This is a genomic window from Corynebacterium spheniscorum (assembly GCF_900113445.1).
Lineage (GTDB): Bacteria > Actinomycetota > Actinomycetes > Mycobacteriales > Mycobacteriaceae > Corynebacterium > Corynebacterium spheniscorum.
The window spans coordinates 57,672-114,326 of record NZ_FOPJ01000004.1; the positions used below are offsets into that span (position 1 = coordinate 57,672).

The 56,655-nt window shown below is 57.0% G+C and carries 56 protein-coding genes and 1 riboswitch (2 of these 57 running past the window's edge); of the genes, 20 read left to right on the top strand and 36 right to left on the bottom strand.

The window, feature by feature from the left end:
* Together BMZ01_RS04300 and sigE are read right to left on the bottom strand one after the other, a co-directional pair.
* Nucleotides 1-59 carry the 5' end (the start) of an anti-sigma factor family protein gene (locus BMZ01_RS04300; protein ID WP_092284817.1) on the bottom strand. 349 nt of this gene lie to the left of the window's left edge, so the window shows 59 of its 408 coding nt (coding positions 1-59); its start codon is at nt 57-59; the stop codon falls past the left edge of the window.
* Nucleotides 60-196: 137 nt separating this feature from the next.
* Nucleotides 197-892, bottom strand: a complete 696-nt coding sequence (gene sigE, locus BMZ01_RS04305; protein ID WP_092284819.1) for an RNA polymerase sigma factor SigE — start codon at nt 890-892, stop codon at nt 197-199.
* A 111-nt stretch (nt 893-1,003) separates the two neighbouring features.
* Here sigE and BMZ01_RS04310 point away from each other — a divergent pair, with 111 nt between their 5' ends.
* On the top strand, nt 1,004-1,642 hold the full coding sequence (locus tag BMZ01_RS04310; protein ID WP_092284821.1) for an O-methyltransferase: 639 nt from the start codon (nt 1,004-1,006) through the stop codon (nt 1,640-1,642).
* A 48-nt stretch (nt 1,643-1,690) separates the two neighbouring features.
* Here BMZ01_RS04310 and glgC read toward each other — a convergent pair whose 3' ends face one another.
* Nucleotides 1,691-2,908, bottom strand: a complete 1,218-nt coding sequence (glgC, locus tag BMZ01_RS04315) for a glucose-1-phosphate adenylyltransferase (RefSeq protein ID WP_177180060.1) — start codon at nt 2,906-2,908, stop codon at nt 1,691-1,693.
* Nucleotides 2,909-3,026: 118 nt separating this feature from the next.
* Between glgC and glgA the strand changes: the two genes are divergently transcribed.
* The 3 genes from glgA to BMZ01_RS04330 all read left to right on the top strand — a co-directional run bounded on the left by glgA (nt 3,027) and on the right by BMZ01_RS04330 (nt 6,768).
* Complete coding sequence (gene glgA / locus BMZ01_RS04320; RefSeq protein ID WP_092284825.1) at nt 3,027-4,199, top strand: glycogen synthase; 1,173 nt, start codon at nt 3,027-3,029, stop codon at nt 4,197-4,199.
* Nucleotides 4,200-4,314: 115 nt separating this feature from the next.
* Nucleotides 4,315-5,199 (top strand): hypothetical protein, encoded by an 885-nt coding sequence (locus tag BMZ01_RS04325; RefSeq protein ID WP_092284827.1) that lies wholly within the window; start codon nt 4,315-4,317, stop codon nt 5,197-5,199.
* 69 nt (nt 5,200-5,268) lie between these two features.
* On the top strand, nt 5,269-6,768 hold the full coding sequence (locus BMZ01_RS04330; RefSeq protein WP_092284829.1) for a GH32 C-terminal domain-containing protein: 1,500 nt from the start codon (nt 5,269-5,271) through the stop codon (nt 6,766-6,768).
* A gap of 9 nt (nt 6,769-6,777) precedes the next feature.
* Here the strand turns inward: BMZ01_RS04330 and BMZ01_RS04335 are convergent, their stop codons facing one another.
* The 7 genes from BMZ01_RS04335 to dapE form a co-directional block, all read right to left on the bottom strand.
* Entirely contained in the window at nt 6,778-7,641 is an 864-nt protein-coding gene (locus tag BMZ01_RS04335; RefSeq protein WP_092284831.1) for a methyltransferase domain-containing protein, read from the bottom strand.
* Between the two features lie 89 nt (nt 7,642-7,730).
* Nucleotides 7,731-7,898 carry a DUF3117 domain-containing protein gene (locus BMZ01_RS04340; RefSeq protein ID WP_092284833.1) on the bottom strand — a complete coding sequence of 56 codons (168 nt, stop codon included), beginning with the start codon at nt 7,896-7,898 and terminating at the stop codon, nt 7,731-7,733.
* The gene (locus tag BMZ01_RS04345) at nt 7,886-8,251 is read right to left on the bottom strand and encodes a DivIVA domain-containing protein (protein WP_092284835.1); all 366 of its coding nucleotides are present in this window, start codon (nt 8,249-8,251) and stop codon (nt 7,886-7,888) included. Before BMZ01_RS04345 ends, BMZ01_RS04340 begins: the two co-directional genes overlap by 13 nt.
* 27 nt (nt 8,252-8,278) lie before the next feature.
* A complete protein-coding gene (locus BMZ01_RS04350; RefSeq protein ID WP_092284837.1) occupies nt 8,279-9,040 on the bottom strand; it encodes a glucosyl-3-phosphoglycerate synthase in 762 nt (253 codons plus the stop codon).
* On the bottom strand, nt 9,037-9,852 hold the full coding sequence (folP, locus tag BMZ01_RS04355; RefSeq protein WP_092284839.1) for a dihydropteroate synthase: 816 nt from the start codon (nt 9,850-9,852) through the stop codon (nt 9,037-9,039). The genes BMZ01_RS04350 and folP overlap by 4 nt, the downstream gene beginning before the upstream one ends.
* A gap of 114 nt (nt 9,853-9,966) precedes the next feature.
* Nucleotides 9,967-10,797: an LOG family protein gene (locus BMZ01_RS04360; RefSeq protein WP_092284841.1), complete on the bottom strand. Its 831-nt coding sequence runs from the start codon at nt 10,795-10,797 to the stop codon at nt 9,967-9,969.
* 9 nt (nt 10,798-10,806) lie between these two features.
* Nucleotides 10,807-11,886: a succinyl-diaminopimelate desuccinylase gene (gene dapE / locus BMZ01_RS04365; RefSeq protein ID WP_092284843.1), complete on the bottom strand. Its 1,080-nt coding sequence runs from the start codon at nt 11,884-11,886 to the stop codon at nt 10,807-10,809.
* A gap of 167 nt (nt 11,887-12,053) precedes the next feature.
* On the opposite strand from dapE, the gene BMZ01_RS04370 reads away from it, so the two are divergent.
* The 3 genes from BMZ01_RS04370 to dapD are packed head-to-tail and all read left to right on the top strand — an operon-like array spanning nt 12,054 to nt 15,450.
* The gene (locus tag BMZ01_RS04370) at nt 12,054-13,040 is read left to right on the top strand and encodes a DapH/DapD/GlmU-related protein (RefSeq protein WP_092284845.1); all 987 of its coding nucleotides are present in this window, start codon (nt 12,054-12,056) and stop codon (nt 13,038-13,040) included.
* A gap of 41 nt (nt 13,041-13,081) precedes the next feature.
* Complete coding sequence (locus BMZ01_RS04375; protein ID WP_092285053.1) at nt 13,082-14,473, top strand: amino acid permease; 1,392 nt, start codon at nt 13,082-13,084, stop codon at nt 14,471-14,473.
* A 5-nt stretch (nt 14,474-14,478) separates the two neighbouring features.
* The gene (gene dapD, locus BMZ01_RS04380) at nt 14,479-15,450 is read left to right on the top strand and encodes a 2,3,4,5-tetrahydropyridine-2,6-dicarboxylate N-succinyltransferase (protein ID WP_092285055.1); all 972 of its coding nucleotides are present in this window, start codon (nt 14,479-14,481) and stop codon (nt 15,448-15,450) included.
* A 220-nt stretch (nt 15,451-15,670) separates the two neighbouring features.
* Here the strand turns inward: dapD and BMZ01_RS04385 are convergent, their stop codons facing one another.
* The 10 genes from BMZ01_RS04385 to typA form a co-directional block, all read right to left on the bottom strand.
* A complete protein-coding gene (locus BMZ01_RS04385; protein WP_092284847.1) occupies nt 15,671-16,024 on the bottom strand; it encodes a hypothetical protein in 354 nt (117 codons plus the stop codon).
* 103 nt (nt 16,025-16,127) lie between these two features.
* Complete coding sequence (locus BMZ01_RS04390; protein ID WP_223845915.1) at nt 16,128-16,697, bottom strand: GtrA family protein; 570 nt, start codon at nt 16,695-16,697, stop codon at nt 16,128-16,130.
* A gap of 28 nt (nt 16,698-16,725) precedes the next feature.
* Nucleotides 16,726-17,694 (bottom strand): pseudouridine synthase, encoded by a 969-nt coding sequence (locus tag BMZ01_RS04395; RefSeq protein WP_223845909.1) that lies wholly within the window; start codon nt 17,692-17,694, stop codon nt 16,726-16,728.
* Nucleotides 17,695-17,703: 9 nt separating this feature from the next.
* A complete protein-coding gene (locus tag BMZ01_RS04400; RefSeq protein ID WP_092284850.1) occupies nt 17,704-19,041 on the bottom strand; it encodes an MFS transporter in 1,338 nt (445 codons plus the stop codon).
* A 226-nt stretch (nt 19,042-19,267) separates the two neighbouring features.
* The gene (dapC, locus tag BMZ01_RS04405) at nt 19,268-20,374 is read right to left on the bottom strand and encodes a succinyldiaminopimelate transaminase (protein ID WP_092284852.1); all 1,107 of its coding nucleotides are present in this window, start codon (nt 20,372-20,374) and stop codon (nt 19,268-19,270) included.
* Between the two features lie 119 nt (nt 20,375-20,493).
* Nucleotides 20,494-20,817: a ferredoxin gene (gene fdxA / locus BMZ01_RS04410; RefSeq protein WP_092284854.1), complete on the bottom strand. Its 324-nt coding sequence runs from the start codon at nt 20,815-20,817 to the stop codon at nt 20,494-20,496.
* 55 nt (nt 20,818-20,872) lie between these two features.
* A complete protein-coding gene (locus tag BMZ01_RS04415; protein ID WP_223845910.1) occupies nt 20,873-21,352 on the bottom strand; it encodes a hypothetical protein in 480 nt (159 codons plus the stop codon).
* Nucleotides 21,349-22,215, bottom strand: a complete 867-nt coding sequence (mshB, locus tag BMZ01_RS04420; RefSeq protein ID WP_092284856.1) for an N-acetyl-1-D-myo-inositol-2-amino-2-deoxy-alpha-D-glucopyranoside deacetylase — start codon at nt 22,213-22,215, stop codon at nt 21,349-21,351. The genes BMZ01_RS04415 and mshB overlap by 4 nt, the downstream gene beginning before the upstream one ends.
* A gap of 8 nt (nt 22,216-22,223) precedes the next feature.
* Nucleotides 22,224-23,819, bottom strand: coding sequence for an ABC transporter family substrate-binding protein (locus BMZ01_RS04425; RefSeq protein WP_143067444.1), 1,596 nt, complete (start codon nt 23,817-23,819; stop codon nt 22,224-22,226).
* Between the two features lie 3 nt (nt 23,820-23,822).
* The gene (typA, locus tag BMZ01_RS04430; protein ID WP_092284860.1) at nt 23,823-25,742 is read right to left on the bottom strand and encodes a translational GTPase TypA; all 1,920 of its coding nucleotides are present in this window, start codon (nt 25,740-25,742) and stop codon (nt 23,823-23,825) included.
* Between the two features lie 342 nt (nt 25,743-26,084).
* Here typA and BMZ01_RS04435 point away from each other — a divergent pair, with 342 nt between their 5' ends.
* Both BMZ01_RS04435 and BMZ01_RS04440 read left to right on the top strand, forming a co-directional pair.
* Nucleotides 26,085-26,801 (top strand): Rv1157c family protein, encoded by a 717-nt coding sequence (locus tag BMZ01_RS04435; RefSeq protein ID WP_092284862.1) that lies wholly within the window; start codon nt 26,085-26,087, stop codon nt 26,799-26,801.
* Between the two features lie 13 nt (nt 26,802-26,814).
* A complete protein-coding gene (locus tag BMZ01_RS04440; protein WP_092284864.1) occupies nt 26,815-27,354 on the top strand; it encodes a ribonuclease FAU-1 family protein in 540 nt (179 codons plus the stop codon).
* 113 nt (nt 27,355-27,467) lie between these two features.
* Here the strand turns inward: BMZ01_RS04440 and BMZ01_RS04445 are convergent, their stop codons facing one another.
* The 10 genes from BMZ01_RS04445 to BMZ01_RS04490 all read right to left on the bottom strand — a co-directional run bounded on the left by BMZ01_RS04445 (nt 27,468) and on the right by BMZ01_RS04490 (nt 38,437).
* Nucleotides 27,468-29,162 carry an ABC transporter ATP-binding protein gene (locus BMZ01_RS04445; RefSeq protein WP_092284866.1) on the bottom strand — a complete coding sequence of 565 codons (1,695 nt, stop codon included), beginning with the start codon at nt 29,160-29,162 and terminating at the stop codon, nt 27,468-27,470.
* A complete protein-coding gene (locus BMZ01_RS04450; protein ID WP_177180067.1) occupies nt 29,159-30,106 on the bottom strand; it encodes an ABC transporter permease in 948 nt (315 codons plus the stop codon). Before BMZ01_RS04450 ends, BMZ01_RS04445 begins: the two co-directional genes overlap by 4 nt.
* A gap of 37 nt (nt 30,107-30,143) precedes the next feature.
* Nucleotides 30,144-31,070, bottom strand: a complete 927-nt coding sequence (locus tag BMZ01_RS04455; RefSeq protein ID WP_092284870.1) for an ABC transporter permease — start codon at nt 31,068-31,070, stop codon at nt 30,144-30,146.
* Nucleotides 31,071-31,312: 242 nt separating this feature from the next.
* A complete protein-coding gene (locus BMZ01_RS04460; RefSeq protein WP_092284872.1) occupies nt 31,313-32,911 on the bottom strand; it encodes a peptide ABC transporter substrate-binding protein in 1,599 nt (532 codons plus the stop codon).
* Between the two features lie 456 nt (nt 32,912-33,367).
* Entirely contained in the window at nt 33,368-33,820 is a 453-nt protein-coding gene (locus BMZ01_RS04465) for an NUDIX hydrolase (RefSeq protein ID WP_092284874.1), read from the bottom strand.
* A complete protein-coding gene (locus tag BMZ01_RS04470) occupies nt 33,820-34,437 on the bottom strand; it encodes a nucleoside/nucleotide kinase family protein (protein ID WP_092284876.1) in 618 nt (205 codons plus the stop codon). The genes BMZ01_RS04465 and BMZ01_RS04470 overlap by 1 nt, the downstream gene beginning before the upstream one ends.
* 11 nt (nt 34,438-34,448) lie before the next feature.
* Nucleotides 34,449-35,204: an energy-coupling factor transporter transmembrane component T family protein gene (locus tag BMZ01_RS04475; RefSeq protein WP_092285061.1), complete on the bottom strand. Its 756-nt coding sequence runs from the start codon at nt 35,202-35,204 to the stop codon at nt 34,449-34,451.
* Nucleotides 35,204-36,619: an ABC transporter ATP-binding protein gene (locus tag BMZ01_RS04480; protein WP_092285063.1), complete on the bottom strand. Its 1,416-nt coding sequence runs from the start codon at nt 36,617-36,619 to the stop codon at nt 35,204-35,206. Before BMZ01_RS04480 ends, BMZ01_RS04475 begins: the two co-directional genes overlap by 1 nt.
* 34 nt (nt 36,620-36,653) lie before the next feature.
* Nucleotides 36,654-37,253, bottom strand: coding sequence for an ECF transporter S component (locus BMZ01_RS04485; RefSeq protein ID WP_092284878.1), 600 nt, complete (start codon nt 37,251-37,253; stop codon nt 36,654-36,656).
* A riboswitch (TPP riboswitch) is annotated at nt 37,246-37,364 on the bottom strand. It overlaps the preceding gene by 8 nt.
* Nucleotides 37,365-37,474: 110 nt before the next feature.
* Nucleotides 37,475-38,437, bottom strand: coding sequence for a 2-dehydropantoate 2-reductase (locus tag BMZ01_RS04490; protein WP_092284880.1), 963 nt, complete (start codon nt 38,435-38,437; stop codon nt 37,475-37,477).
* A 118-nt stretch (nt 38,438-38,555) separates the two neighbouring features.
* Here BMZ01_RS04490 and BMZ01_RS04495 point away from each other — a divergent pair, with 118 nt between their 5' ends.
* From BMZ01_RS04495 to BMZ01_RS04505, 3 genes are all read left to right on the top strand, one after another.
* Nucleotides 38,556-39,509 (top strand): DUF808 domain-containing protein, encoded by a 954-nt coding sequence (locus BMZ01_RS04495; protein ID WP_092284882.1) that lies wholly within the window; start codon nt 38,556-38,558, stop codon nt 39,507-39,509.
* A gap of 78 nt (nt 39,510-39,587) precedes the next feature.
* On the top strand, nt 39,588-40,661 hold the full coding sequence (gene lplB / locus BMZ01_RS04500; RefSeq protein ID WP_092285065.1) for a lipoate-protein ligase small subunit: 1,074 nt from the start codon (nt 39,588-39,590) through the stop codon (nt 40,659-40,661).
* A gap of 21 nt (nt 40,662-40,682) precedes the next feature.
* On the top strand, nt 40,683-41,489 hold the full coding sequence (locus BMZ01_RS04505) for a hypothetical protein (RefSeq protein ID WP_092284884.1): 807 nt from the start codon (nt 40,683-40,685) through the stop codon (nt 41,487-41,489).
* Nucleotides 41,490-41,575: 86 nt separating this feature from the next.
* Here BMZ01_RS04505 and BMZ01_RS04510 read toward each other — a convergent pair whose 3' ends face one another.
* Together BMZ01_RS04510 and BMZ01_RS04515 are read right to left on the bottom strand one after the other, a co-directional pair.
* Nucleotides 41,576-43,015 (bottom strand): GuaB1 family IMP dehydrogenase-related protein, encoded by a 1,440-nt coding sequence (locus BMZ01_RS04510; protein ID WP_092284886.1) that lies wholly within the window; start codon nt 43,013-43,015, stop codon nt 41,576-41,578.
* A 94-nt stretch (nt 43,016-43,109) separates the two neighbouring features.
* Nucleotides 43,110-44,171 (bottom strand): NAD(P)H-dependent flavin oxidoreductase, encoded by a 1,062-nt coding sequence (locus BMZ01_RS04515; RefSeq protein ID WP_092284888.1) that lies wholly within the window; start codon nt 44,169-44,171, stop codon nt 43,110-43,112.
* A gap of 139 nt (nt 44,172-44,310) precedes the next feature.
* On the opposite strand from BMZ01_RS04515, the gene BMZ01_RS04520 reads away from it, so the two are divergent.
* Nucleotides 44,311-44,517, top strand: coding sequence for a hypothetical protein (locus BMZ01_RS04520; RefSeq protein ID WP_092284890.1), 207 nt, complete (start codon nt 44,311-44,313; stop codon nt 44,515-44,517).
* Here BMZ01_RS04520 and BMZ01_RS04525 read toward each other — a convergent pair.
* A complete protein-coding gene (locus tag BMZ01_RS04525) occupies nt 44,509-45,537 on the bottom strand; it encodes a S66 family peptidase (RefSeq protein ID WP_092284891.1) in 1,029 nt (342 codons plus the stop codon). The two genes, BMZ01_RS04520 and BMZ01_RS04525, sit on opposite strands and share 9 nt — an antisense overlap.
* Nucleotides 45,538-45,650: 113 nt before the next feature.
* Entirely contained in the window at nt 45,651-47,207 is a 1,557-nt protein-coding gene (locus BMZ01_RS04530) for a SulP family inorganic anion transporter (protein ID WP_092284893.1), read from the bottom strand.
* Nucleotides 47,208-47,378: 171 nt separating this feature from the next.
* Between BMZ01_RS04530 and BMZ01_RS04535 the strand changes: the two genes are divergently transcribed.
* From BMZ01_RS04535 to BMZ01_RS04560, 7 genes are all read left to right on the top strand, one after another.
* On the top strand, nt 47,379-47,969 hold the full coding sequence (locus tag BMZ01_RS04535) for a 1-acyl-sn-glycerol-3-phosphate acyltransferase (protein WP_092284895.1): 591 nt from the start codon (nt 47,379-47,381) through the stop codon (nt 47,967-47,969).
* A gap of 263 nt (nt 47,970-48,232) precedes the next feature.
* Nucleotides 48,233-50,134 (top strand): ABC transporter ATP-binding protein, encoded by a 1,902-nt coding sequence (locus BMZ01_RS04540; RefSeq protein WP_223845911.1) that lies wholly within the window; start codon nt 48,233-48,235, stop codon nt 50,132-50,134.
* Between the two features lie 5 nt (nt 50,135-50,139).
* The gene (locus tag BMZ01_RS04545; protein ID WP_092284899.1) at nt 50,140-51,882 is read left to right on the top strand and encodes an ABC transporter ATP-binding protein; all 1,743 of its coding nucleotides are present in this window, start codon (nt 50,140-50,142) and stop codon (nt 51,880-51,882) included.
* Nucleotides 51,883-52,125: 243 nt separating this feature from the next.
* Nucleotides 52,126-52,446, top strand: a complete 321-nt coding sequence (locus BMZ01_RS04550) for a hypothetical protein (RefSeq protein WP_177180061.1) — start codon at nt 52,126-52,128, stop codon at nt 52,444-52,446.
* Nucleotides 52,421-52,696, top strand: coding sequence for a hypothetical protein (locus BMZ01_RS11005; RefSeq protein ID WP_143067446.1), 276 nt, complete (start codon nt 52,421-52,423; stop codon nt 52,694-52,696). The genes BMZ01_RS04550 and BMZ01_RS11005 overlap by 26 nt, the downstream gene beginning before the upstream one ends.
* Nucleotides 52,697-52,857: 161 nt before the next feature.
* Nucleotides 52,858-53,301, top strand: coding sequence for an MFS transporter (locus BMZ01_RS04555; RefSeq protein WP_143067447.1), 444 nt, complete (start codon nt 52,858-52,860; stop codon nt 53,299-53,301).
* A gap of 551 nt (nt 53,302-53,852) precedes the next feature.
* On the top strand, nt 53,853-54,263 hold the full coding sequence (locus tag BMZ01_RS04560) for a hypothetical protein (protein ID WP_092284905.1): 411 nt from the start codon (nt 53,853-53,855) through the stop codon (nt 54,261-54,263).
* A gap of 504 nt (nt 54,264-54,767) precedes the next feature.
* Here BMZ01_RS04560 and BMZ01_RS04565 read toward each other — a convergent pair.
* Together BMZ01_RS04565 and BMZ01_RS04575 are read right to left on the bottom strand one after the other, a co-directional pair.
* The gene (locus BMZ01_RS04565; RefSeq protein WP_092284907.1) at nt 54,768-55,613 is read right to left on the bottom strand and encodes an ABC transporter permease; all 846 of its coding nucleotides are present in this window, start codon (nt 55,611-55,613) and stop codon (nt 54,768-54,770) included.
* Between the two features lie 935 nt (nt 55,614-56,548).
* Nucleotides 56,549-56,655: the 3' end of an ABC transporter ATP-binding protein gene (locus BMZ01_RS04575; protein ID WP_092284911.1), read on the bottom strand. Its footprint extends 685 nt past the window's final position; the window shows 107 of its 792 coding nt (coding positions 686-792); its start codon lies beyond the right edge, outside the window — the gene reads right to left on this strand; it ends in the stop codon at nt 56,549-56,551.

Genomic DNA, 56,655 nt, shown 5'->3' on the forward strand with positions numbered 1-56,655 from the left:
TCAGGGCTTAGGTGCTCGATGGAAGCGAATTCTTTGCGTCTTTTAGGTAGCTTCTGCATGGCGGAAACAAACCACCTCCTTCGTGTTCTTTCTTCCCCACTGTAGGCGGATACTAAAGAAAATGCTTGGATAAACCGCTGGAGATAATTCACAAAAGCGGTGCCCTTAACAAAGGACACCGCTTCAATGAATGTGTTTAGCGACTGGGGATCAACAGCTGTGCATCACTATCGTGGGCCGCGGCTTTCTCCAGGCTGGCGCGCAATTGGCTACGTCCGCGGTGGATACGGGAACGCACGGTACCCATCTTCACGCCGAGGGTATCGGCAATCTCGTCATAGCTCATGCCGACCACGTCGCAGAGCACCACGGCGACTCGGAAATCAGGTCCGAGTTCATCCAGGGCACGTTGGAGGACGGGGTCGAGGTGCGTGACGCTATAGGCCTGCTCTGGGGTGAGCTCATTGCCGGGGACGCGTTCATAGTCCTCGGGTAGGGCTTCCATGCGGATGCGGGCGCGGTGGCGCACCATATCGAGGAAGAGGTTAGTGGTGATGCGGTGCAGCCAGCCTTCGAAGGTACCCGGGCGGTAGTTCTTCAAGGAGCGGAATACTCGCATGAAGGTTTCCTGGGTGAGGTCTTCAGCATCATGGGGGTTACCGGAGAGGCGATAGGCCAGGCGGTAAACACTGTCGGCATGTTCGGCAACGAGTTCACCCCAGCTAGGCATGGTGCCGGTGCCGGCGTCGAAGGCGGCGGTTCCTTGCAGCTCTTGGTCCGGTTGAGTTTCGGGTGTTGTTTGGGAGGCTGCTTTTTGATCGATGATGTTCTCCGTAGTATCAACGTTCTGGGCACGCGAAGGGACCGAAGTGCGGGGCTTGCGTGCTGTCATGGTTGTTATTGTGCCGGATTATGCTTTGGAACTCCATATGGGAACCTGGACATTTCCTGGCAGTCACACCCATCTACCCCCGCGGCTGCTCATGCCTTTAGACTTAAAGCCGTGAATCCTGCCTTGAGTTCTTATATTGAGTCCACCGCCAACGAAGATGAAGCACTCCACAACGCACGGCAAGATGCTGAGGAGTTTGGCTTAACAGTGCCGGATATTATGACCGGCCAGCTCTTAACCGCGCTGACCGCGATGACCCGGAACTCGCGGAGCACCGGTGCGGTGGCGGTCACCCCAGCAGCTTCAGTGGTGGGCCTATATATATTGAAGGGCTTGGATTCCACCGGGATCTTGACCTGCATTGATCCGGAGGCTGAGCATCAACGTCAAGCTCGCCAAACCTTCCGCGATGCTGGTTATTCCCCCTCGCGTTATCGCTTCTTACCCTCCCGCCCACTTGAGGTGATGGGGCGCTTAGCGGAGGCCTCTTATCAACTGATTTATGTGGACGCTTCACCAATGGATATGTGCGCCATGGTTACTACCGCCTGGCCGCTGCTTACCGAAGGTGGCGTGCTGATTATGGCGGATGCCCTCTTAGATGGCACGTTGGCTGATGAAAGTCGGAAGGATCGTTTGACGGTCTCCGCTCGGGAAGCCGATGCGCTGATTAATTCCTTGGAAGGTGCGGTGGTGAGCCGTTTGCCTTTGGGGGCTGGGATGACCTTGGTTACCAAAACCACTCCCTAGTGGGCATAAAAGTAGCCCCCGCTTTTGCGGGGGCTACTTTTGTTTGGGCTAGACGGTTTCGTTCTTCCCGACGACGACAACGCCACCGGCAGATACGGTGAAGCGTTCAGCATCGCGGGCACGATCGACGCCAAGGATCTCGCCTTCGCGGACCTTGACGTTCTTATCGAGGATGGCGTGGCGAACCACGGCTCCCTTACCCACGCGAACACCTGGCATGAGCACGGAACCTTCAACCGTGGCGCCTTCTTCAACATGAACTCCGGTGGAGAGCACGGAATTGCGGACCGTACCGCCGGAGATGATGCAGCCCGGCGCGACCATGGAGGATTGCGCAATACCGCCTTGGACGAACTTTGCAGGAGGCAGGTTCTGGCGGTCCGTCGAGCGGATGGGCCACTTGTTGTTGTAGAGGTTGAAGATGGGGTGCACGGAGATCAGGTCCATGTGGGCCTCGTAGAAGGCGTCGATGGTACCGACGTCACGCCAGTAGCCGCGGTCGCGGTCGGTGGCGCCGGGGACCTCATTGGCGGAGAAGTCATAGACACCAGCCTCATTGCGGGAAACGAAATAAGGAATGATGTCGCCGCCCATGTCGTGGGTGGAGTCCGGGTTTTCTTCATCATCGTGAAGTGCCCGGATGAGTGCTTCGGTGGTGAAGACATAATTACCCATGGAGGCGTAGGTGACCTCGGGGTCATCCGGGACTGCCGGCGGGTTCTCGGGCTTTTCGAGGAACTCCGAGATGGTGCCGTCTTCTTCAGCTTGGATGCAGCCGAAGGCGGACGCTTCGCTGCGCGGGATGCGGATCCCGGCGACGGTGCAGGCCTTGCCGGAGGCGATATGCTGCTCCACCATTTGCTCGGGATCCATGCGGTAGACGTGGTCCGCGCCGAAGACGATGACGTATTCGGGGTTCTCGTCATAAATGAGGTTGAGAGATTGCAGCAAGGCATCGGCGGAGCCGGTGAACCAGCGCTTGCCGAGGCGTTGCTGTGCCGGAACCGAGGCGATGTATTGACTGGTGGGCCCCAATAGCTGCCACGCCTGGGAAATGTGGCGGTCCAGCGAGTGGGACTTGTATTGAGTCAACACCGCGATTTTGAGGTAACCGGCGTTGGCTAGGTTCGACAATACAAAGTCGATAAGACGATAGGTCCCGCCGAAAGGAACGGCTGGTTTGGCGCGGTCTTCGGTTAGGGGGAAGAGGCGTTTTCCTTCGCCGCCGGCGAGAACAATGGCTAGGACATTCGGTTGGCTTCTCACTCTTTCCAACTTATTAGTTTTTTGAGTTTCGCGCCGTATTAGTGGCGTGGTACATGACACAGATACCCCCATTCGGTGATTTCGGCACCTGGGGGTGTTTCAACCTAAGCTGGTGCTTATGAGAGTTGGAATGATGACTAAAGAGTATCCGCCGGAAGTTTATGGGGGCGCGGGTGTACATGTCACTGAATTAACTCGCTTCATGCGCGAGATTGTGCCAGTGGATGTGCATTGCATGGGGGCTCCGCGAGACGCTGAAGGCGTATATGTTCATGGTGTGGACCCGGCCTTAGAAGAGGCGAATCCGGCGATTAAGACGCTGTCGACAGGCCTGCGGATGGCGGAAGCAGCAAATAATGTGGATGTGGTGCATTCGCATACCTGGTATGCGGGGTTGGGCGGGCACCTAGCCGGCAAGCTGCATGGCATTCCGCATGTGGCGACCGCGCACTCTTTGGAGCCGCATCGCCCCTGGAAGCGGGAGCAATTAGGGGGCGGCTACGAGGTGAGTTCTTGGTCTGAGAAGAACACCATGGAGTATGCCGATGCGGTGATTGCGGTGTCGGCGAAGATGAAGGACGCCATTTTGGAGGCTTATCCGCGCATTGCGGAGGAGCGCATCCATGTGGTGCTCAATGGTATTGATACCCAGCTGTGGCAGCCGCGTCCGACCTTGGATGAGGCGGAGGATTCGGTGCTCAAGCAATTGGGTGTGGATCCGGATCGCCCGATTGTGGCCTTCGTTGGCCGCATCACCAGGCAAAAGGGTGTGGAGCACCTGGTGAAGGCCGCTGCGGACTTTGATGAGGGCGTGCAGTTGGTGTTGTGCGCTGGGGCCCCGGATACCCCGGAGATTGCGGCTCGTACTACTGCTTTGGTGGAGGAGTTGCAGGCTAAGCGCGAGGGGATCCACTGGGTGCAGGATATGCTGCCGCAACCGAAGATCCAGGAGATTTTAACTGCTGCGGATACCTTTGTGTGCCCCTCTATCTATGAGCCCTTGGGCATTGTGAACCTGGAGGCGATGGCCTGCGGTACTGCGGTGGTGGCCTCTGATGTGGGCGGTATCCCTGAGGTTGTGGTTGATGGTGATACCGGCACCTTGGTGCACTATGACGAAGCTGATGCGGCCAGCTTTGAGAAGGATTTGGCTGAGCAGGTGAATGCTATGGTGGCGGATCGTGCCAAGGCTAAGGAATTCGGAAAGAAGGGCCGCGAGCGGGCCGTGGAAGAATTCTCTTGGGCAACTATTGCGCAACAGACGGTAGATATTTATAAATCACTCATCTAGGCGAACAGGGATATATCGCGGTGGGGTACTGCGATATATCCCTTTAGCTACTTTAGGGGTGACTACACCCTGTGTTTCTATGCATGTGAATCGAAGAAGGGTAATACTTGGGTGTATGAAATCCGGTGTGCTCTTTTGCGCGGCACTGCTACTGGTGGGATGCTCTGACTCCCGTGAAACTCAACCACCGTCGTCTGCCGTCACTAGCTCCTCGCCGCAGAATGAGAACGCCCGCGGAAGGACGATCTCGGGGAGCGAAAATATTCATTGGGCGGTGGCTGTGGCTGGGCAGCCGGGTGTGTGTTGGAGCGATGGGGTGCTGCGGTGTGCGTGGGAGGGGCGTTTGCGGGGTGTGGAGCGGTGTGCGGATACGACCTTGTTGACGTGGGAGGAGGACAAGGTCGTGGATGTGGCGTGTGTGAAGGCGGCGGATGTGCGGGTGCGGCCGGAGGAGGCGCGGCAGCTGCGGGCTGGTGAGGTACTGAGTTTGGGGGGTTATGAGTTCGAAGGGTCGACGAATCCGGGGTTGATTGTGCGGCGCTCGCAGACAGAAGGGTTTGTGATGGCTCCGGAAGAAACCTGGGGGTTTAACCACACTTTCTTCCGGCCGCCATATCGAGCACTGCCGAAAGCAGAAGCGTTTAGGTACGTGCCGACCTGGCTGTTGGGACAGTGGACGGAGCATTCTCGAGGTATGCAGATCACCCCGGATGGGGCGGTGAGCGTGCGGGTGAATGCGGGGCCGGCGCGAACGATAATGGAGTTTGAGGGTGTGTTGACGCAGGTTGATGGTGGGCGGGACCACGGTGAGTTTGAGCTGAAGGTACGGGCTGTGAAGCTGCTGGATACTGAAGAGTTTCCGCAGGGCCTACAAGCTGGAGAAATGCTGAAATTTGGGGTTGTAGATGGGGTGGCGAAGATGGCGGGTTTTGAGTTGAGTTTTTGTGACGTGGAGGGCGCGCTCAGTGCGGGCAGGCGGGTAGCACCCTGCGGGGACTAGCGCATGTTTGGTGCAACATCACTATCCTCGGGCATGTATTGACACTTCGCCAGGAGGAACGCACCCAATATGACTACACCGCGTAGTATCCACCGCCCTGAACTCCATGTGACCCCTGAGGTAGGTGTACTTGACGCCCCCGCCGGGGCGCTACTGGATCGCGATACCTGGCATTTATTTGCGCAATTCCGCCCGCGGGTGGATAAGCCAGCCCGCTGGGGCCACATTATGGGTGCGGAGAACCCCTTTGAATGGGAGTTCTGTGATGATGTGCTGGCACCTGAAGGCGATGAAGTGATGGTGCGCGCCGGAAGCGTGGTGGCAGAAGGCCAGGCGCTGAATATTTATTACACCTCGGTGCGCAAGGCGGGCCCGAATCAGGATACTGCGATTGGGCTGGCGCGGATTGAGGATGTGAATAGCATTGGCCATGAGGTGGCTGATGATCCTAGTTTTGTGGATCCGAATGTGAAGCGCCTTGGCATCATCATTGATGATCTGGGGGAATTCGAGAATTTCCGTTCGCCTTGTGTGGTGCCGGATTGGATTAGCCAGGATGACCGCGATGAAGGCCACGAAGGCTGGTTGATGCTGGCGGTGACCGGGCCTAGTGATCATCCGGTGCCGGTGATGCTGCGCTCTGAGGATGGCCGTAGCTGGGAGTTTTTGGGTCCCTGGAAGATTGAGGGGGCTTCGGGGCTGGAAGATATTGAGCGGGTGGTCAGCCCCCGGATTGTGCGTTTGCGCGATGAGGTTGATGACCGCATTTATGATGTGGTGCTGGTGACCTGCGAGCAGGATGGGGTGGATATTTCTGGTTATTTGGTGGGCCGCTTTGAGGGCAATACCTTCCATGTGACCACGCCTTTTACCAGCATTGATCAAGGGCATGATTTTGTGCGCCCGCGTAATACCAATGTCACCCCGGGCACGATTCCGACTGGTCAGCGCTATGAACGCGCCATGATTTTTGGGCTATTAAATGGCATTGGGCGCTTTGATGACCCCACCTTGCATTTGAGCTTGCGGGCTGAAGGTTGGGCGAATTGCTTAAGCTTCCCGCGGCTGATTACTTTGCAGGGCGGCAAGATTTACCAGACCCCTCCCCCGGGGCTAACCGATGCGATTGCTGATACCAAGCACGCCGCAGCGTGGATTGGGTTATGTGATGTGCCGGAGGGCTCTGCGTTGAAGGTGGAGATCCTGGATGGGGCGGATCGCGTGTGTGCAACGGTCACGCACCGCGGGGATACCTTGACTTTGGATCGTTCGATGAATCCGCACCATCGGGATGAAGGCCCACTTGATGAGCCGGCGGTTGCCACCTTGGAGGAAGGCGACACGGATTCTTTGTCCATTTTTGTGGATGGTTCCACGGTGGAGGTTTTTGCTGATGGCGGGATGGTTGCCATGGCTAGCCGCGTGTACTTCGACGGCGGTACCCCACGCTTTGAGGTGGAAGAAAGCGGCGGGGCTAAGATCCTCCGGGCCTTCCAGCACTTCCCGGAGGATTTTAGTTCCGCTGGGTTGCCGGAAGACTTCGGTGAATACGAAGGCCCGGTGCGTTAGCTTAGTGCGTTAGCTTTTGCGGAAGCGCAGCAAGCTGGCCTTGGCGCTGACCGTCATGGCCGGTGGTAGCTGCGCGGCGCGTTCAGCAAGCTCATCTTCAGGGATATCGCGGGCCGAAGGGCTCATACCGATCTGAGCTTTAATGGATTCGCGATCCAAGCGCATGCTGAATTCAATGGTGCGGGGTTCCGCCGCGAAGACCAATCCCGCTTCGGCAGCCTGCTCACGGAACTCCGCTACTCCCCCGGGTTCCACATCGCGAATGCCCAGGGGTTGGCGTAGTTCTTTGAGATGCCCGGGTTCAGGCAGCAACACAATGAGCTGCCCGGTGGGGGCGAGTACGCGGGCGCATTCAGCGGCGTTATGTGGGGAGAAGATCACGGTAAGCGCATCGACGACGCCGTCGTGGAGTGGGAGGCGTTGGCGGGCATCCGCGACCACAGCGCCGACCCGGGGGTGGCAACTGGCTAGGTGTTCTGCCGCTGCGGATGAGATATCAATGCCGATGCCGATGGCGCCATAAACCTCGTCGAGGTTATGGGCTAGGTAGTAGCCGGTGCCGGCACCGATCTCGCAGATCACCGGGGTGTCTTCTTCCGGGATACCGGCTTCATCAATGGCGTCGTGCACAGCGGCGCTGACTTCTTCGACGAAGGGGGCGAAGTGTCCGCGGGAGAGGAAGGCTTCGCGGGCGTGCAGCATTGCTGGGTCATCGCCCTGGGAGGTTTCCTCGGAGGTGTCTTCGAGGAGGAAGATGGCGTAGCCGGCATCCGCTATGGGGTAGGTGCGGCCGTGGGCGTGGAGTCCTTTTTCGGAGAACTCCAGGGGCTCACCGTTGGGGTCGGCTAGGAGGTCGAGGATATCAGCAAGCATGGGGTTCTGTTCGTCGAAGGGGCGCAGAAAAACACAACGTCGATGCGGGTGATCGACGTTGTGCGTGAAAACAAGGGCACGCGGGGTAGTTACTCTGCTGCTTGGAGAAGCAAACCACCGAGCTCGGCAGCTTCCTCCTTAGTCAATTCGATGACCAAGCGGCCGCCGCCGTCAGAGGGGATGCGCATGACGATCTTGCGGCTTTCCTCTACTGCTTCCATGGGGCCGTTGCCGGTCCTGGGCTTCATCGCTGCCATGTGTGTTCAGGCTCCTTGTCCGAAGTTTCCGAGCTGGGGTGCATACCGTTCCCATAGTAGTCCTTTCTCGGCGCGCGTAGCCGAGAATTTTCTTCCCGCAGCTCACGAATTTCGGTGTTGAGCTGGGCAATGACCTCATCTACTTGGGTTGGGCGGTACCCGCGATAAACCACCTCAAAACGCACACCCTCGGCGTTTCCTTCCTGAATGAGAGCGGTATTCGCGGCACTGATTTTCTGCGAATCAACGGGTACTTGCTTAAGCGATCCGCCGTTGAGGACCCCACCGAAGACTGCGGTCGCTAAAGCGGTGCACAGGATCGCAGCAATAATAAAGATGATCCATGGGAGCATTGAGCTTCCTTCCATGTTTGGGGTTGCCTAACCGCGGGATGCGCTGCCGTCGATCTTATCAGCCAAAGGAGCACGCTCCGGGGGCGGATTCTGATTACTTAGCGTGCGCGAAAGGATTGTGCGGGCAACTATCTCAGCCATGGGCGCTAATTCCGCTAAGGTTTTATTGCGGTGGCTTCGTACCCCAAGATCAACTTCTACGATACTTTCTGGGCCAAAGCGCTGCGCGATATCTAATAAGAGCCCAACCTCTACCCCATAGCCCGCTACGAAGGGCACCAGTGTGGCGGTGGTGCGCCTAAGCGCATACTCCCCACCTAAAGGTTGGGTGATATGCGAAAGCTCCGGATAGAGAAGCTTCAATAAGGGGCGCGCCGTTAACTCGGTGACCCGCCCACCACCGGTGGGTTGGCCGCGGAAGGTGCGACGGTAGGTGGCGCGCACCATGTGCAGCGAGCTGTCTTCTAGCAGTGGCTGCGCGAGTGCTTTCACCATCCCCGGTTGGGGGTTTTTCAGGTCAGCGTCGATGAAAACAATGATCTCGCCGTTCGCGGCTGCTACCCCACGCCATAGGGATTCGCCCTTACCGGGCCAGGGTTCTTCTGCGAGGATCTCCCGCCAATTAAGGACGGTGGCACCATGTTGGGCAGCGATTAGCGCTGTCCTATCCACCGAGTCAGCATCGATGACCAGGATTTCCCCGGGATTATCGTTGGCGATGGCGTCAATGACCGCAGCAATGGTGTCGCTTTCATTTAGTGCGGGGATAATAACCGATACACGTTTCATGCCAGTCCCCTAATCGTGTGCACTGGGGCGGCGTCACCTTGAATGGCGGCGATCATGCGTAGGGTATCGACCGTTTCTTTGACGTGGTGTACCCGGAAAGCAGCGACCCCATGTTGGGCTGCCCAGGCGGTGGCAGCCAACGTGCCGGCGAGGCGTTCTTCTACATCGAAGCGCCCGGTGGTTTCAGCAACAAAGTCCTTATTGCTCAAAGCCATTAAAACCGGATAGCCGGTATCAACAAGTTCGCTTACCCGGCGCAATAACTCCAAACCGTGGTAGGTGTTTTTACCGAAGTCATGGGTGGGGTCAATGAACACCAGCTCACGCGGTGCACCAGCGGCTAAGGCTTTTTCGGCTAGCGCGGTGGTCTCTTCGATGACGTCTTTGACGACATCGTCGTAATGCACGCGGTGTGGGCGGGTGCGTGGGGTGGCTCCACCGGTATGGGAACACACATAGCCTGCCCTCAAGGCACCGGCTACGAGGGGAAGATCAGGTTCGAAGCCAGCCCAGGTGTCATTAATGAGTCGTGCGCCAGCGCTGACTGCAGCTTCAGCAACTGCTGGGCGCCAGGTATCAACCGAGAGCACGGTGTGGGGATAACGCTCATGGACTGCTTGGATGGTGGGGATGACCCGGCGGATTTCTTCGGCTTCATCCACATTATCGCCGGGGCCAGCTTTGACCCCGCCGATATCAATAATGTCGGCGCCATCGGTGATGAGCTTTTCGACTTTCTTCAGTGCATCAGTGGGGTCGAAGGTTTCTCCGCGGTCATAAAAAGAGTCTGGGGTGCGGTTGATGATGCCCATGACCAGGGGGCGAGCGTATGCGGGCAAGTTTTTCCTTCTGGTTGGAGTGGCGACATCAACATTAATAAAGCCCTGCCATGAAAGAGAACACGACAGGGCGACACAGGCGAGGTTTTAATCGCGGTGGTACATCAACCCACCGGGTTCGCCGCGGCGTTGACGCCCAATGGCGGGGCACTCTTCTGGTGGGCGGCCAGCGTGAGTGCATTCAATGAATTCCACTGCGTCTGCCACGGAGTCGGTGACTAAGAAGAGTTCGGTGTCATCGGGGCTAATCAGGCCTTCTTCGCGGAGGCGCTCATGGAACCACTCCACCAAGGGGCCCCAGAAGGCGGAGCCGACCAGGACGATGGGGAAGTTAGTGACCTTCCCGGTTTGGACCATGCAGAGTACCTCGGCGAGTTCATCGAGGGTGCCATAGCCGCCCGGGAGACATACGAAGGCCTCGGAGTACTTCAAGAACATGGTCTTGCGGGCGAAGAAATAGCGGAAGTTTAGGCCCAGGTCCACATAGTCATTGAGGTGTTGTTCATGGGGAAGCTCAATGCCTAAACCAACCGACAGCCCACCGGCTTCTTGGGCGCCGCGGTTGGCGGCTTCCATCAGTCCGGGGCCACCGCCGGTGACGACGGCGTAGCCAGCTTCGGCGAGTTTTTGGCCGACCTCCACGCCTTGCTCATAGTAGGGGTGGCCTGGTTCCACACGTGCTGAGCCGAAGACGGTAACGGCCCGTGGCAAGTCTGCTAAAGCATCAAATCCGGTGACGAATTCGGATTGGATGCGCAGGATGCGCCAGGGGTCAGCGTGGAGCCAATCATGGTCGGCACCGTATTCGAGCAGGCGTTGATCATAGGTGGAGGTTTGTTGCCCATCCGCGCGCAGCAGCATGGGGCCGCGCAGCATGCGCTTGCCATCGCGTGGGGGACGGATCTCTGCATTAGCCATAGTTGTTCCTTAGGTTGTCAGATATTCCTGCAAAATATCGTTGACTTGGGTGATCATCTCGACTGGACATTGTTCATCACGCTTGTGCGCGAAGCTTGGGTCACCTGGGCCGAAGTTCAAGGCGGGGACACCGAGTGCCGAGAAGCGTGCCACGTCGGTCCAGCCGAATTTCGCGCGGAAGCCGCCGGCGGCTTTGATGAGGGGTGTGGTGACGGGCTGTTCAAGGCCAGGCAGTGCGCCACCGACGGCGTCATCGATGACGAAGCTAATATTTTCAAGCTCATCGAGGCGGAGAACCTCGTGGAGGTGTTGGAGGGCTTCTTCGACGCTGCGGTCTGGGGCGAAGCGGAAGTTGAGGAACATCCAGGCATCATCGGGGATGGTGTTGGTGGCCACCCCGGATTCCAGGTGCACGATATTAAGCCCCTCACGATAGGTGCAGCCATCAATATCTACGGTGCGGGGTTGATACTCGCAAATGCGTTGCATCACTGGGGTGAGATGGTGGGCGGCATTATCACCTAGCCAGGAGCGTGCGGAGTGTGCGCGCACCCCATGAGCTGAGATTTTCAGGCGAATGGAACCTTGGCAACCGGCTTCGATCATCGCACCAGAGGGTTCACCTAAAAGGGCGAGGTCACCTTCGAGCCATTCTGGGGCATCCTTTTCAATGAAGCCGAGGCCATTGAATTCGCTGGCTACCTCTTCGCCTTCATAGCAGACCACGGTAAGATCGCGCTGGAGCTGCGGGGAATCACACAGCGTGGCGAAAGCATGAAGGTACACCGCTAGGCCGGATTTCATATCGACGGTGCCGCAGCCGAACATGACATCGTCTTCTTGATGCGAGGGCACATTATCGGCGATCGGGACGGTGTCGATATGCCCGGCAAGCACCACGCGTTCTGGCAGGTGGCGCTGGGTGCGGGCAAGCACCGTATTTTTAAGGCGCATCACTTCTACCGGGAGTTGGCGAAGTGCTGCTTCGATGACATCCGCAATGTGCTCCTCATGGTGCGAGGGGCTGGGGATGTCCACCAATTGGCGGGTTAATTCAATAGGGTCGGCGAAAAGATCGATGGCTTCCACGGCAACGAGCCTACAAAACAGCTTCTCGGGTTGGGGTGGAGCAGGTTTGGCATACCCCCGGAAGACTGCGGGCGGGGGTGTACGGGAAGTGCGCGCAATACCCCGATCTCGAGTAAGCGGGGGCGTTGATTGGTTCCACTTTAGGAGAAGAATTAGACTGGAAAATTATGACTGAATACGGTGCTCAGGCGATTGGTATCGCCAACCTCGCGATGGACGGAACGGTGTTGGACACCTGGTATCCGCATCCAGAATTGGTGACTGATAATCAATTTAAGGCGCCGAAGAGCTTGCACCGTGGGGGGCATCGGGCGCAGGAACCGTTGACGAATATTGTGTCCGGAACGGTGCGTTTAGGGGCGCAGGATTTAAGCAATAATATGCTGAAATTGGTGACCTTGGATGAGGATCGCCGGGTAGAACAGGTGGCTGTACACACCACTATTGCGGATCTGCGGGCGGAACCGATTGATGCGCATGATGTGTATTTACGCCTGCATTTATTGTCGCACCGTTTAGTTAAGCCCCATGAACTAAATATGGATGGCGCGGTGGAGCGCCTAGCGAATGTGGTGTGGACGAATAAAGGTCCATGCACCCCAGAGAATTTTGAGTCTGTGCGAACGAATTTGCGGTCGCGGGGCTTAATTCACGTTTATAGTATTGATCGTTTGCCGCGCATGGTGGATTATGTAGTGCCCTCGGGGGTGCATATTGCAGAGGCAGAACGTGTGCGTTTGGGGGCGTATTTGGCGCCGGGAACCGTGGTTCAGCGAGAAGGCTTTGTTTCCTATAATTCTGGGTCTTTAGGGGCTGCCAGGATTGAGGGGCGTTTATCTTCTGCTGTGGTGTTGGGACAGGGAACGCACCTGGAGTTAAGTGCTTCAGTGCTTGCGGGACGCCATAAAACCGGTAGCCGTATTCCGGTAACAATTGGTGAGCATTGCACTTTTGGTGTGGCTTCAGGGGTAATTGGCTTATCGCTGGGAGACCATTGCACTATTGGCGCGAATGTGATCTTGGAGCCGGACACCAAGGTGTGGGATGTGGATGCTGAGCAGCTAGTTCGTGCGGCGGAGTTGCAGGGTCGAAGCAAGATGCGGGTAGCTCATGAACCGGGGCGTGCCGAACCGGTAGTACGCGCGAAACTCTAAACGGTTACCCGATGTGAAAAGTTCCCGCTACTGTGTTGACCATGACGAACACCACAACGGCTGGAAATACGGCCTTAGGCGCAGGGCTAAAGACGCGCCATTTGACGATGATGGGTTTGGGTTCCGCGGTGGGCGCGGGACTCTTCCTAGGAACCGGCGTCGGCATTAAGGTTGCCGGGCCGGCTGTTTTGTTGGCCTATATCGTGGCCGGCGCGATCGTCGTCATGGTCATGCAAATGCTCGGCGAAATGGCCGCAGCGCGACCTGCTTCCGGATCTTTCTCGACCTACGGCTTCCAATCCTATGGTCACTGGGCTGGGTTCACCCTCGGCTGGCTGTACTGGTTCATGCTGATTATGGTGCTGGGCGCGGAAATGACCGGTGCCTCCGCGATCATGGCTTCCTGGTTTGGGGTGGACCCCTGGATTCCGGCCCTGGTGTGCGTGATCTTCTTCGCCATCGTGAACTTTGCGCGGGTGCGCGGCTTCGGTGAATTCGAGTTCTGGTTCGCCTTCATCAAGGTCGCTGTGATTGTTGGCTTCTTGGTCATCGGTTTCTTGCTGGTCTTTGGCCTGATGCCGGGCCATGATTTCATTGGCACCACCAACTTCATTGGTGATCACGGGTTTATGCCCAATGGTTTGGCCGGTGTGGCCGGTGGCCTATTGGCCGTGGCCTTTGCCTTCGGCGGCATTGAGATTGTGACCATTGCAGCTGCGGAATCGGATCGCCCGCGTGAAGCCATTGCCACCGCGGTGCGTTCGGTGATTTGGCGTATCTCGCTCTTCTACTTGGGCTCAGTGCTAGTGATTACCTTCCTACTGCCCTATGACGAAATCGATGGCGCAAGTTCCGCCGCAGAATCACCCTTCACCCGGGTGCTGGAAATGGCTCATATCCCCGGTGTGGTGGGCTTTATGGAAGCAATTATTGTGCTTTCCTTGCTCTCTGCTTTCAACGCGCAGATCTACGGCACTTCTCGCTTGTGCCACTCACTAGCGATGACCGGTGATGCTCCGAAGCTCTTCCGTAAGACCAATCGGGACGGTGTGCCGATTAATGCGGTGGTGCTCTCGGTCTTCTTCGCTTTCGTGTCGGTGGCGCTGCAATTCTGGAATCCGGCTGGTCTGCTGGAGTTCCTCTTGAACGCGGTCGGCGGCTGCTTGATCGTCATCTGGATCATGATTGTGTTGAGCTACCTGCGCCTGCACCCAGAATTTGAGCGAAATAATGAGATCACCACGGTGCGGATGTGGGGCTTCCCCTGGTTGGCCTATGTTACCTTGGCCGCGCTGCTGGGCTTGGTAGTGCTCATGCTCTTCGATGAGGGTGCACGTAACCAGATCACCTCCGTGGTGGTAGTCACTGCGGTACTGATTGCCCTATCCTTCCTCACCAAAAAAACTCATAATCAGGTAACCTCAGCCGCATGACTGACATGACTGCTAAGGGCGCTATCGCCCGTGGTATCGCGACTATCACCCTCGATACAGACACCGTTCTTGATACCTGGTTCCCGGCCCCAGAGCTTAAGGATGTGGACTCTTCTGGCACCACCGTGCTGGAGGATTCCGAATTCCAAGATCTCTGCGTGGTCGATGAGCTTCGTGGCGTAAAGAAGGTAGCTGTTGAGACGCGGATTGCGGACCTGCAGCAGCCCCCGGCAGATGTGCACGACGCTTATCTGCGCCTGCACCTGCTCTCGCACCGCCTGGTCAAGCCGCATGGCCAGAACCTGGATGGGATCTTCGGGATCCTCAATAACGTGGTGTGGACCAACCAGGGCCCCTGTGCGGTTCAGGGTTTTGAACTCGCCCGCGCCCGCATGGCTACTCGTGGCCAGGTCATTGTCTTTTCGGTGGATAAGTTCCCGCGCATGGTCGACTATGTCGTCCCCAGTGGTGTTCGTATTGGCGACGCCGACCGTATCCGCTTAGGTGCGCACCTAGCTGAAGGCACCACTGTGATGCATGAAGGCTTTGTGAACTTCAATGCCGGTACCTTGGGTAACTCCATGGTTGAAGGTCGCGTCTCCGCCGGTGTGGTGGTTGACGATGGTTCTGATGTGGGTGGCGGTGCATCCATTATGGGCACGCTGTCTGGTGGCGGTAAGGAAGTTATTTCCGTAGGCAAGCGTTGCCTGCTGGGCGCTAACGCCGGTGTGGGTATTTCCCTCGGCGATGATTGCGTGGTGGAAGCTGGGCTTTATGTCACCGCTGGCACCAAGGTCACCGTGCTCGGTGAGGTTGCTAAGGCAGCTGGTGTGAACTCCGGTGATTCGGTTAAGGCCTCTGCGCTTTCCGGTGCCTCCGGGGTGCTCTTCCGCCGCAACTCGGTTAGTGGTGCAGTGGAAGCTAGCCCTTGGAAGGCTGCTGCCGTTGAGCTGAACGAGGATCTGCACAAGAACTAGCCTCGCTTAGGCGTTAGCCGACTATGGTTGCTAACCGCCTGTGGTTGCTAATTATGAGGCGCTCTCCTCTACTCGGGAGGGCGCCTTTTGCGTGTGCCGGTAGATAGTCTTCTCCCGCGATGCCGTAGGGGCCCCTGTGGTGGGGCTCGTGAGCTTCCTTACTCATGCTGCGAGCTACGTTGAGGATCCACGAGAGGCTGAGAGGTGTCGCAGCGGCTGCTTAGAGCGAGCTGGTGTGATTGGGTAACCTCGTGCGCGCTGCGGCGGCAATACGGTCTTGATAAGCGCGGTAGCGGACCACAATAAAGCAGATAGCGCAGCCAACCAGCACAATCGCCAGTCCCAGCTCCGCGCCAAAAATCGCTAGAACGGTAGCGACGAGAACGAAGACAGCGGCGAAAATTCCGTTAGCTGCGCCCAACCCCTGTTTAAGCCCCCAGCCAACTAATCCCAGCAGGACAATCAGACCGGCAGCTACGCCCAGGTAGAAGGCTGTGCCTGCTGCACCGACATAGATCGCTGCTGCATAGGCCGCGATAAGCGCATAGAAAATCCCGCTATTGAAAATGTACATGTGCCTGCTCGCTGCAACCCTTCACTAAAGCTAATTGAAAACGATAACGGGTTTCAATCTACAAAGGGTGCGGGGCGAGGGTCAAGACGGCGGGAAATTTCCCTTAAGGAGTCTCTTCGATCGTGCGCGGCGGCACTTCTTCTTTGAGCACCACCGGCTTGATCTTCCGGAAGGTCCAGAACTTGTTGATCAGGAAGTTCACGGGCATGGCCACCACAATGGAGATCGCAGTCGCCCAATAGAACTTGGTCCTAAAGCCCGTCGAGTCATCAAAAATCTCCACCGGCAAAGACAGCGGGGATACGGGATTCATAAGGAGTGTGGCTACGACCTGGCTGACCAGAAAGGCCCCAATACCGGTAAGCAAGAAGGGGAAGAATCCGCGCCACCAGCTGCGCATTTCAGCGGTTTTGAAAGTCCACATCCGATTCAGCTGATAGTTCCACGTATTTGCGACGATAAACGCAATAGTGAGGAAGACATTAAACCAGCGAATATGGTAAGCCGAACCAAACAGATTGAGGAATGCATCATGCTCAGAGATGCCGGCTACCCACCCAGCGATCTTCTTACTCAAGGCTGCGACGACGAGGTTCACCAAAACACCCGAGCCACCTACCAGCCCAAATTGGATGAATTGACGGATATTCGCCTTCAAGTTGATGCTCACAATACGTGAAAGTCCTTCAGAAGTTCGAGGATCAAAACCTAGGAGATTCTAGCGCTTCGCAGCGCTTAGTCTGGAATTCCCGACCCTCACCTGTAATGGGATCAATAAAGCTCAGCTTCCAGGCTACTAGAGCCAATGCTTTTGCCCCTTCATTAAGGTTCAGCCCACTATCTAAAGGATAGGTATCGTCCCCAACTATCGGATTATTAAGGTGTGCACACAACACCCTTAATTGGTGAGTAAACCCAGTGTGCGGCCGTAACTCCATCAGGTTGTCTTCGAGGTAGCGATACTCCGTAAAAGTACGCCGTGCCCCCATTGTTTTCGGCGGCACAACCTGCACTGCTCTTTGCCCAGGGCGCTTCAACATCCAAAGCTCCAGGCTTTGCCACTGCCCAGCTTCGCTAACGCCTGTCACCTTCGCTAGGTAGGTGCGCTTCATGTGGTGTTGGACAAAAAGCTGCTGGTATGCGGCACGTTCTTGGGGTTTCCGCCCACAGAGCACCACCCCACTAGCTAAGCGGTCGAGGCGGTGTAAAGGTGTGAGCTCTTCCCCGAATTCTTGGCGTAATCGGGTTTGCAAAGTATTGATTTGCAAGCGCCCATTGGTGGTGGTGGGCAGGAAGGGTGGTTTATGCGCCACCACCAGGTGCTCATCAATGAAGAGCACCTCATGCTGGGCTTTAATCTCTGGTTCTTCTCTAAGCTCCGGGAAGCACCAGGCTGGTAGGTCACGCTCGATGACTGTGCCGCTCGGCAAGATGGTTCCGGGTTGAAAGGGGCTATCTCCTGCCCTAGCCGCAAAGAACTCCCCTTCTGGGAGTATCCCGGCGCGCAGCACTACCCGGCGCGCACTGATTCCATTGCGTGCCGGTGGCCGTCCAGAGGCATCCGCGCCAGAGGCATCCGCGCCAGAGGCATCGACGCCAGCGACTTGTGTCCCAGCGACTTGTGTCCCAGCGACCTGTATCCCAGCGGCTGGCCTTCTAGAGCTTGTCATAGGGCCCTATTATTCCAGGGCCACATTGGTCCTCTCCGGAAGCGTGAAGGCTGCTGCGGCGGCCACCAAGAAGGCGGCGGCGAAGACACCGAAGACCGCGCCTTGTCCACCAACCAGCAGCACAGGTACCAGCAGCGGTGCGCTAATGGAGGCCAGGCGCCCGAAGGCTGCAGCTGAACCGGTACCTGATCCGCGGGTGGCGGTGGGATAAAGCTCCGGCCCAATCGCGTAGAGCGCACCCCAGGCACCAAGGTTGAAGAAGGAGAGCGCGCAGCCGGTGGCGATGACCTGCCACACATCCCCGGAGAATCCAAAGAGCGCAGCGGAAACACCAGAGCCCACCAAGAAAAGCGCTAGGGTGACTCGGCGCCCGAGAATTTCAATTAGCCAGGCGGCCAGAGCATAACCGGGTAGCTGCGCCAGCGTAATAATCAGCGTGTAGCCAAAGGAGTGGATGAGGTCGAAGCCGCGGTCCACCAGCAGGCTCGGTAGCCAGATGAAGGCGCCGTAGTAAGAGAAGTTGATGCAAAACCACACGGCCCACAGCGCGGCAGTGCGAGCTCGCAAGCGGGGAGCCCAAATGGACTCATGCTGTTCCTCCACAGCAGAAGCCCGCTCAACCGCGGCCCCAGCACCTGCAACCCCAGCACCAGCAACTCCAGCAGCCTCAGCTCCCTTCCCTGCGGCTTCCTCAAATTCGCGAACAATCGCTTCAGCCTCGGCCACTCGCCCCTTGGTCTCCAAGAAGCGCACCGATTCCGGCAGGCGCATACGCACATAGATCGCATAGGCTGCCGGCACCATACCCATGGCCAGCGCCCACCGCCAACCATTGTCAGAAGCTGGGATCACAAAGTAGCCAATCAGCGCCGCCAGCATCCAGCCCAGTGCCCAGAAGGCCTCCAAGATCACGATGATGCGCCCGCGGATCCGCTTCGGCGAGAACTCAGCAACCAAGGTGGAGGCCACGGGCAGCTCAGCACCTAGGCCTAGGCCCACGATGAAGCGCAGCACCACCAGCATCGCCACGGATACTGATAAGGCTGCCGCACCGGTGGCCAGGCCATAGACCAATAGGGTTAGGGCAAAAACTTGGCGCCGCCCAATGCGGTCTGCCAAGAGTCCGCCGAGGGCAGCGCCAAGGGCCATGCCTAAAAAGCCAATGGAACCAATCCACGAGAGTTGGGTCTTGGATAGGTCCCATTGCACGGCCAAAGCGGCCATCACAAAAGAAATAAGCCCGACGTCCATGGCGTCGAGCGCCCAACCAACTCCAGAGCCCCAGAGCAGTCGGCGGTGTTTAGAACTAAAGGGAAGGCTGTCGAGCCTCTCAGTACGCGTTGGCATGGTGAGCAAAACTAGCAGGCTCAGGCACCCCCATGAGCCTGCTAGGCACCCCCGTTTTCGTTAAGCAACGCCCTATTGTGGGAGGTCAGACACTTAAGTACCGGTTCAGCCAGGGACACTACCCCATGGCCCTACCCCAGGGGCACTACCCCATGGCCCTACCCCAGGGGCCTACCCCAGACCCCTGCCCAACCCCACAATCAAAGGCCTCACAACCAAGCCCCCACTACCCCAACCGCTGCACCGCGCGCTCAATATCAGCATCGCTGGCGGTCAAGGCAATACGCACATGCTGCTTCCCACGCGGACCATAGAAGTGCCCCGGCGCCACCAAAATGCCGCGCTCAGCCAGCCAGTTCACGGTCTCATCGGCATCCTCACCGCGGGTTGCCCACAGGTACAACCCAGCATCGGAGTAATCAATCTGGAATCCAGCTTTAATCAACGCCCCCATCAGCTTCGCCCGGCGCGCTGCATAAACGGTTTTTTGAGAAAGCTCCTGCTGGTCTTCTTCCAAAGCCACCGTCATCGCCGCCTGAATCGGCCCCGGCACCATCAACCCAGCATGCTTACGCACTTCCCGCAGCTCCGCGATCAACTGCGGATCACCAGCAAAGAAGCCAGCCCGGTAGCTCGCCAGGTTCGAGGTCTTCGAAAGCGAATGAATCGCAATCAAATTGCGGTGGTCCCCATCGCAGACTTCCGGATCCAAAATGGAATAAGCCGGGTTCTCATCATCCCAATTCAGCCCCAGGTAGCACTCATCGCTAGCAATAATCACATCGCGTTGACGCGCCCATTCCACGACCTTGCGCAGGTGCGCCAACCCCAACACCTTGCCGCTGGGGTTCGCCGGGGAGTTAATGAACACCACGCCGGGGGTTTCCGGCCCAATTTGGGTCAGCGAGTCAGCCCGCAACACCCGCGAACCAGCCATCAAGGCACCGACCTCATAGGTGGGGTACGCCAGTTCGGGGATCACAATGAGCGTATCGCGCAGGTTCAGCAAGCTCGGCAGGCTAGCAATGGCCTCTTTGGTGCCGATCACCGGCAGCACTGCGTCTTCGCTTAGCCCGCTCATGTGGTAGCGGCGTTCGCAGGAGTCCACAATGGCTTTGCGTAGTCGCGGCGTGCCAATGGTTTGGGGGTAACCCGGTGCCGCCGCGTTTTCCGCGAGCGCTAGTTGAATGCCAGGGGCAACCTCATCAACGGGCGTGCCGATAGAGAGGTTCACAATGCCTTCTGGGTGCGCTTCGGCGGTGGCTTTGGCGGCGTCTAGGTGGTCCCAGGGGAAATCCGGGAGGATGCTGCTCAGGGGGGTGCGGGTGCTCATCTGGTCCTTTCTCAAGGTCTATTGAGCTACCAGCCTAGCGCGCCGGAAAGCACAACAAGACCCCCGGGCGTTGAAGTAGTGGAACTACTCGCCGAGGGGTCTTGGTGATGCAAAAACTTTTAGTCCTGGTTTTGGGGCGGTAAATTCGCCACCAAAGGCGGGTCGAAGCCTTGGGGCCCGAGCTTGGAAGCGCCGCCGGGGGATCCTAAGTCATCGAAGAAAGCGGCGTTGGCATCGTTGTAGTCGATCCATTCATCGGGGACATCATCCTCGTAGAAAATCGCCTCCACGGGGCAGGCGGGTTCGCACGCACCGCAGTCCACGCACTCATCGGGGTGGATGTACAGCGAACGCTTGCCCTCGTAGATGCAGTCCACCGGGCATTCTTCGACGCAGGCTCGATCCATGACGTCAACGCAGGGCTGTGCGATTGTATAAGTCATTGGAGTCTTGCTGTTCCTTAACGATCAAAGTTTGGTGATAGCGCGACCTATTATGTCACTGCCGTCGCAAAAGGGGTACTAAGCCTCCGATAAGTCCGAAGACGAAGAGGAATACGCTACGCAGGCTCGGCCACACCAACAAATCCCCGGTGATCTGCGCAGATGAAGATAAAGCAAGAAAACCCAGGCCCCACACCAGTGTGGGGATCGCCGCAACAATTGGCTTTCGTGACCAAAGTAATGCTGTACGTGTCAAGACGATATTAAACAAACACGCAATCACGATGCTGACGGGGAACATAATGCTGATTCCCCCAGGCAGCGGCAACCATGCGCCAAGGTACACCAATTCCAAAAGCACCGACACCAGCGCCCCTAAACTCAGCCAAAAAATCCCCACGGCCTTCTCCCCAGCAGAGGTCTCCTGCCGGGTATAGCGCTGAGCTTTTCCCGAGATCGGCTCCTCCGGTACTGCAGAGCCTCCCACCTCGGCAGGGGTTCCGCTTTGCCGCACCTTCTTCTTTTTACTACTCATAAGAGGTTCTCCACCGCCCCGCTCTTGTCGGCGGCTTCCCCATTGCCTAGCTGATAACACTCATCTTTAGTCAGCGGCTGCGCAATGAGATTAGAAAGCGCAAACACCAAGGTATTACTCATCGCCAAGGCCGCATGCGGGTTCACCCGGCTCACCCGCCCATCAGCAATCCACAACTGCGTGGCATGCGCTGCCATGGCATCCGCCTTCGCCGCATAGGCGCGATCATCCAACATGATCTTCAGATCAACCTTTTCCACACTGGCAAGCTCACCATCTTCTGCTCTCCGCCAGCCTTCCGGGATCTCCGCGATGGCCGCTAACCCAGCAGCCTGTGATTCTCGATCCGTCACCGCCCACCAAATCCGCAGGCTGGGATCATATTGTTCCACCGCCGCATGGGTAATCCGGTGTGCCTGAATATGGTCCGGGTGCCCATAGCCACCATCGGGACCATAGGTAAGAATGCAATCCGGTTGCAGTTCTTCAATGATCTCCACTAGGTCCGCTACTGCTTCCTCAGTGTGGTTAACAAAAGCACGGGGATGCTCATGGGCTGGGGAGCCTTCCATCCCCGAATCCCGATACTTCCCTGGGGCACCTAAGTGGTGGCCAGTGGCCCCCAAAATATCCAGCGAGGCCCATAGCTCCGCGATCCTAAACCCGCCGAGTTGTCCACTCTCCACCAGGTTTTGGTAGGGCTCGCCAATTACTTCGCCTTCTTCACCTAGCGTGCAGGTCACCACATGCACATCTGCGCCACGTTGAGCTAAGGCAGCGAGTGCACCGCCGGTCCACAATGCTTCATCATCCGGGTGAGCATGCACCGCCAGCACGCGGCGTCCAATGAGATTTCGGGACATAGTTCCTTCTATTCGCAATAGGGGTGATCAGTCGAGGTACGCACGCGGGTTTCTTGAAGAATCGGCATTGTTAGACGCTCCTCTGCTTCTAGGTTCTGCATCCACTCTGCCGCACCAGATTCACCGGCCAGCAATGCCCGCAGGCGTAGTTCCGCATCCACCGCACAATAGCCACTCAAATTCGAAGAACGCGGATCATAAGGCCCATCCAAGCAGCCATAGCGGCTTGCCGCATGAATGGGGCTATTACTAAGCGGCAACCAACTAATCACCGCATCCGCTTCCTTTTCTGGCAGGGCTTGAGAGACAATGTTCTCAAAGTCGGTGTGCAGCACTTCAATATTTAGCCCCTTAGCCCGAAGCTGATCCACCACCACTTGGGCTGCGGTAGCTGCCTGATCATCAGTTGGGTCCACCGCTATCCGGATGGGGCGCTCTAATACCTGTGGGCCTTCTGGTTCATAAGGATCCGCCGATCCCGCCAAAGGCCTCAAGGTCGGCAACTCAGCATCAGGTTGGTACTCATTCGGCCCAATTGCAAGATCGCTCGAGCGCCCAGCTGCAATCTTGGCCACCAACTCAATATCCACAGCGCGTGCGAACTCTTGGCGATTAGCTAGCGTGCGGAAATACGGTGAGATGGTCGAAAACACCAACTCCAACCGCCGTGGTTCTTCCACCACGCTCACCTGAGTATCCGGCACGAGCCCCAAAGCTAAGGTGGTGGTTTCTGCGGGGGTGATATTAAGGCAGCTCAGTTGCCCAGAGCGCAATAGATTCGCCGATTGGGTGACATTGCGGATCTCCCGGAACTCCAGGTGATCAATAAGTGCTGGATCTTGACCCCAAAAACGGTCATTGCGGTTCAAAACAATGATGCCGCGTTGGCGATCAATTTTATTGACCATATAGCGCCCAGCGGAGGCCGGAACGGTAGCGCCCAGGGCCTTATTAAAAGGCTCAGTTCCCGGTGGGAATAAGTGGCTGGGCAGCAAATGCGTAAATAGCTCCCGCCAGGCAGCCAAGGGCCGCGAGAAGGTGACATCCACAACCTTGCCACCATTAGTGGTCTTAATATCTCGAATCAGGTGATACCCGGCCGGATCAATAACCCCCGGGGTACTGATCATCGAGGTCCACAAATACCTAAAGTCCGCACCAGTAATCGGGGTGCCATCAGACCACTGTGCTTCCGGACGAATCTCATAGCGCACCAATTGCTTGGTTTTCGGGTCACTATTGTTTTCTGCATCCAAGGGGATTTCTTTAGCGGAGACCAATAGGTCCGTATCCATCAATCCATCATGGAAGGTACTCGGCAATAAGAGGTCAGCTAATTGCCGGGTAAAGCGACTGTCATCAGCAATCAGGTGCGGGTTGAAGCCATTATGGATGGGATCAATACCAATCGACTCTGAGCTAGTCGGAGGCGGGGCCGCAACACTCGTGGTGGAAGTGCTGGTGGTGGTTGTGGTGGTTTCTGCCGGTGTTTCAACCGGCGGTGGGCCGGGTTGGGCGGCGCAACCTACCAGCAGACCAGACACGACTATCCCCACATACAGATGCGGGGATAGTCGGGCTCGGGAAGCAAAAATTTTGCTCACACCTTATTTATTGCGGTTCTTTTCCTTCGAGCGGGCACGGGCACGCTCGGTGGCGTTCAGGATGGTCTTGCGTACGCGCAGCACATCCGGGGTTACTTCCACGCACTCATCTTGGCCGCAGAATTCCATGGCCTCATCCAAAGACAAAGCATGGGCCTTAGCCAAGGTGACGGTGGCATCTGCGGTAGCGGAGCGCATATTGGTGAGCTTCTTTTCGCGAGTGATATTGATGTCCATATCCTCATCGCGGTTATTAGCGCCCACAACCATGCCCTCATAGGCTTCGGTGCCGGGTTCCACGAAGAAGCTGCCGCGATCGGAAAGCTGCTGCAGTGCATAAGCGGTGATCTGCCCGGAGCGGTCAGCGACCAGGGAGCCGGTGGCACGGCCCTTAATTTCACCGGCCCAGGGCTGCAGGCCCTCGGAGTAGTGGTTGGCAATACCGGTGCCGCGGGTTTCGGTCATGAAGATGGTGCGGAAGCCAATCAGGCCGCGCGCCGGGATCTTATATTCCATGCGTACCCAGTCCGAACCGGATGCGGTACCCATGGAGACCATTTGGCCCTTGCGGGCGGCCATGAGCTGGGTGACATTGCCCTGGTATTCACCGGGGATGTCGATGACGATGTGCTCAAAAGGCTCATGGAGTTTGCCATCAATGGTTTGGGTAACTACCTGCGGTTTACCGACGGTGAGCTCGAAGCCTTCGCGCCGCATGGTTTCCACCAGCACCGAAAGTGCCATTTCGCCGCGGCCTTGAACTTCCCAGGCGTCCGGGCGTTCGGTGGGTAGCACGCGTAGGGACACGTTGCCGATGAGTTCTTGGTCCAGTCGGGCTTTGACCACACGGGCGGTGAGCTTATCGCCGCCACCGCGTCCGGCCAGCGGGGAGGTATTCACACCGATGGTCATGGAGATAGCGGGCTCATCAACGGTGATGCGCGGCAAGGCGATGGGGTTATCAACATCGGCGAGCGTATCGCCGATCATGATTTCATCGATGCCGGAGATCGCGGCGATATCGCCGGCGATGACTTCCTGTGCGGGAACGCGGTTCATGCCGATGGTGGTCAGCAATTCGGCGATCTTGGCGGTCTTGGTGTGCTGCTCGCCATTTTCGTCATAGTGGATCCAGGCAACCTGCTGGCCCTTGCGCAAGGTGCCAGCATGTACGCGAACCAGGCCAATACGACCTAAGAAGCTGGAGGAGTCTAGGTTGGTGACATGTGCCTGGAGTGGGGCGTCCAGGTTGGCGGTAGGTTCCGGCAGCACCTCATAGAGAGTGTCGAATAGCGGTTGGAGATCCTCGGAATTCGGGATGTTGCCATTACCGGGGTTCTCGGTGGAGGCGCGGCCTTCACGACCGGAGGTATAAAGCACCGGCAGGTCGAGGAGTTGTTCGGCGGCGGCAGCGGCTTCTTCATCGTCGATGGTGCTGGCCAGTTCCAGGAGCAGATCCTGGGATTCTTCAACAACCTCGTCGATGCGGGCATCCGGACGGTCGGTCTTATTGACGCAAATAATGACCGGCATTTTTGCGGCCAGTGCCTTAGAAAGCACGAAGCGGGTTTGGGGCAGCGGGCCTTCGGAGGCGTCGACTAGCAGCACCACACCGTCAACCATGGAAAGTGCGCGTTCAACTTCGCCGCCGAAGTCGGCGTGGCCGGGGGTGTCGATGACGTTGATGACGAGGTCATTGCCGTCTTTGCCAGCACCTTTGCGGCGAACCGCGGTGTTCTTGGCCAGGATGGTGATGCCTTTTTCCTTTTCCAGGTCCCCGGAGTCCATCACGCGGTCGGCTACTTCGCCGTGGTCACCAAAGGCGCCCGATTGTTCGAGCATGGCGTTAACAAGGGTGGTTTTTCCGTGGTCGACGTGCGCGACGATGGCGACGTTACGGAACTCGGGGTGGCTTGCGCTCACGTTGGGGGGATCTCCTGTTACTGAAAAGCACTAAAAAGCACTAAAAATGATGCACCGCGGTGTTATGCGAACACAGCGGTGACGGGCAATGCATAGTAATGCTACTCTCTATAACCCCCTAGTACCTAGCTGAGAGTTCTAGACTGGGCGAATGAGAGCACGAATAATAACAAAGATGTAACAAATGGGGTGCGGGGGCAGACATTCCTAGTAGGACAGCCTGCTAGCTGGAGTTTTGGTTTTAAACCCCAACATCTTCAGGGGTAGGTGTGTACAAAGTTGCAGTTGTGAACTACTGTGACGGATGTTGTTTATATAGTTGTGACCTAGTTGTGGAGAACCGTGACTTTTAAACGTCCCCTCGCGCTTGCGCTGGCAGCTTGCTTGCTGCTCCCTGCGCAGGCCTCGGCACAATCGCATCGCGATGTGGTGGATCAGGTCATGGACGCCGGCGCTATGTCTATTGAGCCGCTGCGCCAACAACTACCCATCGATCATCTTGGTCGACCCAATGCCCAGCTACTAGAGCAGGCAAAGAATTTTGCGGCTAACCCGTGGTTGCCTCCGCAGGTGCGGGGCGCCATTTTGGCGGCGGTGAATTTCTTTGCTGACCCGGAACCTGGTGAGGATACCGGCGGGCCGGAGATTCCACAGGATGCACCCATGGTGGTGCAATTCGCGTGGCCTACGGTGGCTGGCCGATGCATTGGTGGGCAACTCAATGCTGTTGGTTCTGCCATTGCGGTTCCTGGTCCAGCTGAGATCCCGGTTCCGGGAGCACAAGCTGGGCAAACCGTTTTCCTCTTTACCGCGTTGGGGACCTCGCCGGCGGCGGAAGCCCAAGGGGAAATGGTTGTGGATTGGTTTAATCTCCATACCCTGCGCGGTGGTCACACGGTGTTGGGTAATTATGGCGTCAATCCAGAGGGCCCTGCGACCTTATCTGCTACTGCAGATACCGGTAGCGGCCCGGTGGTGGCGTGGATGCATGGGGCGGTGCATACCGAAGATGCGCGCTGCGATTTTGCTCCCACTGCTGCCCTGGTGTCGGTTCCTTGAGAAGAGGCAAAAAATGAGTGCTGATTTACACCCCGTGAAGGAAGAAACCTTCGATACTTCCTCGGCCAGTAATACTGACCCCAAGGGTTTCCTGCGCGCCGTTGACACCTTTAAGGAAACTGAGTTTGGCCTGTATATGGCCCGCGGTGCGGACCACCCCAAGTTTGGTTACTTGGAGTCTTGGTTGCTGCCGAAGCTGGGTTTGCGTGCCAATATTTTCCACTTCCGCCCTGGGGTGAAAGAAGACCAAGAGTTTTATTTCGATGTGGCGGATATCCAAGCTGATGAAGCTGGTACCTGGCGCACCCGCGATCTCTATGTGGATTTAGTCAGCGTGACTGGCCAGCCGGTGGATGTGTTGGATATCGATGAGCTAGCGGCCGCCACCTCCGCTGGGTTGCTCAGCGCTGATGAAGCAGAACGCGCCATTGATGCCACCTTGGCTGCGGTGGAGGGGATTACTCGCCACGATGATGATGCGATGGCGTGGTTGGCGTCTTTGGGCATTGAGCTTACGTGGGCAGAAGACGTGGAGTTACACCCAGTGGGCTAGGCAAACCTGCAATTATTGCGCACCGCCATAGTTTTTTAGGACCTGATAACTGGGTCTCGGGAATGCAAAAACTCACCGTAACCATGTGCGGCTACGGTGAGTTTTTGTGGGAATTAGAGCCCTGTGCCGAGCTCAATTCCTAGGCCGGGGACGGAATCAATAAGGTCGCGAGTATAGGCTTCCTGAGGATCATTAAAGATCTGATCGGCGGTGCCTTTTTCGACCATTTTTCCGTGCTGCATAACCACCACTTCATCAGCTGTTTGGCGAACAACCGCTAAATCGTGGGTGATAAAGAGGTAGGAAAGCTGCAGGCGTTCTTGGAGTTCCGCGAGCAAGGTGATGATCTGGTTTTGAACCAGCACATCCAGTGCCGAAACGGCCTCATCCAGCACAATCACCTCAGGATCGAGCGCTAATGCGCGGGCGATGGCGATGCGCTGACGCTGGCCGCCGGAAAGCTCATTGGGGTAACGACGCATGGTAGAACGCGGCATCGAGACCATATCCAAAAGCTCGGCGACACGGTTCTCTCGCTCTTTTCGGCTGCCTATTTTGTGTAATTTCAGGGGTTCTTCGATGCAGCGGAAGATGGAATACATCGGGTCCAAAGAACCATAGGGGTTTTGGAATACCACCTGGAGGTTACGGCGCATATCGAAGAGCTGTTTATTATTCAGCGTCGATAAGTCCGTGCCTTTATAAAACACTTTGCCTTCGGTGGGATCCAGCAAATTCAACACCATATTGGCGACCGTGGATTTACCGGAGCCGGATTCCCCTACCAACGCTAAAGTAGAACCCTTGCGCAGCCCGAAGCTGACATTATCGACAGCCTTGAGGTGCTTCTTATCGCCCTTGGCGCCGCGCACATCGAAGACCTTGGTAAGGCCTTCCACGCGGATGACCTCTTCGGCTTCTGCCAGGTTCGCAGCACCGGCCATGAGCTCTTCGGTTTCCACGCCCTCTTCCAAAGCAGAGCGAATACGGGCCGAGGCCAGCGAAGGCGCGGCCTTAACCAGGCGCTTGGTGTAGGGGTGTTGGGGGTCGCGGAGGATATCGAGGCTGGGCCCAGATTCCACGATGCGGCCGCGGTGCATAACCACCAGGTGCTCGGCACGCTCAGCGGCCAGGCCGAGGTCGTGAGTAATAAAGAGCACTGCGGTGCCCAGCTGGTGGGTCAGGGATTCCAAGTGATCCAGGATCCGCTTTTGGACGGTCACATCCAGCGCGGAGGTGGGCTCATCGGCGATGAGTAGCTTGGGGCGCGCCGCCAAACCCATGGCGATGAGTGCGCGCTGGCGCATACCGCCAGAGAACTCATGTGGGTATTGCTTGGAGCGACGCTCCGCGTCCGGCAGGCCAGCTTCTTCGAGCAGCTGGGAGACGCGTTCGTGCATCTCGGAGCCGGGGACCACATTGTTGGCCTTGAGGGACTCCTTGATTTGGGTACCGATGCGCCACACCGGGTTGAGGTTACTCATGGGATCCTGAGGGACCAGGCCGATATGGGAGCCTCGCAGGCCCTGCATCTCCTTTTCGGAGTACTGGGTGATGTCTTTGCCATCGAAGAAGATCTGTCCGCCGGTGACCTCACCGGTACCGGGCAACAGGCCCAGCACCGCCATGGCGGCGGTGGATTTACCGGAGCCTGACTCCCCCACGATCGCCACGGATTGCCCGGGGTAGACGGTGAGGTTGATGCCGCGCACGGCCTCAACGGTGCCGGTGGTGGATTTGAAGGCCACCCGCATGTCCTTGAGTTCGAGTAGCGGGGTACTTTGTACCGGGGTGTCTTGGTTTTTCATCGCTTCCTCCCCTTCGGATCCAGCGCGTCACGGACCACATCGCCCATCATGATGAAGCTCAGCACGGTTAGGGCCAACGCAATAGCCGGGTAGAAGAGCACCATGGGCTTAATGCGCAGTGAGCTTTGGGCGGTGGAGATGTCTCCGCCCCAGGAGACGATGGTGGGTGGTAGGCCGATGCCCAGGAAGGACAGGGTCGCTTCGGTGACGATGAAGGTACCCAAGGCCACGGTGGCGTACACAATGATCGGGGCGGCCGCATTGGGCAGGATGTGAGAAACCAAGATCTTCATCTTGGAGGCTCCCACTGCGCGCGCTGCGGTGACGAATTCTTCATTCTTCACGCTCATCACCGCACCGCGGGTAATGCGGGCAATATTAGTCCAGCCGAAGAGTGCCAGAACCACCACCACGGTGATGATGGTGCGGTGTTCCTTGAACATCTGCATGACCACGATGGCGGCGAGCACCAGCGGAACCGCAAAGAAGATATCAGTAAGCCGGGAGAGCAGCGCATCGAGGATGCCACCGAAGTACCCAGCTAAAGCGCCAATGACGGTCCCAAGGAAAGCCACCGCGATGGTGGTGAGCACACCTACTGCGACTGAAGCACGGGCACCATAAATGGTGCGGGCATAAATATCGCAGCCTTGGCGGTCGAAGCCGAAGGGGTGACCGGGTTCGGGGTCGCCGAGGGAGTTTGCGAGATAGCACGAGCGCGGGTCGGTGCTAGTAAATAGCGAGGGGAAGAGCGCCAACATGAGGGCGCAGAGGATAAGAAAAGCAGCAACCCAGAAGAGTGGGCGACGACGCAGGTAGCGCCAGGCCTCGCGCCATTGGGAGGCTGGTGCGGATTCATCGGAGACCGCGTCGACAGCACCCAATCCGGTTTCATCGGTTTCGGCGATGAAGTGTTCTTGGCCGAGCCGGGTGTTGCCGCGCATGAAGGTGTTCCGGGCGATCTCTGGGTTGGTGTTTTGATCAGACATATCGGATCCTCGGGTCAAGCACGGCGTAGATCAAGTCCACGACCAGGTTGGCAACGATGTAGACGATAACCAAAACGGTGGTAAACGACACCACAGTGGTTGGTTCGCCCTTGATGATCGCTTGATAAAGCGAGCCACCGACACCATTGATGGCGAAGATACCTTCGGTGACAATTGCGCCACCCATCAGGCCACCCAGGTCAGCACCTAAGAAGGTGGCGACCGGGATGAGTGAGTTGCGCAGCACGTGACGGCCCATCACCCGACCACCGCTTAAGCCCTTGGCGCGGGCGGTGCGTACATAGTCCGCGCTCAAGTTTTCGCTCACGGACTGACGGGTTAAGCGCAGCACATAGGCAAAGGACACTGCTCCCAGCACGATGGCGGGCATCAGCAAGGATTTGAAGTTGGTGTGTGAGCCTACGGTGACAGGGAGTAATCCCCATTTCACGCCGACCAGGAATTGGAAGACGAAGCCGATGACGAAGCTGGGGACGGCGATCACGAAAAGCGAGACCACCAGCACGGTGGAGTCGAAGATGCCGCCGCGGCGGATTCCGGCGATAACACCGAAGAGGATGCCGAAGAAAGCTTCGAAGGCTAAAGCCATGACCGCTAGTTTGATGGTCACGGGGAAGGCATTAGCCATCACCTCGGCGACGGGGCGACCGGAGAAGGTGGTGCCGAAGTCGAGGGAGAGAATGCCTTTGAGGTAGAGCAGGTATTGGACAAGGAATGGTTTGTCCAGGTTGTATTCCGCTTCAATGCGGGCGCGGGCGGCTTCGGTGAGGCCGCGGTCGCCGCCGAGAGCAGCAACGGGATCGCCCGGCATGAGGAAAACGAGTGCGTACAGCAGCAAGGTTGCGCCGAAGAAGACCGGAATCATCTGGAGCAACCGGCGCCCAATATAGCGCAGCATACGTGTCGTTCCTTCCGCTCACTGCCAATGTGATGAGGTGTTCGTGGAGAGGTGGATTATGCGGGAGACAGATTACCTGAAGGTGTTAGGCAACCCTTGCAATGGGGTGTACGTGTTTTTAACGCACACACCGCCCTACGTTGGAGCAAGTGGGGCTCACGTAGGGCGGCGGGCACAAACTCTGTGTTCGCACACAAGACCTCACGAGGCAGTGAATTGTGGGCCGTTAGAGAGGTCGTGGTTTATTTCTTGGTGATGTCCTGGTATTCCGGCACGGACTTCCAGTTGAAGACAACATTGTCAACGTTTTCACCGTAGCCACCAGCCACCGTGGAGTACCACAGCGGGATGGCCGGAAGGTCCTTGAGCAAGATTTCCTGAGCTTCGTTGTAGAACTTCAGGGCTTCGTCGGTGCTCTTAGCGCCAGCAGCCTGATCAAGCTTCTTGTCGAACTCGGGGTTGGAGTAGTCACCATCGTTGGAACCAGCGCCGGTGCCGTATAGCGGACCGAGGAAGTTACCCAAGGAGGGGTAGTCTGCCTGCCAGCCGGTACGGAAGGCGGTGGTGATGGTGCGGTTGGTGACCTCGTCACGCAGGGACTTGAAGTCCGGGTAGGGCTGGCCGACAGCGTCGATGCCCAGGGTGTTCTTGATGGAGTTGACGGTTGCATCAACCCAGGACTGGTGGCCACCGTCAGCGTTGTAGGCGATGGCAAATTGGCCGGACCACGGGGAGATGGCGTCAGCCTTGGCCCAGAGTTCCTTGGCCTTCTGCTCGTTGTACTCCAGCACGTCTTCACCCGAGAGATTGGCGGAGTAGCCATCCAGAACCGGGGAAGTGAAGTCCTTAGCCGGGATGCGGGTGCCCTGGAAGATGGCGTCGCAGACTTCCTCACGATTCACGGCCATGGAGATGGCCTGGCGACGCAGCTGGCCTTCTTCACCGGAGAAGTGCTCGAGGGATTCCGGGATGGTGAAGGATTGGAAAACAGCGGCGGGCTGGCTTACAGCGCGGTCGCCGAGTTCTTGCTCATAGGTGGAGAAAGCAGAGTCCGGGACCTGGTCGAGCACATCTAGGTTGCCGGCGAGCAGGTCAGCGTAGGCAGCGTCCTGCTTAGCATAGAAGTTGAAGCGGATGCCATCATTCTTGGCCTTGCGCGGGCCTTCGTAGTTCTCGTTGGGAACTAGGGTGGCGGATTGGTTGTGCTCCCACTCAGCAAGCTTGTAGGGGCCGTTGCCGACCGGCTTCTCGCCGAAGGCCTTCAAATCGTCGAAGGCGCTATCAGGTAGCGGAAAGAAGGCGGAGTAGCCGAGGCGCAGCGGGAAGTCAGCTTCCGGCTGCTGGAGCTCAATGGTGAAGGTGCGGTCATCAATGACCTTGAGACCTTCGAGAGGCTTGCCTTCTTCATAACCCAAGATGGGCTCGAAGAAGTAGGAACCAAGCTGGGAGTTCTCCACAGCGTAGCTCCAGGCCTTGGTGAAGTTTTCAGCCTTCACCGGGGTGCCATCGGAGAACTTCTGGCCCTCCTTGAGGGTCACCTTGAAGGACTTCTCGCCTTCCGGCTCGATGGACTCAGCAACCTCGTTTTCTACCTTGCCTTCGGAGTCATAACGCACGAGGCCGGAGAAGAGGATGTCGATGAGCTTGCCGCCACCGGTTTCATTGGTATTAGCCGGAATGAGCGGGTTTTGGGGCTCGACGCTGTTGGCAAGGATGAGGTTATCGCCAGAGCCGGAGCCATTGCCCTCCGCGTTGTTATCGGAGGAGGAGCAGGCGCTCACGCTGAGGGCCAGGGTGGTGGCCGCTAGAGATAGCGCGCCGATCTTCTTAAAAATCGCCATGAGTTGGGGCTTCCTTCACAGTAGTGAGCCAGAACACGGTCCCCGCTATTGTATAGGGCATATCTCATCCTGGCGAACCTTATCGCCGATAATCCCCATGCTTTCTACCCCCACCGCGCGCCGCGCTCGGTATTTATACCCCCATTACTCTCCCCTTCCAGATCACAGCGAAGATTTCTGAGCAATCATTCGCTTGGCAGTGATGGGATAGGCAAAGGTCGGCCTTAGTTTGGATACGATTATTTCACCAGCCAGCACAGTATGAAACCCCAATAAATTCGCAGTTCAGGGCAGTAAAAGCAGGAGAAGAACAAACTAAGTGCGCCCGGACAACCTAGCTAAGGTGCGTGGAGTTAGTGCCTGTCTAAATGTGACCTAGAAATCCAGACACTTAAGAGCACCGCACCTTAACTGATAAAGATGCGTGGCTAAATAACTATTTTTCGGCTACCGGTTTTATGTACTTTGTGTCTTAGCGGAAGCATTGAGCCGCTGCGCCACGATGGGGAAAATAACCTCCCGGGATAGCGGTGCCAACTCTTCCGCTTGGGAGTCCACCGGATACCAACGCGACTCCACGATCTCAGCTTGCACCGCCGGGGCTTGGGCTAAGCGCCCAGTCCACAAGAAGACATCGCAATCCACGCGGCAACCGGGTTCATTAGCTGCCGTTGCACTATGTCGCCCCAGGGGGATCAGGTCAGTTTCGGAAAGTTCGAGACCTAATTCTTCGGCGATTTCCCGGCGCGCCGTGATGATGCCGGTCTCCCCTTCTTCAAGTTTCCCTCCGGGCATCATGAATGTGCTGGTGTTCTTTTTGCGCACGCTGAGTATCAGGCCGTCTTCGCGGCGCAGTACTACCGCGGCAATGCGAATGATGTTGTGAGGAGTAGTTGTTTCAGCGCTCATCAGCAGGGACCCTGGGTGTCGGTGATGTGGAGTTCAATATCTGCGGGAGTCTTACCTTCTCCACTGTGGTGCGCTGCTTCTTGTTCGGCCCACATCTCCCAAAAGGGTTCATAAAAGGGGTCGCGGGTTAATGCGCGGTGGCGGCGTAGTTCTTCATCTCCGGTAATGCGGATAGTTAGTACTTCTGGGGTGAGTTGTCGCGCCGCGCGAAGAGTATCTCTGCTAAGTGAGCCACTGCCTTCAATAATCATGGAGACCTGCGGCTTAAGGCTCACCCATTCGCCTGGTTGGTCATTGTGCCAATCCCATCGTCGATATCCCGGGGCAACGGGATCTAGAACGGTGTCGGCGAGCATCCGTGTTGCAGCCTGAAGACCTCCCCACCCGGGGTAGAAATCATCTAGGTGAATCAGTTGGAGTTCGGGTTCATCACCTTGGCTAGTATTCAGCGGTTCCGGTGTTGGTGGATTGCCGCAGCTGCCCGCCGCCCAGGGATCATGCGGGATGCTGAGGTTATTGAGGGTGTCCGGGTGCTCGCGGAGCAGGCGTTCATAGAGGCCTTGGGCATAGGTGGTTTTGCCGGCGCCGGATTGGCCATCAATGAGGATGATGAACATAGGGTTCTACTTTAGGCCCCGAGGAAACGGAAGTGCCCGGTATAAACCGCAACGGCAATCGCGGTGGCAGAAATCGCTGCGCAGCTAAGCAACACCAGCGCATCAATGCCATGAAGTTGGGATTCTCTAGCCCAGGTGCGTTTGCCATAGCGCCCAAATCCGCGGGTTTCCATTGCGGTGGCTAAGGTACCACCGCGGCGAAGCGAGAGCACTAAAAGTCCGAAGGACATGGTGGCCAGGCGTTTAATTCTTCCGCTATCTCCTACCCCGCGGGCGCGGCGGGCGCGGGCGAGGGAATCCCAATCGCGGCGGAACAGGCCTGTAAGCCTAGCCCCGGCTACTGCCCCGATGACGAAGCGTTCCGGGAGTTTAAGGATTTGGGCCAGGCCATCACCAAGATCAGTGGGATCCATCTTCGCGGTTAATAGCATCACCGGTAGGCCCACTGCGAGGACCCTTAGGAAAATGGCGGCTGCAAGGTTGAGTGAATTATCGGTGACATGCGCGAAAAGGAATTCGGCATATACTTTTCCCTCTGGCCGGCCGTATAAAGCCATGGAGATAGCAGCAATGGGGGCGGCTAAAAACACGGGCCAGCCGCGGCGAATCAGCGCCCACCAGCTCATCCCACAGATCGGGGCAACTAAGAAGGTAAAGCCTAGCGCTACAGCCGCGGAAACAATATCCACGCTGATTAATAGCGGTGTGGTCACTAATGCCAGCCCAAGAATCCGGGTAACCGGGTTGATTGTGCGCAACACATTAATCATGCTGCTGTCACCTCAATGTGGTGATCGCCGAGTGCTTCAATAAAGGCGTCATCATGGGTGACCGAACAAATAGTGATGCCTTCATCAGTGAGTTCACGTAACAAGTGCACCATCTCCCCGAGGGTCTCGGGGTCTTGTCCGAAGGTGGGTTCATCCAGAATCAGCAGCGCCGGTGCGCACACCAAGGCGGTCGCCACTGAGAGGCGACGTTTTTCTCCACCCGAAAGACTAAAGGGGTTGGCTTTTCGCAGATGCGTGAGTTTGAGTCGCTGCAGGAGTTCCTCGACTCGCGCTTCGGCTTCGTCTTCCGCCATCCCCATCACCCGCGGTCCGATATGGAGTTCCTCCTCCACGGTGCGGGCAAGGAATTGGTGTTCGGGGTCTTGGAACACCATCCCAATTCTTTGGGCAAGGTCTTGGGAACGCCAATGATAAGGCGTTTTGGCTAAACCACGGGCCAAGTCTTGGTGGGTAATCAGTTCCCCACCGCGGGCTTTAAGCAACCCCGCCATAGTTAAAGCCAAGGTTGTTTTGCCGCTGCCATTTACCCCGGTGATCACGGTGGAGGCAGCCTGTGGCAATTTCACATTCCGCGGCGGCCCGAAACGGGTCTTCAGATCCCTGGTTTCGAGAAGCGCTGGGGCATCTGCTGCTACCGGCCGTGCCGGTGAGAGTTGCGGAAGCCCGGGAAGTTCTTCGGCGCTGATCTCCCGCAGCCCGCTGTGATCGAGGTAGAGCACGCGCTCAATCAGCGGCAACCAGTGCTGTGGTCGGTGTTCCACCACGATAAGTGTCGCGTTGGTTTCGCTAATGATGGTGTCTACCGCACGAACAACTTCTTTTACCCCAATGGGATCAAGGTTGGCGGTGGGCTCATCGAGAATAATGAGTTCGGCGCCCATCGCAATTACCCCGGCAAGTGCGAGGCGTTGCTTTTGACCACCGGAAAGATTTGCCGTCGGGTGATTCAGTGGCACATCCAGTCCCACCATCTTCAGGGCGCGTTCTACTCGCGGCCAGATTTCTTCTCGCGGGATGCCAAGGTTCTCGCAACCAAAAGCCACATCATCACCGACCCTGGTGGCAATCACCTGTGAGTCTGGGTCTTGGAGGACCATCCCCACCGTGCCCCGGACCTGCAGTACGCCGCTGGCATCACCATCTTCTTCGGCTGCTTCTGGGCCGAGGATTCCCGCTAGTGCAAGCAAGAGAGTGGATTTACCGGCACCGGATTTACCAGCCAATAAAATTTTTTCACCGCGCTGAATCTCCAAGTCAATATCAGCGAAAGCCGGGCTGCTACGAGAGGCATGCCGCCAACTAAACCCATGTGCTTCGACGAGGGGTTCAGCGATGTTGGTGTTGTTGGGGCTGGGTTGTGGCTGATGGGGGCGAGTCGAGAGGGTCACCATGATCACCGTGGTTTCTGCTGAAAGGGGCGAGCTTTTAGACCTTGGCGTGTTGTTCGCGTCCCACTGCGAAGCGATCTAATGCTCCGGTAGTAGCTAGGGCGCGAACCAGCAACCAGCCCAGCACACCAGCAAGGATGATTCCGCTGATGATCATGCAGCTGAGGTAGGTGAGGTTAAAGGTGAGGGATTTCGCGTAGTTCGCGGAGGTGAAAAGCTCCAACACGAAAGCACCAATCGCCGCACCGATACCGCTGATCGCGGCGATGCCAATACCGAAGCGCTTATAGGCGAAAATCGCGAAGACGATCTCTACGCCAAGGCCCTGCATGAACCCGGAGTAGACCGTTTCGATTCCCCATTGGTTACCGAGTCCTGCGGACACCACGGCGGCTAGGACTTCCACGAAGATGGCGGCACCGGGTTTGCGGATCACCAGGGCACCGATCACGCCACCGATGAGCCAAATACCGACGGCGAGTCCGCCAAGTCCAGGGGTGAGGGCATCGAAGGCGGTGAACCAGGCGTAGCCAACCCCATTCCATACCCAGAAGAGAAGTCCACAGGCAACGCCGAGGACTGCTGCGATGATGATGTCAATGACGCGCCATGATGCGCGACCCGTAATTTGGGCCATGTCTCCTTCTTCCTTGCGCCGGCATTATCCGGATCAGGTTCGACGGTCCATCGTCGTGCCACGACGATGTCTCAGCCCGGTGGTATCAACCGAGCGCCCGTGTTGGGGGTGTTCAATTTGAGAGTTTCCTTGGCTGGGCAAAACTATCTGCACCAAGGTTGGCCACTACTCTAATAGATTGTGGCGCCAGTGCCAATGCCGCCTGGCCCCAATCATCACATCTATGGGCTGCGCTGAAGCTGCTCTTGCAGGTAGGTGTAGAAGAAATCATGCAAACGCACATCTACCCCATGCTGCTTGGCTATCCGAGAAATAGCTCCGAGCTGAGCCTCCAATTCGCCTTCTAAACCAGCAGCAATATCTCTTTGCATAGAGCTGGTGGCTTCCGCCGGCATCTGGTCAGCGAAGTTCAATACTCGGGTAATGACACCATCATCCAAGCTCACCCCATGAGCACGCGCGGTGCTGAGCATCTCCTTCATCAAAGCGACGAAGGTATCGCGATAGGTTCCGCGCACTACCTGTAAACCGGGGCTCACCACCTTGCCGCTGCCATCGCGATAATCCGTGGCGGCACCTAAGACCCCAAAGCAGCTAACAAACATCGCCTTTTCCCACACCGCCCCCACGGGGTTATCTTCCACGGTGGCACTAATACCGGCGCTTTCTAAGGCATCAACTATGCCAGGCACCACCGCCGCTGCCGGCGAGTTCTCCACCAAAGCACCGACTTGGTAGCTGCTTGGCCCATCGGCATGGCTTAACTCCGCGGGCCCTAAATGATGGAAGAAGCCGCGCACCACCCCAGCTAAAATATTTTCTGCACCTAAAATCTCAGCGGCAATATCAGGGGCCTCCACCGCATTCTGCGTCAGCGCCACCGGCACCCCCCGCGCCAAGGAGTTAGCCGCCACGGCCTGCAGGGTTTCTACTAAGGCCCCAGCTTTAGTGGCATGGAAAATCACGTCGGGTTGTTGCCCGAAATATTCGCCTACCTGCGTTACCCCAGGCACCTGCACAATCTCAGTGCTATCGCTGGCACTGCGGTACACCTGCAGGCCACGGGTACGCAGCATATCAAGGGATCTACCGCGGGCAACCAGCTCTACCTCATGTCCGGCTTGCGCTAAACCGGCGGCAAAGAAACCCCCCACGGCACCTGGGCCAATAATGGAAATTCGCATGCTTTCACAGCCTAGTCGCCCACCTAGCGCCACGGGTACGATAAGAAAGAACGCAATCAATCTTTTTTACCCCCCATACTGTGCACCTGCCCGCGTAGACCTTAGGAGACTTGCCCTCATGGCCGGAGGCCTCGCCGCCTTATTAGATGATGTGGCCGCAATCGCGAAGATGGCTGCCAGCAATATTGATGATGTTGCTGGTGCCGCCGGGAAAACCTCCATGAAAGCCGCTGGTGTGGTGGTTGATGATGCGGCGGTCACCCCACGCTTTGTTGCTGGGGTGACCCCGGCGCGTGAGCTGCCCATGATCTGGAAGATCACCAAGGGCTCGCTTTTTAATAAGCTCATCATCATTTTGCCGCTGGCGTTGGTATTAAGTTGGCTAGCGCCCTGGGCGTTGACCCCCATCTTGATGGTGGGTGGATCATATTTGTGTTTTGAGGGCGCGGAAAAGGTGTGGGATAAACTCCTCGGCCATAAAGCCTCAGAGGAGGAACCCGCCGGTGTGTCCGGTGGTGATGCGGAAAAACGTTTGGTGAAAAGCGCTATCACCACGGATCTGATTCTTTCCGCAGAGATCATGATTATTTCTCTTAACGAGGTGGCCGATCAGCCTATGCTGATGCGCACCGGCACCTTAATTGTGGTGGCTTTCATCATCACCTTGGCGGTCTATGGTGCAGTAGCTGTGTTGGTGAAAATGGATGATGTGGGCCTGCACTTCGCCCAATCTGAAGAGCGCTCCCCCGTTGTCCGGAAGATGGGCCGCATGTTGGTCAACGGCATGCCCAAGGTGTTGGCGATTATTGCGCTTATTGGTACCGCCGCGATGTTATGGGTGGGGGGCCATATTGTGGTTAGCGGGTTGAATGATTTTGGTGTGCACCTGCCTTATCAGTGGGCGCATCACCTAGCGGATATAGCCCGCAATAGTTTGGGCTCTCTTGCGCAAAGCGGCTGGGGTGCCAGCGTGGCGTGGTTGACGGATACTGCCTTCTCCGCGCTTTTTGGTTTGCTGTGGGGTTCGCTGATTTTCGCAGTGGTCTCCCCTTTCCACCGCCGTAAGCACTAGCCCTAAGCACTAGCCAAGAATTAGTCGATCCTAAGTCCTTGCGGCGTGTTTGTCTCATGCGTGCTTATGATCGATCGCATGAGTAATACACAGACCCATCATTCAGAGCTAAAAATTCCGGGCGGCAAACTTGTGGTCGCCGATATTGATACCTGCGATGGCCGCATTAGCCGCGCCAGCGTCTCCGGAGATTTCTTCCTCGAACCTGATGAAGCTTTCTTCGCTCTAGCCCCTGCCTTAGAAGGCGCAAGCGTTTCCGAATCCACCACGGAACTTCAGGCCCGCCTTGATGCTGCGCTGGGCCAATTCCCGGACCTCGCGCTGCATGGTTTTAGCACCCGCGATATTGCCACGGTCACTCGCCGCGCGGTCACCGATGCGAAGGATTTCACGGATTTTGAGTGGGAGGTCATGCACTGCCCGGTGCTTCCCACCCAGCTGAACGTGGCCTTGGATGAGCACTTCCTCAATCAGGTGGCCAGCGGGGAACGCACCCGCCCGCTGCTGCGTTTTTGGGAGTGGGAGGATCGCGCCACTGTGATTGGTTCCTACCAGTCCTATGTCAACGAGCTTGAACCTGAGGGCATTGAAAAGCATGGGGTGACGGTGGTGCGCCGTATCTCTGGTGGTGGCGCCATGTTCATGGAAGGTGGTAACTGCATTACCTATTCCCTTTATGCCCCAGAGGAATTAGTCCGCGGTTTAAGCTATGAGGATTCCTACACTTACCTGGATCAATGGGTACTTGCCGCTCTGGCTCAGCATGGTGTTCGCGCCTGGTATCAGCCAATTAATGACATCACCTCTGATGGCGGAAAAATCGGTGGTGCCGCCCAGAAGCGTCGCAAAGGTGCGATTTTGCACCACGCCACCATGTCCTATGACATTGATGCAGACATGATGTCGCAGGTGCTGCGCATCGGGAAGGTGAAGCTGGCGGATAAGGGTATTCGTAGCGCGAAGAAGCGCGTGGATCCGCTGCGTCGTCAAACCGGTGCGCCGCGCGAAGAGGTCATCCAAACGATGATCGATACCTTCCGGAATCGCTATGGCGCCACCGTGGTGGAGCTTTCTGAAGCAGACCGTAAGGCTGGGGAGAAATTGGTGGAAGAAAAGTTCGCAACGAAGAAGTGGACGCACCTCGTTCCTTAACTCGGCGCTAATGTTGAGTACATGAGCGCTGGGAAAGATGTACTACACACTGGTTTTCAACCCCCATTCTCCCCAGCTGATACTCAACCCTTCCCCATCCCCGATGGCCCCAGGATCATTGAACTCAAACACCTCGACACGGTGGCGGTCTTGGGGCTACTGCGCGATACCGCTCTGGGATGGGGGCGCACCGCGATGAGCGTGACTATTGCTCATGGCAACAGCGTGCGTTTCCATGATGTGACCATCGGGTACCTGCCGGAACCTGAACCAGAAATCACCCACCTGCTCGTAGAGCTGCGCTGCTGGTTAGAAGTGGACAACCAGGAGCTGAAAGCTCAGGTACGTCTGCCTGAACGCGGGGCATTAATCCCGCGTAATCACCCACCAGAGCAGTCTTATACGTTGTTGCCCGATGGCGCAGCCGCCCTGATTGATCTCAGCAAAGGCGAATGCGAGCTCACCGCAGGCCCGGCGCAACTATTGGTTTCTTTAAGAGAATCCCATGGCCAGGTGCTAGCCCTTTTAGACAATAAAGTGTTAGGGCCCCTGCGCAACCGCCGCGATAGCCAAGAACTTTTAGGTCTCGTGCTGCATTTCCGTCAGCTTGGGCTGATCCCACTGTGCCGAGCTTTTGTTAATCAGGCTGGCGAGGTGGCTTTAACCTCTGCACGCACCTGGCAGCTTGGCCCGCAGGAATTAGAACCCACCTTATGCCCACTACCGCCCCTGCCTACCCCGCAGGAGGCATCGCCCTTAGAGCAGGTGGAAAAGGAGTGGGTGTTGATGCTTCCGGACACGGCTTTTATCCCACCTACTCAGGAGTAAGTTGCCTGCTAGGTGCGGCAAAACCGCGCGCCGCACCCAGCGCGAAGGAAACGCAGACGCTGCACCACCAGATCTCGGAGGAAGCTCTAGCGACTTGCCCGCGGCTCACCTTCAGCAAAACCTGCGGCAGATTGCACGCCCACCACCGCACGTTCGCGGAATTGCGCGATGGTGGCGGCACCAGCGTAGGTAAAGGAGGAACGCACCCCGGAGATGATGCTATCTACCAGGTCCTCTACCCCACCGCGGCCGGGCTGTAAGTAAATCTTTGCCGAAGAAATACCCTCCTCGAAGATCTCGCGGCGTGCCTTTTCAAAGGCCTCCGTTTCGGAGTTGCGGGATTCCACCGCGCGGTGCGAGGCCATGCCGAAGGACTCTTTGTACATGCGCCCATCAGCGTCGAAGAAAATATCGCCCGGGGATTCATAGGTACCGGCGAACCACGAACCAATCATCACATTCGAGGCCCCCGCAGCCAGCGCTAAGGCCACATCACGCGGGTGTTTCACCCCACCATCAGCCCACACATGCGCCCCGAGCTCGCGGGCGGCGGCCGCGCATTCCAACACAGCGGAAAATTGCGGGCGCCCCACCCCGGTTTGCATACGGGTGGTGCACATAGCGCCAGGCCCCACACCCACCTTGATGATGTCCGCACCGGCGTTGGCCAGGTCGCGCACCCCATCGGGGGTCACAATATTGCCGGCCACCAAGGGCACACCCAGGTCAACCGCCTTGACCTTCTTAATCGCCTGGATCATGGTTTCCTGATGCCCATGGGCGGTATCAATCACCAGCACATCCGCACCGGCTTCCACCAGTGCTTTCGCTCGCCCAGTGACATCACCATTAATGCCGATCGCCGCACCTACGCGCAACTTATTATCGGCATCCACCGCCGGGGTATACAGCGATGCACGTAGCGCTGCGGGGCGCGTCAAAATCCCCACCAACGCACCATCATCGCTGACCACCGGAGCCAGGCGGCGCGAAGCGGAACTGAGTTTGTGGAAGGCCTCGCGCGGATCAATATTATCCGGCAAGGTGGTCAGCTCCCGGGACATCAGGCGATTGACCTGCGCAAAATTATCCACCCCCTCCAGGTCACGGGCGGTCACCAAACCAATGGGGCGGGAATCCTCCGGATCAATCACCACCGCCGCACCATGGGCACGCTTGGGCAGCAAATGCCGCACATAACCTGCAGTATGGTGCGGTTTCACCGTAATCGGAGTATCAAATACCAGGTGCGCGCGCTTTACCTTCCCAATTGTTTCCGCCGCAATATCGGCCGGCACATCCTGCGGAATAATCGCCAGACCACCACGCCGCGCAATGGTTTCAGCCATACGACGCCCCGCCACCGCCGTCATATTGGCTACGATCAGCGGAATGGTGGTGCCAGTAGCATCTTCGGTGCGCAGATCCACGGACATCCGCGAACCAACTTCCGAGTGCGAAGGCACCATAAAGACATCGTCATAGGTCAGTTCATAGGGCGGCAAATGATCATTAATAAAGCGCATAGGGTTCAGCGTACTGCACTACCCGAGATCCGCCGGCCCCCGCACAACACAGACTGCGGCCACGGTGCGGGGCTAAGGGAAGAACATCACGCACTTAGGGCTTTAACGCGCGTAGGATATCCGCAGCCGGTAGTGCTTGGGTCTGGCCCGCGTGAACCCCGGCTAAGCAATAGGCAACATCGGGGCGCCCACGTTCGGCAAAATAATTACGCAGCGGCCCTAAAAGCGCATTCACATAGGGGTAAAGCGGTGGCAGCCCACCGCTTTGGGAGCGCACCGAAAAAGCCGAACTAAAAGGCGTGCGCACCCCGCGGGCGACTCGCCCGGAAAAGGCGCGGCTAGCCACCGTGGCATTGGGGTTAGCCACCACGCTGCCTAAGATCTGCCGATTAGATTCACTGGTGCCTGCCTCATGGGCGCGTAAGAAGGCCGTACCAACACTGCAGCCCACCACCCCGGGTAGCTCCAATAATTCCTTCACCCGAGCCCTGGTGGCGATACCACCGGCAGCAATCAAGGGCATATTGGGGACGCGCTCATGCACAGCTTTAAGTAGTTCATCCAAGCTGCGCTCATCGGGGTCTTGCTCTATGCACCAGGTAGAGCGATGCCCACCGGCTTCTGGGCCTTGCACCACCAAAGCGTCCGCCCCACGTTCTGCGGCAATCGCGGCATCTTGTTCATTGGTGACGGTCACCCACGCTTGGATGCGGTAGCGGCGTAGGCATTGAATATCTTCCTCGCTAAACACCCCAAAGGTGCAGCTTAAAACCGCCGGGCCATAGCCTTGTTCGGTGGCCTCAATGATGGCCTGCATCTTGTCTTCCCACCCATTAGATAAATCCGGGTCCGGTAGGTCCGGCACAGGCAGATTCTCTGATGCATATAATCGCGCAACTTCGGCGTGGAAAGCCTTAATATCGCTATCTTTGGGGCGGCTACGCTGCGGGCAAAATAGATTCAGGGCATAGACGCAGCCCTTCATGTGGTGTAAGTCCTGGCGTAGCTTTTCCACCGGGATGGTGCCGCCGGCAAGGAACCCCAGCCCACCGTGTTCGCTAATTGTGCGCGCAAGTTCCGGGGTGGAGGGCCCACCTGCCATGGGTGCGCAGCTAATAACGCGCCCTACGAGTGCATCGTTGTAGATTCGTTTCATGTATCAAACCGTAGCAAGCTTTCCTGCAGCTAGCAGCTGGTCTGATGTCTTAGGAGTTGCACATGTGGGGGTAGTAAAGCAACAAGAAAAGTGTTCTTTAGCCTTTACTCTGGGCTAGCTGCGCAGTAGCTTAGGGCACATGAATGAAGAGAACCTGCAGCAGGTGGAGCTCAATGATTTCCGGGAAAACCTCCTGGAATATGTAGCCGGCGAGCACCCCGTTGCATTAAGTCGCCGCAGCGGCACCTTGGGGTGGTTCATCCCCACCCACGAAGAAGGTGACCTGCGGGCTTCCTTAGAGCAAGCAGCCGCCTCCTTAGCGCAGCTGCTCAAACAATTACCGTGAATAATGCGCGATGATCCGCCGCTGGTGGCCATCAATGCTCAAGGTGCCACCAAAGGGCAGGATCCATTGTGGGCGGCTATGCCCGAAGGGCACCCCGCAGCACACCATGGCCTTGGGGTTATAGCTTGCCACCGCCTGATGGGTGAGTTCGGCTAGCAGCTGGCGGTAGGCCTCTTGGGCCTCCTCGCTGGGGTGATGATCAAAGGAGCTCGCTGGTGGGCGGGCAAAAAGCACCGCCTGGACTAACCCCAAGATCCCGGCTTCCCCAAGATCGCGGAGGAACTCCCCGAACTCTAGGGGCGTGAGGATATCGGAGGCGTTTTCTAGCAATAAGATGCTGCCTTTTAGCTGCTCAAGGGATGGGAGATGCTGGGCTTTAAGCTGATCGCGCAGCACCTCTACACAGCCACCCCAGGTAGGGGCGGTGACTTTTCTTTGGGGCCCGGACCAGCTCCAAGGACGTGGGCGGTAGCGCTGCCCGAAGTGGCTGAGCGCGCGGGGATCACTCCATTCAAAACCATGATCCTCGATGGCTTTGGGGTTAGTAAGTTCTAGCTCCCCGCCGAAAAGCGCGGCGTAAAGGGAGGCCTTATGTTCTGGGTCGATGTGTGGGCCGGGGCCGAGTTGTACTTGGGTGGCGCCGCCATAAAAACCGGCGATGCCGTGGCGCCAGAGCCAATTAAGGAGGTGAGTGTTATCTGAATAGCCGAAAAAGGCTTTGGGGTTCGCGCAGATAATCCCTGGATCAAGGTGCGGAAGAATAGTCACTTGGTCTGCCCCACCAAGGGTGCTCATAATTGCCCCGACCTCGGGATCAGCGAATGCCGCATTAATATCGCGGGCGCGTTCATAGGCGCTGGCCCCTAATTGGCGGGTGCTGGGGTATTCCTTAATCTTTGCGAAGCGGCGAAGCCGCCGCATGGCTTGTTCATGAACCTCTAGCCCATAGGCCGGCCCAGCCATAGACGGTGAGACCACCGCAATTTTTTGTGCTGCTTTAAGTGCCGGTGGGAAGAGCATAGTCTTTAGGCTACTCGCGTGTATCAAAGCTGCTGGTGCGGCACACCTTCCGGGAGCCTACCCCAGTGAAGGAACCTGGATGCCTTTAGGCGACGGTCTCGGGGAAAGCTTATTTAAAGGCCTTCACCCAAGTGCCCGGAGAGGCGGCCGTGGCGGGCTGCAGACGCCTCATTAAGACCAATGATTTCCACAGTTTTACCCTTGGCGGCGTATTTAGTTTGAATGCCATCTAAAGCGGCGACAGTGGAGGCATCCCAAATTGCGGAATCAGAAAGGTCGATAATGACGCGGTCTGGGTCGCCGCTGTAGTCGAATTGATACACCAGGTCATTGGAAGAGGCAAAGAATAATTGACCCGTAACGCGGTAGGTGGCCGTATCGATCTGGCCATCCCCATTAGTATCAGCAGTTTCAATACGCTCCACGCTGGTAAGGTGCGCCACGCGGCGGGCGAAGACCACAAAAGCACTGATAACACCCAAGATCACACCATAGGCGAGGTTGTGGGTAAACACCGTAACCGCAACGGTCACACCCATGACCACCAATTCGCTCAGCGGCATGCGCTTGAGGGTAGCTGGGGCGATGGAATGCCAATCGAAGGTGGAGTAGCTGACCAGAATCATGACTGCAACGAGCGCTGCCATGGGGATTTTGGCAACCAAGTCACCTGACACAACCACCAAAAGCAGGAGGAAAAGCCCAGCGAGGAAGGTGGAAATACGGGTGCGAGCGTGGGAGGCCTTAACGTTGATCATGGTTTGGCCGATCATGGCGCAACCACCCATGCCGCCGAAGAAACCAGTGACCGCATTGGCGATACCCTGGCCGAGGCCCTCGCGGGTTTTATTGGAGTGCGTATCGGTGATGTCATCGACCAATTTGGCTGTCATAAGAGATTCCAGCAGACCAACGAGTGCCATGGTGAGCGCATAGGGGGCGATGATTTCGAAGGTCTCGAAAGTAAGCGGGACCTGCGGGAGGATGAAGGTGGGAAGGGCGCGCGGGAGTTCACCCATATCGCCGACGGTGGGGATTTGCCAACCCCAAAAGACCGTGGCGATGGTCAGTAACACGATGGCAACAAGCGGTGCGGGGACCGCGGTGGTTAGCCGTGGGAGTAGGAACATAATGGCCAGGCCCACCACGATCATGGGATAGACCAACCAGGGCACGTGGATCATATGCGGGAGCTGCGCGATGAAAATGAGGATGGCAAGCGCGTTGACGAAGCCGACCATCACCATGCGTGGGACAAAGCGCATGAGGCGGGCAACCCCAAGACCAGCCAGAATCATTTGGAATACGCCGGCCAGGATCACGGTGGCGAGGAAATAATCGATGCCATATTCACGCGCAACCGGGGCGATGACCAGGGCCACCGCGCCGGTAGCAGCGGAGATCATGGCGGGGCGGCCACCCACAATGGCGATGGTGCAGGCCATGGTGAAGGCGGCGAAAAGGCCCATGCGCGGGTCTACCCCGGCGATAATGGAAAAGGAGATTGCCTCTGGGATAAGCGCGAGGGCAACCACCAGGCCGGCGAGAATCTCGGTGCGTAGCCGCGCAGGGCTCTTGAAAGCGGCGCGTACGCTGGTGGGATTCGGGACGAGCGGGAATTCGCGGGCGTCTGGGGTGCGGGTGGTGATCGTGGTTTTTGGGTTAGTCATTGTGCTCCGGAGATTCCGCGCTTTTGGTGCGCGGGGCTTAAAGATCAAGCTGCTAAGTATGCCATTTAGTAGCACCAGTTCGCGAACCATGCGGGGCACAGGCGTGGTTTTTTAGCATGCGAGCGGACCCGCCTTTACTGAAGTTACGCTTGCGTCAGTATTCTTAGGCGCATGATTCGCAAACTCCTCGCACGTGCGTTTTGGCGCTTCAGTAAATGGAAGCTTGATACCTTGCCGGCACCGAAGCGCCCCAGTGTTTTTATTGGCGCTCCGCACACCTCTAATTGGGACTTCATTTTGATGCTGGCCCTGGTGTGGGAGATGGGCATTGATGTGCGCTGGTTGGGAAAGAAGGAGATCTTCAAAGGCCCCTTCGGCTTATTATTCAAAGCCCTCGGCGGTATTCCGGTGGACCGTAAGAATCCCGGGCACCTAGTAGAAGACCTGATTGCGCAGGTGAAGCAGGGTGAGATGTTTGGCTTAGTGATTGCCCCGGATGGGACACGCAGTGGTAATACTCATTGGAAGTCCGGTTTTTATCGGATTGCCCAGGAGGCGAACCTGCCGGTGTGCATGGCCTATATTGACCGCGATACCCTCACCACGGGATTGGGGCCCTCGATTGATTTAAGTGGGGATTCCAAAGCGGATATGGATAAGATCCGGGAGTTTTACGCCGATAAATCTGGTTTTTACCCGGAGCGGAAGGTAACGCCGCGGCTACGCCACGAGGGTAAAGAATTGGAGACACCCGAGGATTAGGGTGCTTTAATACCCCGGATATGGATGAGGCGATCTCGGGTTATATGGCGCTAAGAAGGCGCGGCATGCCGTGGGCCTCCTGCCCTGCCTACAGAGGGTTTTGGGATCGTGAGCACGCGGGTCTCGGGGAAAGCTTTGATGGAAGGAAACGCACAGCCTTAACCGATTAATTCTTGCTATCTCCCACACGGATTTTAGGTTACGCTAGGTTAACCTAAGTAATTTTCAGCTAGCTTCGCGAGTGATATGCATGGGAGATTTTCATGGATTCAGGAAGTGCTGGGAGTCAGACGACACCGGCAGCGAATAAAACCACGATGAAGCAGGGGGAAGACAAAGAAAAGCCCAATGAATTGAGCATTGGGGAGCTGATTAAGCCGGCGCGACCGGCGATGATGCAAAGCATTGTGATGAGCACGGTGGGGGCAATTTTGGCAGTTGTTCCCTATATTGCGATCACGGAATTGGCGGTGCATTGGTTGCGGGGGGATTTGGAGCATCCGTGGCGGTGGGTGATTATCGCCATTATTGGGGCGTTTGTGGGCCATATGCTCTATTCCATGGCCGTTGGGCTGACCCATATTGCGGAGGCGAAATTGCGCTATCTGCTGCGGGTAGATTTGGTGCGGACTTTGGGGCGAATTCCCTTAGGGCGGGTGGATCAAACTTCTTCGGGGAAGATCCGCAAAATGGTGGTGGATGATACCAGTGCTATTCACACCATTGTGGCGCATTTAGCTGGGGACTTCAGTTATGCCGCAGTGTCCTTGATCTTTGGGTTTGCTTATCTGCTGTGGGTGGATTGGCGGCTATCTTTGGTGCTGCTAGCGGTATGGATTGTGGCTATTGCGATCGCAGCGGGCGCTGCGTTTTCCAAAGCGAAAGAGAGCATGGCGCAATTTGCGGAAAAGCAGATGGATCTTTCGGCCGCCACCGTGGAAATGGTGGAAGGCATTGAGGAGATTAAGAACTTCCAGGCTGCGGATGTGGCGCGTACTCGATTTGATCGCGCGCGTAAAGAGTTCGCGGATGTGTCTTATAAGTGGATGAATACCTTCGGCCGCGGCATGTCTTTGGTGTATGCGCTTTTGCATCCCGGCGCGATTGTGGCGACGGTGGCTCCGCTGGCCTTCCTTTTTGTTTATCAAGGGTGGATGGAAGTGGGCTATACCCTCCCCTTCTTCCTGATTGGAATTGGAATTCCCTCTGGGTTGATGCAATTGGTGTCGCTGATGCAGCACCTTTATGAGGCGCAATTGGCGGCCCATGACACCGCTGAGATGTTATCGACTGAGCCGATGCCTGAGGGTAAGCACCGCGAGGATGATGGTCTGCGCCGCGGCGAGGTGGCCTTTGAGAATGTGAGCTTTGGGTATGACCCGGGTGAGCCGGTGTTGAAGGAGATTTCTTTTGTGGCTCACGCAGGTGAGGTCACTGCAGTGGTGGGGCCTTCTGGTGGTGGTAAAACCACGATTGCGCGGTTGATTGCGCGTTTTTATGACCCGGATTCTGGGGTGGTGCGCGTTGGTGGGGTGGACGCGAAAGATGTGAGTTTGAAGTGGTTGCTTTCGCAGATTGCGATTGTGTTCCAGGATATTTCTTTAGCGCATGACACGGTGGCGGCAAATATTTCTTTGGGTCATGAGAATGTGAGCCGCGAGCAGATTGAAGAGGCTGCGAAGGCGGCGTGTATTCATGAGCGCATCATGCGCTTGCCGGATGGTTATGACACGGTGATCGGGGAAGAAGGTGGGTTCTTCTCTGGTGGTGAGCGCCAGCGCATCACCATTGCGCGTGCTTATTTACAGGATGCGCCGATTTTGGTGTTGGATGAGGCGACCGCGCAGGCGGATCCGCGTTCTGAGCGGGAGATTCACCGTGCTTTGTCGACGCTATCGAAGGGGCGCACGGTGATTATTATTGCGCACCGCTTGGCGACGATTGCGAATGCGGATCAGATCATTGTGGTGGCTGATGGGCAGGTTGCGGAATCCGGGAAGCATGCTGAGTTGCTGGCGCATAAGGGCATGTATGCCGGGTTGTGGGAGGCGCAGCAATTAGCGCCGGTGGATGCTGCTGGTGCGGCTGCTGAGGGCATTGCCGATGGCGGGGCTACTGGCGTTGACGCTGGCGTGGCCGCTGGCTTGGATACCGAGGAGGACTAAGAGTAATGCTGAAACTACTTTCTGATCTGGTTGGTATCCGCGAAGTTCGCGCACTGATCGTGTTTTATACCCTCGCCGCAGTGTTAGAGGGCGTGACTTTGGCCCTGTTGATTCCCTTCTTGCAGGCCTTCTTAGATGATCCGGCCTCAGCTGGGCGCTGGTTGATCGCCCTGTGTGTGATGGGTGTGCTCTTCTTGACGCTGCAGACCTATACGATGCTGCGCTCTTATCGTATTTCGGTTTATGACGTGTGTGATGCGCTGATTACCCGGATTGCGAATCGGGTGCTGGAGTTGCCCTTGGGTTGGTTTAATGCCCGACGTGAGGCGCGGATCGCTTCGGCAGTATCCCGGGAGATCAATACGCTTTCGCATATTGCCTCCATTGTGGTGCCGGCGATTATCACGGCTTTCACGGTGCCCATCGTGATGATCATTGCGGTGGTCTTTGTGGACTGGACCTTGGCTTTGGTCATGGTGATTGCGGTGCTGCCGCTTTATTGGTCCTGGGGGCGGATGCGTACCGCGGCGACCGAGGCTTCCGAGATTGAGACCGCTGCTTCTACTACTGCTGCCGGGCGTTTGATTGAGTATGCGCGCTTGCAACCGGTGCTTCGTGCTACCGGTGTGGTGCAACGCGGTTGGGGCAAACTCGATGATGCGCTGGCTGAAGAAGATGTGGCGGTACAAAATGCGCTGAAGGTCAAGGGCCGGCCGGCGATGGCTTATGCGACGATCCTGCAGATCACCTTCGCGGTGCTGTTGGCATTGGGTTTGTACCACGTGCTCAATGGCCGCTTGGATGCGGTGGCTTTCTTCGCATTGATGGTGATTGTGGCGCGGATGATTAGTCCGCTGGCGCAGTCGGTGCTTTATGCCTCGGAAATCCACAACTCGGTAGTGGCATTACGCAGCATGCATTCCATTGTGGGTGCGGAACCTTTGCCGGAGCCTAGTGCTGAAGAAGCCACGATTCCGACAAGGACTGCGGTGTCTTTGACGAATGTGGACTTCGGTTATGACGCTGGTCGCCCGGTGCTTAAGGGCATCAATTTGGAGGCCGCGGAGGGCACCATGACCGCACTGGTGGGGCCTTCGGGTTCTGGTAAGTCCACTGTTTTGCGGCTGATTGGGCGCTTCTGGGATGTGGATTCAGGTTGCGTGGAAATTGGTGGGGTGGATGTTCGTAAGATTCCTACCCACGAGTTGATGGCGATGACCTCGATGGTGTTCCAGGATGTGTACCTCTTTGACACCACCATCCGAGAGAATGTGCGTTTGGCACGCCCCGATGCCACTGATGAGGAATTAGAGCGCGCCGCGAAATTGGCTCGCCTAGATCAGGTGATTGAGGCACTCCCCCACGGTTGGGATACCCAAGTGGGTCAGGGTGGTTTGAAGCTTTCTGGTGGTGAACGCCAACGCGTCTCGATTGCGCGGGCGTTTATTAAGGATGCGCCGATCTTGCTCTTAGATGAGATCACCTCTGCTCTTGATGGGGAGAATGAAGCCGCTATTACTTCGGTGATGCGGGATCTCACCCGCGGTCGCACCGTGTTTGTGGTGGCACACCGGCTATCGACAGTGCGAGATGCGGATCAGATTGTGTTCCTCGATCCCGAACCTAATGGTGGGCCGGCGCATGTTGCTGAGTGTGGCTCCCCGGATGAGTTTTTGGCTGCTGGTGGGCTTTATGCGGAGTTCGCGGAAGCCTCCTCCGCGGCAGGTAGGTGGCAGATCACCTCTTAAAGGCTAGGCCGCTGAGGGCTTAACCGGCGAGAGTTAGCCGGTCAGGTTTTATCTCCAGTGCAGGTTGAGGAAGCGCCGTTCGCGCTGAGGAAGCGCCGATATTGCGAAGTGAATTCGCGGTAGCGGCGCTTTCTTTTATGGGGCAGTAGCTGAAGAATCACTATTTCCCATACTCACTCACAGCCATGAAAGGTCGCTGAAGCGATGCCCGCAGATCCGACAAAGACTCTTCGTTGGATGGTGATGTGCGCATTGAGTGCCAGCTGCGCGGAGATGACCCAAGTAGTGGCCATGGTGTGGGTGACCTTCGCATTGACGAAGAACGCGACGCTGGTCGGAATAGTCAATGCCGCCATCTTCTTACCTGGTGTGGTGTTGGGGCTATATTTCCATCGCCATGCAGACAAAGGCGATGCCGGGAGCTTGCTAAAACTAACCAACCGCGTATTGGTGGTTGGAGCTTTGGGCTTGATGTTGGTCTGGGCTTTCGGAGAGTACCCCCCTCATCGTCGGCGCATTAATTACCGTGCAGTGCGTTTTGAGCTTCGTCAAATTACTGAATAAGGCCTATATCGAGCGCTTTATTCGGGATAGTTTTGATTCGACTGACGCCGCGAAAACTCTTAGCCGCTCAGCGTCTTTTGCCTTAGTTGGTGGCATGGCTGGTGGGGCACTTGCCGGTGTGCTGCTGGACTTCGTGAATGCACTGTGGTGCTTCGGCGCATCCGCAGCGCTGTATTTCCTTAGCCAAGTGGCGATTAGCATTGCGGTGAACAGTGCACCGGCCGGGGGTGCGCGCTCTACACTCCCCTGACACCAACTGATTCTGCTCTACATAGCACGCCCGAGGCGCTGCAGGCGATGCGTATGATTTTGTTGTTTTCTATCCCCAGTGCTGGCGCTTTGCCTTTTATTTCCAGGCTCACTGCCCCACTTGCGCACCGCGTTGCGCCGGACGTCGCGGCATAATATTCCGTGCTGACTGTTGCCACCATGTTGGGTGGGTTTATTGCCGGGATGCTGCTTTCTGCTGCCCGGGTTAGCTATGTAGACGCACTGCGATGGACACTACTGTGCGGAGCGATTGCACTAATCTCCTTGGCCTTTGAGCATTCTGCGCTCGCTGTATTCCTATTGATCTTGGTTGTTTCGGTGGTGCTTATGCTGCATGCCATTGCGATGCAGGTGATGACCAACCAGACTGCGCCGACCGAGCGGGTTGGTAAAACCACAGTGCTAAGAAATTCTGTGACCGGAACATCCCGTGGTCTCTTTGCGCTTGTTGCCGGGAGGATTGTAGATGTCTGCGGACTAGATTCCGCGTGGTTATTCCTGGCAGCGGTGCTGGCTATATTCGCGGCATTGTGGTTGCTGATGGCCAAAAATTTCCGTGCGCCGCTGGCTGAGGCCGACGCTTAGGTGACTGCGGAAAATTTTAGGGCGCGGATGACTACCAAAAGTTTTGTAGTCATGGGCTATCACTGCAAAATTTTTGCGGTGAGGTACTGCCGCTCTAAATCCGCTGTTTAAGCATCGAATTTGTTGACAATGAGGCCCCCTTTTCATCCTTTTTAGAAGCGATCACTACAAATATTTTGGCAGTGATCAGCGGTCATGGTGTTTGGGTTAGACCTTCGTTTTTGGGGCGCTAAGTAATCACTGCGAACCAAAAGCCAGCACCGTTCCGATTAACACCATGAGCTTTGGAGACGTCTCCCCTAGTCCCGCATCATGGGATCGATACATCGGACACTTGTCGGATAAACCAGATGGAATTATTCTTGGCTCTATCCATAGCGAGATCCCCCACCAGACGCTTTCGCGGTAACCTCCAAAGTCCAGGCACAACCTCTACTCTTGGGGCTTCCACACCGCCGCATCTCGCCGATGGCACCGGGATTGAAGCAGCACCGGAAAATTCCGACACATAATTTTGTTTCTAGGACCCCACTTACGCCCAGAGGTACAGCATGAACAACGAGGTTGACCGCACACGGCGAGAAACCATATTCATCTATATCTGGGGGATTAGTCACGCGTACTTCTTGGTGGGCGGAGCGAAGGTTCTTTATTTTGAAGGGGCTAACGTATGGGAAAAGGTTTGTGCCGGATTAGTTCTGGTTTTCTTCGCGGTTAGCGCCTACAAATATGCAAAGATTTTCCGCACTCAATCAGCGCAAACCATGCTGAATGAAACCTTCCCTACCCTCGCATACGCTTATATTGCCGAAGCCATCAGCTTGCATGAACACGGTATGTCGCTGGCGGTATTGCCCTTTCTTTTCTTCCTCTGGATTTTCTTCGTTATTGACGAACGATTCCTGGACTGGTTGACCGAGAAACAACCCCAGCAGCCTAAACAAACCCTTCGGGATGACTAGCTTTCTAGCTTCCTAAGGTCCCAGGAATTGGGGTCACTCGGGCGATAGTTACCTTGACTCGTCATAGGATTTGCGATGGGGAAAACTAGCAAGGTTACTTAGAGAACTCCGCTTATCTCAAGGCGATACGACAATCATGGTGATGACAGTATCTGTGGGTGGGAGCATAGTCTTATGCGTTGAGGTGGCATCTGGGAGCTTCAAAGTTATCGATGTTAGTGATGCCGGCACGCTGGAGGCTGGTCTGGCTTGTACTGCGTGATCGTCAGTAAACCCACCCCTGGCTCTGCACTTCGCTGGCCCTTAGCATCGGCGGCCTTCCATAAATCTGCGCAGCTGCGCCTGTCTGGATTACGCCCAAACAGTTGTCGCGTATCCATGCAGCAGACCCAAAGCTCCTCGTACTTGCCACTGACTAGCACCTAGAAACACGCTGCTGCCGCCTCCATTAGCGGGGCGGAAGCAAAGCCATGTGCAGGAATGCGTTATAAACGCAACTCTTTGTTAGTTCGAAGTGCCTAGCTCATCGTGTAGATGAGCTGACATGCGGCGTTTGACTGGTGCGACCAGCACGAGCTCCAAACAGAATGTCACCGCCGTCATTACCAGCGCGTAGGCAAATACGTCCGGGGTTTCAATGTTGATCTGTGCCAGCCGAATATCCGCACCAATGCCAGAAGCGGTGGCAAGCAGTTCAGCCATTACCGACACGCGAATCGATTGCCCAAGTGCGACCGTGGTGGCCGCCAAGATTGGCGGCGCGATGGTTGGCACAATAATTTGTCGAACGACCATTTTGCGGGAGAGACGGAACACACTCGCCATCTCCAACAGGTCCGGATCGGTGGCTGCAAATGCCTGCGCGGTTGCTGCCGTAAGCAGCGGCACAGTCACCGCAGCCACCACAAACACCACCACGATGCCGTTCGTTCCGAACCACACCATTGCCACGATCACGAAGATGATGCCCGGCGTGGACATCAGTATTTGCAGAAATGGCATAGAGAGGTAGGCAAAGCGCGGGAATTTCGCGTTCAGGAACCCCCACGTCACGCCGATCAACAGCGCGACGCCCAGTCCAACAGCACCTCGCCCCATCGTCAAGGCAAGCGCAGAGAGCAATGCCTGATTGGTTGTAAGCTCAACGAGTGCCTGCCACGTACGCATCGGACCGGGCAAAATATAGTCCAGTTGCGAGCGGGCAAGTAGCGCCCACCCGACTAAGATCACCAGCCATCCGCCGGCGCGCCACAGCGTGGGGTGGGCGCCGCCGCGCCGCTCGGATGTACGCCCGCTCTGATCTAATAGTGCGTTTTGACCAGGACCGATGGGAGGGAGGTTACTCGACATAGAATTTGTTGTCCGGCAGCTTACCGCCGTAAATCTTCGGATTGTCTTCACCTAGGCGGGTGAGGAAATCTTCATATTCGTCACGCGCTTGGCTGGCGGGGACAACATCTAGTTGCAGGCGAGGAAGAACACCTTTCACCAGCTGCTCGGGCAGCTGATACTTCTCCGCAATCGCAGCAATCGTATCGGCATCACCGGCATTAGCTTTCGCAACGGTCGCGGAGACTTCTTCGCGGATGGCTGTCACGAGCTCTGGATGTTCGTCGACCAGCTTGCCAGGCATTACTAGCCCAGCCATCGGGAAGCGTGCTTCGCCGCCGGTGACCTTTGCCCACTCTTCTTGCAGGTTCAGTGCGCGAGTCAGATTAATGCCCTGTTTCTTCATCTTCATTTGCGCAACGCTGGCGACGTGCTCTGGCATTACCGCCCAGCTTGCTTCGCCTTTGGCGAGCAAGGCAAGTGCCTGCTGGCCGTCTTGGGCGGGGATGACTTCAATATCGCTGTCGCGGTTAAGACCATTTTGTTTCAGCAGGTAGCTAAAGACGAGGTCAGGCATGTTGCCTGGCAGGACCACAATGACCTTCTGACCACGCAGTGCTTCCCAGTCACCTGGGGTCGTGCCCTCGGGCCCGAGCACATACAGCATGCCCCACACCACCGGCGCGATCATACGTACATCAACGCCCTTGGCGTAGAGGTTTGCAGCCACGTAGGCAGGGGTTGCAGCAACCTCGACCTCGTTGTTCATCAACGCGGATTTCAGCTGTTCAATGCTGTCCCAGTTCTCAACCGAAGTGTTCTCGGTGAGACCAGACAGATGGCCTTCCTTGCCGAACCCGCTCATCGGCGCGCCAAACGCCATAGTTTTTGGCACGTAGGCGCGGACTTGGGCCAGCGGCTCAACGCTTGCAGTCTCCTTAGCGCTCGCCGAACTACTAACCGAGCTTTCCGCTACGGTAGTAGTTTCCTTCTCGGAGGTCTCCGCGCTTTCTGAGCAGCCGGAGAGCACGAGTGCGCACGCTGTGAGTGCGACGAGTAGCGC

Bases quoted from the DNA above. Each gene is read 5' to 3' on its own strand.
- BMZ01_RS04445 (WP_092284866.1), bottom strand. From the start codon at position 29,162: ATGAAAAACCAAGACACCCCGGTACAAAGTACCCCGCTACTCGAACTC.
- BMZ01_RS04455 (WP_092284870.1), bottom strand. From the start codon at position 31,070: ATGCTGCGCTATATTGGGCGCCGGTTGCTCCAGATGATTCCGGTCTTC.
- BMZ01_RS04450 (WP_177180067.1), bottom strand. From the start codon at position 30,106: ATGCGCGGCAACACCCGGCTCGGCCAAGAACACTTCATCGCCGAAACC.
- BMZ01_RS04370 (WP_092284845.1), top strand. From the start codon at position 12,054: ATGACTGAATACGGTGCTCAGGCGATTGGTATCGCCAACCTCGCGATG.
- BMZ01_RS04510 (WP_092284886.1), bottom strand. From the start codon at position 43,015: ATGCGCTTTATTAATGATCATTTGCCGCCCTATGAACTGACCTATGAC.
- BMZ01_RS04385 (WP_092284847.1), bottom strand. From the start codon at position 16,024: ATGTACATTTTCAATAGCGGGATTTTCTATGCGCTTATCGCGGCCTAT.
- BMZ01_RS04465 (WP_092284874.1), bottom strand. From the start codon at position 33,820: ATGAGCGCTGAAACAACTACTCCTCACAACATCATTCGCATTGCCGCG.
- fdxA (WP_092284854.1), bottom strand. From the start codon at position 20,817: ATGACTTATACAATCGCACAGCCCTGCGTTGACGTCATGGATCGAGCC.
- BMZ01_RS04565 (WP_092284907.1), bottom strand. From the start codon at position 55,613: ATGTCGAGTAACCTCCCTCCCATCGGTCCTGGTCAAAACGCACTATTA.
- BMZ01_RS04495 (WP_092284882.1), top strand. From the start codon at position 38,556: ATGGCCGGAGGCCTCGCCGCCTTATTAGATGATGTGGCCGCAATCGCG.
- BMZ01_RS04415 (WP_223845910.1), bottom strand. From the start codon at position 21,352: ATGAGTAGTAAAAAGAAGAAGGTGCGGCAAAGCGGAACCCCTGCCGAG.
- BMZ01_RS04335 (WP_092284831.1), bottom strand. From the start codon at position 7,641: ATGCTTGCTGATATCCTCGACCTCCTAGCCGACCCCAACGGTGAGCCC.
- BMZ01_RS04525 (WP_092284891.1), bottom strand. From the start codon at position 45,537: ATGCTCTTCCCACCGGCACTTAAAGCAGCACAAAAAATTGCGGTGGTC.
- BMZ01_RS04485 (WP_092284878.1), bottom strand. From the start codon at position 37,253: ATGGCCCAAATTACGGGTCGCGCATCATGGCGCGTCATTGACATCATC.
- BMZ01_RS04560 (WP_092284905.1), top strand. From the start codon at position 53,853: ATGAACAACGAGGTTGACCGCACACGGCGAGAAACCATATTCATCTAT.
- BMZ01_RS04340 (WP_092284833.1), bottom strand. From the start codon at position 7,898: ATGGCAGCGATGAAGCCCAGGACCGGCAACGGCCCCATGGAAGCAGTA.
- BMZ01_RS04505 (WP_092284884.1), top strand. From the start codon at position 40,683: ATGAGCGCTGGGAAAGATGTACTACACACTGGTTTTCAACCCCCATTC.
- mshB (WP_092284856.1), bottom strand. From the start codon at position 22,215: ATGTCCCGAAATCTCATTGGACGCCGCGTGCTGGCGGTGCATGCTCAC.
- BMZ01_RS04330 (WP_092284829.1), top strand. From the start codon at position 5,269: ATGACTACACCGCGTAGTATCCACCGCCCTGAACTCCATGTGACCCCT.
- BMZ01_RS04520 (WP_092284890.1), top strand. From the start codon at position 44,311: ATGAATGAAGAGAACCTGCAGCAGGTGGAGCTCAATGATTTCCGGGAA.
- BMZ01_RS04350 (WP_092284837.1), bottom strand. From the start codon at position 9,040: ATGAAACGTGTATCGGTTATTATCCCCGCACTAAATGAAAGCGACACC.
- BMZ01_RS04360 (WP_092284841.1), bottom strand. From the start codon at position 10,797: ATGGCTAATGCAGAGATCCGTCCCCCACGCGATGGCAAGCGCATGCTG.
- dapD (WP_092285055.1), top strand. From the start codon at position 14,479: ATGACTGCTAAGGGCGCTATCGCCCGTGGTATCGCGACTATCACCCTC.
- dapC (WP_092284852.1), bottom strand. From the start codon at position 20,374: ATGAGCACCCGCACCCCCCTGAGCAGCATCCTCCCGGATTTCCCCTGG.
- BMZ01_RS04375 (WP_092285053.1), top strand. From the start codon at position 13,082: ATGACGAACACCACAACGGCTGGAAATACGGCCTTAGGCGCAGGGCTA.
- lplB (WP_092285065.1), top strand. From the start codon at position 39,588: ATGAGTAATACACAGACCCATCATTCAGAGCTAAAAATTCCGGGCGGC.
- BMZ01_RS04400 (WP_092284850.1), bottom strand. From the start codon at position 19,041: ATGCCAACGCGTACTGAGAGGCTCGACAGCCTTCCCTTTAGTTCTAAA.
- BMZ01_RS04515 (WP_092284888.1), bottom strand. From the start codon at position 44,171: ATGAAACGAATCTACAACGATGCACTCGTAGGGCGCGTTATTAGCTGC.
- folP (WP_092284839.1), bottom strand. From the start codon at position 9,852: ATGGGCATCATCAACCGCACCCCAGACTCTTTTTATGACCGCGGAGAA.
- BMZ01_RS04550 (WP_177180061.1), top strand. From the start codon at position 52,126: ATGTGCGCATTGAGTGCCAGCTGCGCGGAGATGACCCAAGTAGTGGCC.
- BMZ01_RS04325 (WP_092284827.1), top strand. From the start codon at position 4,315: ATGAAATCCGGTGTGCTCTTTTGCGCGGCACTGCTACTGGTGGGATGC.
- BMZ01_RS04345 (WP_092284835.1), bottom strand. From the start codon at position 8,251: ATGCTCCCATGGATCATCTTTATTATTGCTGCGATCCTGTGCACCGCT.
- BMZ01_RS04395 (WP_223845909.1), bottom strand. From the start codon at position 17,694: ATGACAAGCTCTAGAAGGCCAGCCGCTGGGATACAGGTCGCTGGGACA.
- BMZ01_RS04440 (WP_092284864.1), top strand. From the start codon at position 26,815: ATGAGTGCTGATTTACACCCCGTGAAGGAAGAAACCTTCGATACTTCC.
- glgA (WP_092284825.1), top strand. From the start codon at position 3,027: ATGAGAGTTGGAATGATGACTAAAGAGTATCCGCCGGAAGTTTATGGG.
- BMZ01_RS04535 (WP_092284895.1), top strand. From the start codon at position 47,379: ATGATTCGCAAACTCCTCGCACGTGCGTTTTGGCGCTTCAGTAAATGG.
- BMZ01_RS04470 (WP_092284876.1), bottom strand. From the start codon at position 34,437: ATGTTCATCATCCTCATTGATGGCCAATCCGGCGCCGGCAAAACCACC.
- BMZ01_RS04540 (WP_223845911.1), top strand. From the start codon at position 48,233: ATGGATTCAGGAAGTGCTGGGAGTCAGACGACACCGGCAGCGAATAAA.
- BMZ01_RS04480 (WP_092285063.1), bottom strand. From the start codon at position 36,619: ATGGTGACCCTCTCGACTCGCCCCCATCAGCCACAACCCAGCCCCAAC.
- BMZ01_RS04490 (WP_092284880.1), bottom strand. From the start codon at position 38,437: ATGCGAATTTCCATTATTGGCCCAGGTGCCGTGGGGGGTTTCTTTGCC.
- BMZ01_RS04530 (WP_092284893.1), bottom strand. From the start codon at position 47,207: ATGACTAACCCAAAAACCACGATCACCACCCGCACCCCAGACGCCCGC.
- sigE (WP_092284819.1), bottom strand. From the start codon at position 892: ATGACAGCACGCAAGCCCCGCACTTCGGTCCCTTCGCGTGCCCAGAAC.
- BMZ01_RS04460 (WP_092284872.1), bottom strand. From the start codon at position 32,911: ATGGCGATTTTTAAGAAGATCGGCGCGCTATCTCTAGCGGCCACCACC.
- BMZ01_RS04545 (WP_092284899.1), top strand. From the start codon at position 50,140: ATGCTGAAACTACTTTCTGATCTGGTTGGTATCCGCGAAGTTCGCGCA.